Raw genomic sequence first — 55294 nt, 5'->3', positions numbered from 1 at the left:
AGGACACGGGGGTGCTCGACGCCGAGGACACCCTGGAGTACGACGGCGTCGACGATCCCCTGGACCGGGGCTGGTCCCCTCCCGAGCGGCCCTGGGCCGTCGAGCACCTCGGCGTGACGGCGGCCGAGCGGCAGCGGGGCGAGACCCTGGACCAGCGGCTCGCCGAGGAGCTTCCCGACGCCGTCGCCCAGGACGGTGACGGCCTCGGGGACTGCGACGGCACCGACGGGGAACTCCTCGACAACGAGGTCGGCGCGGCCCGCTCCGGCCGGCTCGTCGCACCCGACGAGGGCGCGCACGAGGACGAGGAGAGCGCGCTGGTCGCCACGGACGTGGGCATCGACGGCGCCGCCGCGTCGGCCGAGGAGGCCGCCGTGCACGTCGTCGACGAGGACACCCTGCCCGGCTGATCCCAGTACCGACCCGAGCCGTCCGAGGAGCATCCATGCAGCAGGACAAGCACCCCGACTACCACCCCGTCGTCTTCCGCGACCGCGCCGCCGGCTACGCCTTCCTGACCCGGTCCACCGCGACCAGCGACCAGACCATCGAGTGGGACGACGGCGAGACCTACCCGGTCGTGGACGTGGAGATCTCCTCGGAGAGCCATCCCTTCTACACGGGCAAGGCCCGCACGGTGGACACGGAGGGCCGGGTCGCGGCGTTCGAGCGCCGCTACGGCAGCGGCTGAACCACCCCGTTCAGCCCTTCCCACCCCGTTCAGCCGCCTCCTGCGGGCGGCGGCCGGGCTCCGTTCCGTGCGTCCGCGCTCACGGGACGCCGGGCGCCGCCGCGGCACTCACATGACGTCCAGCGCCGCGGCGGCGCTCACATGACGTCCAGCGCCGCGGTGGCGCTCACATGACGTCCGGCACCGCCGCGGCACTCATATGAAGTTGAGCGCCGCCGCGCAGCCCACCCCGCCGAGCAGCATGAACGCCGGCATCAGCACCCTCAGCTCGACCCAGCTGCCGGCCCGGAACCGCATGGCCTTGGGCGGCCCGACCGGGTACCACCGCTTGCGGCCGACCGGGATGGGCCACAGGATCGGGCAGCCCGAGATGGTGAGGGCGTCCCCGATGTCGTGCACGATCGCGCCCAGCACCACCGGCAGCCCGAGCCACAGATACTCCTGGCCCGGCTCCGTGAACAGCCAGTCCGCGCCGTTGCCCGGCTGGTCGAGGATGCCGACGAGTATCCACGCGGTGGTCGCGGCCAGCAGCCAGACCAGGACGTCGGCGCTGGAGCCGCGGGTCGCCCGCCACAGCAGGCCCTCGATGGCCAGGACCAGGTGCACGAAGAGGATCGCGAGCACGCCCCAGCGGTCACTGCTGATCGCGACGGCCGATGTGCCCGCACCGATCAGCACCGCCCACAGCCAGGTGTGCGTGAGCGTGCGGTGCCCGCCGGAGCGGCGCGGGTCGCCCTGTTTCTTTGTCGCCTTGTAGACGGCGTACGACAGCTTGTCCACGATCTCGCACAGCCAGCGCGACAGCGGCCCGAAGGACCGGGAGATGGTGGCCGCCTTGTGGTCGAGATCGGGGGCGAGGGCGGCTCCGGCGCAGATCAGCGCGCCGACGAGGAGGACGGGCCAGGGCATCGGGTGGCCGGCGGCGGCGGCCGCGGCCCCGACGCCCAGCCAGGCGGCGGCCCCCGACAGTGAGTGTGCTGGTCCCATCATGGCCGTTGCCCGCCCCATTCCTCGTGTGCCGCTGTCCAGTTGACCGTGGTGCGCTGACGCGTCGCCGGCGCCTCAGCGTAGCGTTCGTGATCTTCGGTCCGGCAGCCGATTCCCGCATCGGGCACCCGGCCAGGCAAGATGGGGGCGTGACCCTCATCGATCAGCTGCCGCGGACCGCCGACCCCGACGCCCTCTACGAAGCCTTCGAGGCGTGGGCCGGTGAGCGGGGTCTCACGCTCTACCCCCACCAGGAGGAGGCGCTGATCGAGGTGGTCTCCGGTGCGAACGTGATCGTGTCGACGCCCACCGGGTCCGGCAAGAGCATGATCGCGGCCGGCGCGCACTTCGCCGCCCTCGCCCGGGACGAGGTCACCTTCTACACGGCTCCCATCAAGGCGCTGGTGTCGGAGAAGTTCTTCGAACTGTGCAAGATCTTCGGCACGGAGAACGTCGGCATGCTCACCGGCGACGCCTCGGTCAACGCGGACGCGCCCGTGATCTGCTGCACCGCCGAGGTCCTCGCGTCGATCGCGCTGCGCGACGGCAAGGACGCGGACGTCGGCCAGGTCGTCATGGACGAGTTCCACTTCTACGCCGAGGGCGACCGCGGCTGGGCCTGGCAGATCCCGATCCTGGAGTTGCCGCAGGCCCAGTTCGTGCTGATGTCGGCGACGCTCGGTGACGTCTCGTTCTTCGAGAAGGACCTCACCCGCCGCACCGGCCGCCCGACCGCGGTGGTCCGCTCGGCGACCCGCCCGGTGCCCCTCTCCTACGAGTACCGCTACACGCCGCTCACGGAGACGCTGACCGACCTGCTCCAGGCCCGGCAGGCGCCCGTCTACATCGTGCACTTCACGCAGGCCCAGGCCGTGGAGCGGGCGCAGGCGCTGATGAGCATCAACATGTGCTCCAAGGAGGAGAAGGAGCAGATCGCCGAGCTGATCGGCAACTTCCGCTTCACCACCAAGTTCGGCCGCAACCTCTCCCGTTACGTGCGGCACGGCATCGGCGTCCACCACGCCGGCATGCTGCCCAAGTACCGGCGCCTGGTGGAGAAGCTCGCCCAGGCCGGTCTGCTGAAGGTCATCTGCGGCACCGACACGCTCGGCGTCGGCGTCAACGTCCCCATCCGCACGGTGCTGTTCACGGCGCTCACCAAGTACGACGGCACCCGGGTGCGCACCCTGCGGGCCCGCGAGTTCCACCAGATCGCGGGCCGTGCCGGGCGGGCCGGCTACGACACGGAGGGGTTCGTCGTCGCGCAGGCGCCCGAGCACGTCGTCGAGAACGAGAAGGCACTCGCCAAGGCGGGCGACGACCCGAAGAAGCGCCGCAAGGTCGTCCGCAAGAAGGCCCCCGAGGGCTTCGTCGCCTGGTCGGAGCAGACCTTCGAGAAGCTCATCGGCTCCGAGCCGGAGCCGCTGACCTCCCGGTTCCGGGTGACGCACACGATGCTGCTGTCGGTGATCGCCCGCCCCGGCAACGCCTTCGAGGCGATGCGCCGGCTGCTGGAGGACAACCACGAGCCGCGCAAGCAGCAGCTGCGGCACATCCGCCGGGCCATCGCCATCTACCGCTCGCTGCTGGACGGCGGCATCGTCGAGAAGCTGGACGAGCCGGACGCCACCGGCCGCATCGTCCGCCTCACGGTCGACCTCCAGCAGGACTTCGCGCTCAACCAGCCGCTGTCCACGTTCGCGCTCGCCGCGTTCGAGCTGCTCGACCCCGAATCGCCGTCCTACGCGCTCGACATGGTGTCCGTCGTCGAGTCGACCCTGGACGATCCCCGGCAGATCCTCGCCGCCCAGCAGAACAAGGCGCGCGGCGAGGCCGTGGCCCAGATGAAGGCGGACGGCGTCGAGTACGAGGAGCGCATGGAGCGCCTCCAGGACATCACGTACCCGAAGCCCTTGGAGGAGCTGCTCTTCCACGCGTACAACACGTACCGCAAGAGCCACCCCTGGGTCGGCGACCATCCGCTGTCGCCGAAGTCGGTCATCCGCGACATGTACGAACGGGCGCTGTCCTTCACCGAGTTGGTGTCCCACTACGAGCTGGCCCGCACCGAGGGCATCGTGCTGCGCTATCTGGCCAGCGCCTACAAGGCCCTCGACCACACCGTCCCGGACGACCTGAAGTCCGAGGACCTGCAGGACCTGATCGAGTGGCTCGGTGAGATGGTGCGCCAGGTCGACTCCAGCCTGCTGGACGAGTGGGAGCAACTGGCCAACCCGGAGGAGATGACCGCCGAGGAGGCCCAGGAGAAGGCCGACGAGGTCAAGCCGGTCACCGCCAACGCGCGCGCCTTCCGCGTCCTGGTCCGCAACGCCATGTTCCGCCGCGTCGAACTGGCCGCCCTCGACCAGGTGGAGGAGCTGGGCGAGATGGACGCGGATTCCGGCTGGGACGCCGAGGCGTGGGGCGAGGCGATGGACAAGTACTGGGACGAGTACGACGACCTCGGCACCGGCCCCGACGCCCGCGGCCCCAAGCTGCTGCTCATCGAGGAGGAGCCGCAGAACGGCCTGTGGCGGGTCCGGCAGATCTTCCACGACCCGAACGGCGACCACGACTGGGGCATCAGCGCGGAGGTCGACCTCACCGCCTCGGACGCGGAGGGCCGCGCGATCGTCCGCGTCACCGACGTCGGCCAGCTGTGACCGGCCGGGCAGCAGCGAGCACAGGAGAATCCCACCCATGACGACCAACCCGGCCGAGAGGCTCGTCGACCTGCTCGACCTGGAGCAGATCGAGGTCAACATCTTCCGCGGGCGCAGCCCCCAGGAGTCCCTGCAGCGGGTCTTCGGCGGGCAGGTCGCGGGCCAGGCCCTGGTCGCCGCCGGCCGCACCACGGAGGGCGACCGGCCCGTGCACTCGCTGCACGCGTACTTCCTGCGCCCGGGCATCCCCGGTGTGCCGATCGTGTACCAGGTGGAGCGGGTGCGCGACGGGCGCTCCTTCACCACCCGGCGGGTCACGGCCGTGCAGCAGGGCCGCACGATCTTCAACCTCACCGCCTCCTTCCACAAGCCTGAACAGGGCAGCTTCGAGCACCAGCTGCCGCCCGCCCGCACGGTCCCCGACCCGGAGTCGCTGCCCACGGTCACCGACGAGATCCGGGAGCACCTGGGCACTCTCCCCGAGCAGCTGGAGCGGATGGCCCGCCGCCAGCCCTTCGACATCCGCTATGTGGACCGGCTGCGCTGGACCACCGAGGAGGCCCGGAACGCCGAACCGCGCAGCGCCGTGTGGATGCGTGCGGTCGGGCCGCTCGGCGACGACCCGCTCGTCCACACCTGCGCCCTCACCTACGCCAGCGACATGACGCTGCTGGACGCCGTCCGCATCCCGGTCGAGCCGCTGTGGGGTCCGCGCGGCTTCGACATGGCGTCCCTGGACCACGCCATGTGGTTCCACCGCCCGTTCCGCGCCGACGACTGGCTGCTGTACGACCAGGAGTCGCCCATCGCGGTCGGCGGCCGGGGCCTGGCACGCGGCCGGATCTACGACCGGGAGGGCCGGCTGGTCGTGTCGGTCGTGCAGGAGGGACTCTTCCGGAAGCTGGGCTGACCTGGCCTGCGGCAGGAGCCCTCCGGCGGCCTCGACCCCGGGCCCGACGGCAGACGCCCCACAGCGACCCCGACCCGAGCCCGACCGCAGACGCTCTGCGGCGGCCCTGCCCGTCCGGCTCCCGGATCGCGCGCACTCCCCGATCCGCTGACCATGGCAGAAGGAGGCACAGCCGGTATCGCGCGCCCGCGGATCAGGGAGGTGGCCACGCTGCACACCGTGCTCCCCATCGTCCTCGCCGTCTGCGCGGCCCTCGGCAACGCCGTCGCGACGGTGCTGCAGCGCAAGGCGGCGCTGACCGTGCCGAGCTCCCAGGGGTTCCGGGTAGGGCTCATGCTCGATCTGCTGCGGCAGCCCGTCTGGCTGGCGGGCATCCTCGCGGTGATCGGCGCCGCCGTCTGCCAGGCGGTGGCGCTGGCGACCGGTCCGCTGACGATCGTGCAGCCGCTGTTCGTGCTGGAGCTTCCGCTGGCCCTCATCATCGCCTCCCTCGTGATGCACCGGTACCTGCCGGCCTCGGGCTGGCTGGCCGTGACGGCGGTCGTGGTCGGACTGGTGGTCGCCCTCGCGGCCGCCGCGCCCGCCGGCAACCGCACCCATGTGGACCTGGACCGCTGGATCCCCGCACTCGCCGCGTGCGGGGGCGCCGTCGCCGGTCTCTCCCTGGCCGCCCTCAAACGCCCGGAGGGCCGCGCCCGGGCGGCCTGCCTGGGGACCGCGACGGCCATCCTCTACGCGGTGACCGCCGCTCTGATGAAGGCCGCCACCCACATCCTCGACGACGAGGGAATCGTCGCCTTCCTCACCACCTGGCAGACGTACGCGTTCGCCGCGACCGGCTTGTGCGCACTGTTCCTGCTGGAGAACGCCCTGCAGGGAGGTCCCCTCGTCGCCTCCCAGCCGGCCCTCACCCTCGGCGACGCGCTGGTGAGCTTCGCCCTGGGGATCCTCCTCTACGAGGAGACGATCCGCACCGGCTGGTGGCTGGTGCCGCAACTGCTGGGAGTCGCGCTGATCACCGCCGGGGTCTTCGCCCTGGCGCGTATCCCCCTCGCGCAGTCGCTCGTGGCGCCGGACGGAGAACGTCAGCCGGCCGAGGCGCCCTGAGCGACAGCGGCTGACCGGTCGGCGGGATCAGCCGTCCGGCTGGCACCGCGGGCACCAGACCGTGCCGCGGCCCGCCATCCGGGAGCGGCGCAGGCCCGTGCCGCAGCGCGGGCAGCGCGGCTCCCGGTCGTCGCGGTGACCGGTGAGCCAGGAGTCACGCGGCGGGACGCAGCCGGCGGTGACCGACGACCGCAGGGTGCCCCTCATTTCCCGGTACAGACGGCGGCGCTCGGCTTCGCCCAGGTCCCGCGCCGACCGGTCGGGGCGCAGCCGGGCCCGCCACAGGATCTCGTCCGCGAGCAGATTGCCCAGGCCGGCGACGACCGACTGGTCGGTGAGCGCGCCCTTGAGCCGTCCGCGACGCGACGACAGCACGGCCTCGAACTCCGCCCGGTCCACCGACAGCGCGTCCGGGCCCTGCTTACGGAGCAGCCGGTCCAGCCCCGACTCGTCGTGGACCAGCCAGAGCCCCTGCAGCTTGCGCTGGTCCCGGAAGCGCAGCTGACGACCGGCGCCCAGCGTGAACAGCACGCGGTCATGCGGCTCCACGGCGTCGTCGGCCCGCCCGCACACGAGGCGACCGGTCATCCCGAAGTGCAGCGCGAGCGTCGGGCCGCCGGTCCGGGCGAGGAGCCACTTGCCGCGCCGCTCCGGCGTGCCGAACCGCCGCCCCTCCAGCGCGTCCCGCAGCCCCCGGGCATCGACCCCGTGCAGGACTCCGGGGTCGCGCACGTCGACACGTCGGATGACCCGGCCCCTCGCGCAGGACTCGAGCACCCGCCGGAAGCCCTCGACGTCCGGTAGCTCGGGCATGCCCGGCCCGTCAGGACTCCTGGAGCACGGAGAGCACGTTCCCGGCGGGATCGGTGAACCAGGCGGTCAGCGGGCCGCCACCGCGGAAGATCCCCTTGTCGTCCGTCTCGAAATGCCCGTAGCGCTCGAACCGGACGCCTCTGCGACCCAGCTCGTCGACGGCTGCCTCGATGTCGTCCACGGAGAAGCCGCTGAACGCCTTGGTGGAACCGAACATGATTGCCTCCTGGGGCCAGTCTCCTCGCAAGGCGGACAGGGGCGCATCCGGAGACGCACAGCGTGGGAACGAGAGGTCATCGCCGAGTCGCACCCGCCGCGCGGTCATCCGGCGGGTCGCCTCCCTCTGCGGCGCAACCAGCCCAGGACGCGTGGAGGCTCCGGCGTCGAGGGGGACGGTGGTGCAGGGGCCGGCGCTGCGGTTGAGGTTGGGGGCGGGAGGGTCGCTGGGGTTGGGATTGGGGTCGGGTGGGTCGCTGGGGTCAGGGTTGGGGTTGAGGTAGGCAGGGCCGCTGGGGTCGGCCTCGGTGCCAGGCCCGGTGCCGGGCGTGGTGCCGGGCGGCACCTGCGCGCCGCCTCCGTCGTGTGCGCCAGGTCCGCGCGGAACCAGGCCACCTCGTCCGGCTCGCTCGCGGTCATGAGTTCTCCGGCCAGCTCGGCGGCCGGTGAGCCGGGGGCGCCGTGGGACGGCAGCCGAGGGCGGCAGCGGAGCAGGTGGGCGCGCTCGTAGGGGTCTTCGACGACGTCCGCCACGTCGGCGGGGTCGAGGAGGCAGGCGACGGCCGCGGCATGGGCCCAGGGGTCGTCTGCCGCCAGCCGCCGCAGGAGTCCGATGTGGCGTCCGCGCCAGTTGCGGGGCCGCCGGTCCAGGCCGGCCTCCAAGCCCTCCCTGATCTCGGCGGGCGTGCGGCCGGTCAGCAGCCGGGCGTTGCTCTCCTCCGCGGCGAACTGCCGCAGTTCGTCCGCCAGATACAGCCAGACGACGGTTCGGTAGCGGTTGAGATAGAAGCGGACGGGCACGAGCAGACCGAATCGGGCAAGGTTCGTGAACCTCGCGGGTGACACGTCCATGAGCTCGGCGCCTTCTTTGGTGCCGGCGGTCCTGACGCGTTCGCGCAGGCCGTCGGGGAAGGCGTCCTCGGAGCGCAGCCGGTCGATCTCGGTCCGGGCGACGCGTCGGCCTCCGCCTCCTTCGTCGGGGACGGTCCGGAGGAGCCCCAGGTGCACCGCGAGGTCGAACTCACTTCGCTTGAGGTCGAGTTCGCGGGCTGCCCGGCTGAGGGCGCAGGTGCGGTGGCCTGTTTGCGCGATGGTGTGTGACATGGTCGGTCTCCCCCGTGGAGTCAGCGGCTCACGCCGCTTGCGGTCGCCACATTCGATCGCCGCGTGCGGTCGCGGCACACTCGCCGCACTCGGTCGCCGTGTCCGGTGGCCGCTGCGGTCGTCGTGGAAAAACCGTAGCCGCTGCCGCGCACCTCGTGGCAAGCCTGTGGATAACTCCGCGGGGGAGGCTGAACTCGCAGGTCAGGCGTCTGCGTTCGGCTTGGGCTCGGGCTGGCGGGCGTCCACGTCGAGGTGCTCGCCGACCCGGTTGACCAGCAGCGTCATCTCGTAGGCGATCTGGCCGATGTCGGCCTCCGCGCCGCTGAGAACGCACAGACAACTGCCCGTGCCCGCCGCGGTGACGAAGAGCACCGCGTCGTCGAACTCGATCATGGTCTGGCGTGGGCTGCCCGCACCGAAGTGCCGCCCGGAGCCTTTGGCGAGGCTGTGCAGACCGGAGGAGACGGCCGCGAGGTGCTCCGCGTCCTCGCGGCGTAACCCCGTGCTCGCCCCTGTCACCAGGCCGTCGTTGGACAGGACCAGTGCGTGGCGCACCTGGTGGACGCGCTCGGTCAGGTCGTCCAGCAGCCAGTCGAGTCCCTGGTTGTGGGCCATGTTCCGTTCTCCCCGTTTTCTCCCCGTGTGACTCTCCTCCTCGACGGAGGATCTCCACGCCAGCCTTCCCCAGGACCGCTGCAGGGGCAAGGAGGATGGGAGCCATGGCAGAGAAGATGACCGACGCGCAATGGCGGGAGTTCGTCTCCCACGGGACCCGCACCGCGAAGCTCTCCACCGTCCGGGCCGACGGCAGCCCGCACGTGGCCCCGATCTGGTTCCTGCTGGACGGCGACGAGGTGGTGTTCAACACCGGCAGGGACACCGTGAAGGGGCGCAACATCGTCCGTGACGGCCGTGTCGCCCTGTGCGTGGACGACGACCGGCCGCCGTACTCGTTCGTGGTGCTGCGGGGCCGCGCCCGTGTCTCGGAGGATCTCGACGAGACACGGCACTGGGCCACCCGCATCGGCGCCCGGTACATGGGCGAGGACCGGGCCGAGGAATTCGGCGCCCGCAACGGCGTCCCGGGCGAACTCCTCGTCCGCGTCCGCATCGACCGGGTGCTGGCGGAGCGGGACATCGCCGACTGACCGCGGGGCGCCGTGCCCGCCGGGAACCGCGCGGCACCGGCCGCTCAAGTCACGCGGCTGACCCCGGTCGGGCGTCCGGTGCTCCGCCCCCGGCATGGCGTCGTCGGGCCCACTCGAACGTGTGCAGTGAGGCGCCAACCGCGCCGGTGGGGAATCATGCCGTGCATGAGCGACGACCAGACGCGTGTCCAGGAGTTCTTCACCGCCCGCGCCGCCGACTGGGACAGCCGGTTCCCCGACGACGGGCCGGCCTACGCGGCGGCGGTCGCCGAGCTCGGGCTGCGCGCCGGCGACCGGGTCCTCGACGCGGGCTGCGGCACCGGCCGCGCCCTGCCGCCCCTACGGGCCGCGGTCGGGCCCTCGGGTGTGGTGCTGGGGGCCGATCTCACCCCGGCGATGCTGGAAGCGGCCGTACGGGCCGGACGGGACGGTGACGGGACGTTGCTGCTCACGGACGTCTCCGCGCTGCCCCTTCGCTCGGAGTCCCTGGACGCCGTGTTCGGCGCGGGACTGATCTCGCATCTGCCCAGTCCCGCCGAGAACCTTCGGGAACTGGCCCGTGTGGTGCGGCCCGGGGGTGTGCTGGCGCTGTTCCACCCCGTCGGCAGGGCGGCCCTCGCGGCCCGCCACGGACGCCCGCTCACCCCTGACGACCTGCGGGCCGAAGCCAACCTGCGTCCTCTGCTCGCCGGTTCCGGATGGCGCATGACGTCGTACACCGACGAGGACTCCCGCTTCCTGGCGCTCGCCGTCCGCGAGGGCTGAGACAGCCTCGTCACCTGGTCACCCTCGTCGCCCTTGGAACCTCGCCGACACCCTTGGCACCTCGTCAGCCTGTTCACCGCGTGAGCCGCGTGAGCCGCGTGAGCCGGGTCAGCCGCGTCCGCTTCGTCACCCGGCCTCGGCATCCGGCATGTGCCGCACGGGACAGCCCCGGACGCCCGGGACCGGGCGCGTGCCCAGGTCGGCGAGGCGGTAGCCGTACGGGTAGCCCTTGATCTCCCGGTTCTGGCGGGCGAAGTGCGGGGTGTGCCGGGGCGGCATCAGCCGGACGGCACGCCCCCGCAGCCGTACCGCACGCCGCACCCACGCGCGCGTGGCGGCGCTCGGCGGGGTGTAGCGGAAGGCGCGCAGGAGCGAGTCGTCGAGGAGCGAGAGGGTGGCGGCGCGCAGCAGGGGTGCGAGCGGGCGCGGGTACCAGGAGGCCGTCAGGCCGAGCGTCGCGTCCGACACCCGCCGGGCGTCCTCGTCCCAGGCGAAGTGGTCCGCCTCGTAGGCGTCGAGGTAGGCCTCGAACTCCTCGTAGGTCTCGGGGATGTCCTTGATGCCCATGTGGCGGCCCAGTGTGCGGTAGTGGACGGCACTGGCGACGATCTCGTGGCGGGACATCCTGCGCCAGCCGTAGGCGTCGATCCAGCGCTTGGGGATCACCACGAAGGTGCACAGGACGTAGCGCATGTCGTCGTCGCCGATGTCGTAAGCGCGGTGCATCTGGTTGATCCGGCGGATCGCGGTCTTGCCTTGGTCGCTGCCGAAGCCGTGCTCGACGACGGCGTCCAGCAGGAGCGAGGTGTCGTCGTAGCGCTTCTGCGTGCGGTCGGTGAGTTCGGCCGTCTTCGCGAGCAGCCGCCCGATGCTCGGGACGGCGTAGGTGCGGTAGAGAGCCAGCTCCAGGGAGCGGGTGAAGTCCCAGGGGAACTCGCAGGCCACGCTCAGCCGGTAGATCTCCGTGGCGTCCTGGTGCGGGTCCATCCGCCGGATCCGGCGGAGCCGCTCGAAGCGCTTCACCGCGTCGTCCCCCTTCTGCCGCGAGAACTCCAACTTTACGTTGGAGACCGGGAGACGAACGGAGAACGGAGAACAGCGGACGGACAATAGCGAACGGAGAACAGCGAACGGGGACACGGCACGCAGGCGGAAGGTGGTCAGCGATGTGGGGCAGGGTCCGCAAGGCCGGGGGCAGGGTCGCGCACGCCCTGCGCACGGAGCCGAAGGCCGGCGACGACATACGTGCGCACAATCTCTTCGAGGCCGCGGCCGTCTATGTCACGGCGTCCGCGGCCGACGACCAGGAGCGGGCCGACGAGGCGGCGGGCTGGGTCTCGCCGGAGGCCCTGTCGTTCGGGGTGAACGAACTGGCGGGCCGGGCCGTCGTCGCCCTCGCGCGCGAACGCGGCGAGTCACCGGGGGCAGTGGCCCGCGCGCTGCTGGGGCTGCCGGCGGAGTGACACGAACGGCCCCGCGCAGCACTCGACCGACCCAGCGGAGCAGCACTCGTCGGCCCCGCACTCGCCAGCCCGGCACTTGGCGGCCCCACGGGCCGGGCCCGCGCGATACGAAGGGCCGATTCGCCCCGTCCGCCGGAAAACTGCAGCTCCGGTCCGTCGGAGAGGTCGTGACAAGCGGCTCACGGGCGCACTAGGGTGCGCGCCGTTGGACGAACCGATGGGGAGGCCGGGATGGCCGGGACAGACGAGACCGCCGTCGCTGCCGAGGACGATGCGCTCTATGTGCTGACGGCGGTGCTGCTGACGCCGGCGAAGTTCCCGAGTGTGCTGGGCGACGACTATCCGGAGGCGTGCGCGGCGCTCGGCCTCGCACCGCTGGCGGACGGGTACGGGCTGGTGCTCGGACAGGACGGCGACGGCGCCCGGTGGACCGTCGTCATCGACGACGTCTCCCTGGTGGCCGTCGCGATCGCTTCCTGGGACTGCGGCATGGAGTACGACCTGTCGCCCGACGAGCGCACGGTCGTCACGGCCCTGCCCGGCTGGCCGCTCGCGGTCGCCGTCGCGGCTCCCGACGTGCCCGCGCCGCACGATCCCGGCCCGGAGGTCGACGACCGGCCGCCGCTGACCCCGCCGGACACCACCGTCTGGGGACCGGCCCAGCGGCGTCTGGGCGCCGACGAGATCGCACTCCAGTGGGCGACGTGGCGCGAGCAGGTCGACGAGGCCTTCCCGATGCCCGGGGCGACGCAGACGGCAGAGACAGCAGACACGGCAGAGACGGCAGGTACGACGGAGAGAACGAAGGCACCGAACGACGGCAGCGGCGAGGCGGCCGGCGCTCCCGAGGGCGGCGAGAACGGCGGGCCGAAGCACAGCGGCATCCGGCGTGTCCTCGCCGAGGCCCGCACCTACATCGACTCGCCCCCGCCGCTGGGCCGCGTCCGCTCCTCGTTCGCCTCCGGCGACGCGCGGACCCTGCGGGCGGACGGGCCCGGCTGGTCGCTCGTGGCCAGGACCGACGACATCGCCTTCGTGCTGCTCGACGAGGAGCCCGGCGAAGTCCTGCCCGTGGGCCGCGGCCCGGAGCTGCCGGGTCTCCTCGAAGCGCTCGACAAAATGGCGGTACGGCCGAACTGATCCGTCCGGCCGGTCAGCGGCCGATCTCCTTGCGGGTGGCGCGGCGCAGCCTGCGCCGCTGTGCGGGATCCAGGGCGAGGTACGCGGCGGCCGGGACTCCCAGGATGATCAGAAGCGCGGCCCACCAGGGCAGCCAGATCAGCAGGATGAGCCCGACCGCCACACCGCCTGCGGCGATCTTGGCGTTCTTCGACATGACTGTCGCCTCCTTCGCGGCCACTGCCGCTCTCTGCCCTGAGAACGGGTGCGCGTTTCCGGCAGTTCCGGCCCGGCCCCTGAGACATCCCTGAGCCGCGACCCCTGATCGACCCTGAGAAGCGCACCGCCGCGGCAGAAACCCACCGCATTCATGGTGACCCACACCACAGAGAAGTCACACCCACGTACGTCAGAAGTGATGTACCCTCGGCGACTCCGACTCAGCTAGTCAAATTTGAGGAATTAGCCATAGCCGAGCATCCCACTCCCCCGGCACCCTCCTCCCGTCTCTCCGAACTGGCCCACTGTCCCTCCGTCTTCCTGCCCGGCGATCCGGCCCGCGCCGGCACCGTCGCCTTCTGGCGGCCCGACGGCACCGTCCCCACTGTCCCGGCGTCGGCATCGGCATCCACCTCGGCGTCTGTATCCGCGTCGGCGTCGGTGTCAGCGTCGGCTTCGGCGTCGGCGTCGGCGTCCGTAGTCGACCTGACCGTCGTCCTGCCCGGCGATGAGAGCGCCGAGGCGCACGGCGTGCCGGCCGTGCTGGTCCCGGTCGGCGCGGCCCTGCCCGTCCTCACGCACGCGCGCGTGGCGGCGCAGGGACACCGGGCCACCGTGTTCTGGGGCGCGGCGGCCCTGCACGCACTGCAGCTCGCGGCGCGCGGCCTGCTGCTGCCGGGGCTGTCCCCGGGCGACCACGACGCCTGGCGCACGGGCCCGTTGCGCGCCCAGGACGTCGAGGCCGTACGCCGCCTCGCCGCCGCGATGCCGCCCGAGGCGCACGCGGTGCCGCTGCCGGGCACGGGGCCGCTGCGGCTGCCCGATCCGGAGCAGCTCCTGCGGGCCTTCCTCGACGCCGTCGCCGACACCCTGCCCCGCTCCCCCGCCGCGCCCCTGGTGACGGGCGGTCCGGCCTACACCGCGACCGGGCCGGTGCACCTGCCCGGGCATCGCCCCTGGGCCGCCGACATCGCCGCGGGGCACGACGCGGGCGTACGGCTGTCGCTGCGGATCGAGGCGGACGGCCTGGCGGACGCGGCGGCCGACGAGGCCGACGTGAGGTTCCGGGCGGTGCTGCAGGTGCACAGCGTGAGCGACCCGGCACTCGTCGCGGACGCCGCCGACGTCTGGGCCGGTGTACCGGGCGAGGCGTTCGGCGCCCGCGCGCGGATGGACGTCCTGCTCGCCCTGCGCCGTGCGGCCCGGGCCTGGCCCTCGCTGACGCCCCTGCTGTCGGCCGGCGTGCCGGACGCGGTCGACCTCGCCGACGAGGACGTCACCGAGCTCCTCGGCGCGGGCGCACGCGCGCTGGCGGCTGCCGGCGTGGACGTGCACTGGCCGAAGGGTCTGACCCGTGAGTTCACCACGCGCGCGGAGGTGGGCCCTGCCGACGACGAGCGGGACTCCGGCCGGTCCTTCGCCGCCACGCCGTCGTTCCTGTCCGCCGACGCACTGCTCGCCTTCACCTGGTCGTTCGCGGTGGGCGACCGGCGGCTGAGCCGTGCCGAGCTGGACCGGCTCGCCGAGGCCAAGCGCCCGGTGGTGCGGCTGCGCGACCAGTGGGTGCTGATCGACCCTCACGAGCTGCGTCTGGCCCGCTCCCGGCAGGACCGCAAGGTCACGCCGGTGGACGCCCTGGGCGCGGCCCTGACAGGCTGGACGGAGCTGGACGGCCGGCGGGTCGAGGTACGGCCGACCGGGTGGCTGGCGGCGCTGCGGGAACGCCTCGCGGACCCCGAGGCGCAGCAGCACGTGGAGCAGCCGGAGGCCCTCGCGGCCACCCTGCGCGACTACCAGCGGCGGGGCCTGAACTGGCTCGTGAGCATGACGTCACTGGGGCTGGGCTGCTGCCTCGCCGACGACATGGGACTCGGCAAGACGATCACCCTGATCGCGCTGCACCTGCACCGGCAGACCGATCCGGAATCCGCCGGTCCCACCCTGGTGGTCTGCCCGACCTCCCTGATGGGCAACTGGCAGCGGGAGATCGAACGGTTCGCGCCCGGCACGCCCGTGCGGCGCTTCCACGGCGCCCGGCGCACGCTGGACGACTTGGCCGACGGTGAGTTCGTGCTGACCACGTACGGCACGATGCGTCTGGACGCGGCCCGGCTCGCCGAGGTGCCCTGGGGCATGCTCGTCACGGACGAGGCGCAGCACGTGAAGAACCCGTTCTCCTCGACCGCGCGGCAACTGCGTTCCATCGGGGCACGCGCGCGCGTGGCCCTGACCGGCACCCCGGTGGAGAACAACCTGTCGGAGCTGTGGGCGATCCTCGACTGGGCGACGCCGGGGCTGCTGGGCCGGCTCGGCACGTTCCGCCGGCGCTACGCGGAGGCCGTCGAGGGCGGCCAGGACCCGGCCGCCGCCGACCGGCTGGCCCGGCTGGTACGGCCGTTCCTGCTGCGGCGCCGCAAGTCGGACCCGGGGATCGCGCCCGAGCTGCCCCCGAAGACGGAGACCGACCACGCCGTGTCGCTCACGCAGGAACAGGCGGCGCTGTACGAGGCCGTGGTGCGCGAGGCGCTCGCGGAGATCTCCGGTGCCGGCAGCATGGCGCGGCGGGGTCTGATCGTGAAGCTGCTCACGGGGCTGAAGCAGATCTGCAACCACCCGGCGCAGTACCTCAAGGAGGAACGCCCGGTGATCGGCGGGCGCTCCGGGAAGCTGGAGCTGCTGGACGAGTTGCTCGACACGATCCTCGCCGAGCGGGCGGGCGTGCTGGTCTTCACTCAGTACGTGCAGATGGCCCGCATCCTCGAACGTCACCTGGCCGCCCGCGGCACGCCCTCGCAGTTCCTGCACGGCGGGACGCCCGTCGCGGAACGCGAGGCCATGGTGCGGCGTTTCCAGGACGGCGAGGTGCCCGTCTTCCTGCTGTCGCTGAAGGCCGCGGGCACCGGGCTGAACCTCACCCGGGCCGAGCACGTCGTGCACTACGACCGCTGGTGGAACCCGGCCGTCGAGGCGCAGGCGACCGACCGCGCCTACCGCATCGGGCAGACCCGGCCCGTGCAGGTGCACCGGATCGTCGCCGAGGGAACCATCGAGGACCGCATCGCCGCACTGCTGGTCCGCAAGCGGGAACTGGCGGACGCGGTGCTGGGCTCCGGTGAGGCGGCGCTCACGGAGCTGACGGACGCCGAACTGGCGGACCTGGTCGAACTGCGAGGGGGTCTGGGATGACTCGGCACGACGGTGACATGGAGCGCACCTTCGCCGCACTGCCGCCCGCGCGCGGGCGGGGCTTCGCGCAGACCTGGTGGGGACAGGCCTGGCTGAAGGCACTGGAGGACACGGCGCTGGACTCGGCGCAGCTCAAGTCGGGCCGCCGTCTCGCCCGGGCGGGAGCGGTCGGCGCGGTGTCGGTGCGTCCGGGCCGGCTGACCGCCGTCGTCCAGGACCGCGACCGCACGCCGCACCGGGCCGACGTCCTGCTGGAGCGGCTCACGCCGGAGCAGTGGGACCGCTTCCTGGACATGACGGCCGAGCGGGCCGGCCATGTGGCGGCGCTGCTGGATCGGGAGATGCCGCCGCACCTGGTCGAGGACGCGGCGGCCTCGGGCGTCGACCTGCTCCCCGGCCTGGGCGATCTGGAGCCGCGGTGCGACTGCGGCGCCTGGGACCACTGCGGGCACACGGCGGCACTCTGCTACCAGGTGGCACGGCTGCTGGACCAGGACCCGTTCGTCCTGCTGCTGATGCGGGGACGCGCCGAGGCGTCCCTGCTGGAGGGCCTCCAGGCGCGCGGCGGCGTCTCGGCGGCGGCTTCGCGTGAACCGGAGGGTGTGGACGCGGCCGAGGCGTACGCGGCGGGCGACATCCTGCCCTCGCTGCCGGCCCTGCCCGAACTCCCCGTGGAGCCGGGCCTTCCGCCGTCCCTGGACACGGAGACCCCGCCCGCCGAGGGGGTCGACCCGGCCGCGCTGGAGTTCCTGGCGGCACATACCGCCGTACGGGCCCGTGGACTGCTCGCGGAGGCCCTCCAGGGCTGCTTCGAGCGGGAGCTGACGGCGGCGCAGGACGCGGCACGGCTGGCCGCGGGCGGTCCGGGACGTGAGATCGCGGACCGTCTGGCGGACGGGTCGGGGCGCGGCCGGGAAGGGCTCGCGACGGCCGTCCGTGCCTGGCGCCTCGGCGGGGCGGACGCACTGGCGGTTCTCGACGAGGAGTGGCGGCCGGAGGGCGAGACGCTCGCACGCGCGCGTGCGGCCCTTGAGACGGCCTGGGACGCGGACGAGCGGCCCGAGGTACGGGCGCGGGGCAACCGGTTCACGGTCGTCGGCGCACCGGTCCAGCTGCGTCTCGGCCGGGACGGCCGGTGGTGGCCGTACCGCAAGGAGGGCGGCCGCTGGCAGCCCGCGGGAGGCGCAGCCCCGGATCCGGCCACGGCACTGGCCTCGGCGCAGTCCGCGGCCGGTGACGCCGCGGCCGGTGACGTGCTCGCGCCGCACTCAGGGCAGTAGTTCGCCGGGGTCCAGCGACGGCAGGAGCGATTCGACGAAGCTGGGCAGGTCACTGGGCAGGTCGCCCGGCCGGCTCGGAAAACCCGAGGGCAGCCGGGTCGGCAGCTCGCTGGGCAGCTTCGTGGGCAGCTCGGTGGGGACGCCCAGCGACGGAGGCGGAGTGCGGCTCCCGCTCTCACCGGGCGACCGGCGCTCCGGTGGGTCGTCGCCGTCCGCGGCCATCAGCACCACTGCGGCCACGGCGACGGCGGCGACCAGCACGACGAGCAGGAGGAACACCGGACTGCGGCGCCGGCCGGGGCCGGGCGGCCGTGGCGGTTCGGGACGTTCGGGCGGCATGGCCATGGCGACCACCGTCCCCGCGCACGGCTCCCGGCGGTAGGGGCGCACGGGAGCTGATGCGGAGTCGCGGGGGTGGATCGCAGGGTTCCGGCGCGGATCAGCCCGTCGGCCGGTCACGGCGACCGGCCGGCACGCGCCCGCACCCCGACCACCAGGGGTCCCCGCGGAAGCACTCACCGGCCGACGGCCACCACGCGCGCGTGCGGCGTGCAGCTCCGCGCACACGCCGCACATACCGCACGCACACGCACACGCACACGCACACGGCAACCCGCCACCCCCTGCGCACGTTTCGCGTCAGCCGCGCGCCCCCAGCAGGTGGTCCATCGCCAGCTGGTCCAGCCGCTCGAAGGCCATGCCACGGGCCGCGGCCGCCTCGGCGTCGAACGCCTCGAAGGCCGAACGGTCTGCGAGCAGCGCCTGCAGGCCGTCCGCGGCGGTGGGCTGGGCCAGCTCGTCCAGGCGGGACGCGCGCAGGGCCTCCTGGACCTCCGGATCGGCGCGGAAGGCCGCGGCGCGCTCCTTGAGGATGAGGTAGTTGCGCATGCAGCCGGCGGCCGAGGCCCAGACGCCGTCGAGGTCCTCGGTCCGCGGCGGCTTGAAGTCGAAGTGCCGCGGGCCGGTGTAACCGGCCGACTCCAGCAGGTCGACCAGCCAGAACGCGGCACGCAGGTCACCGGCGCCGAAGCGCAGGTCCTGGTCGTACTTGATGCCGGACTGGCCGTTGAGGTCGATGTGGAACAGCTTGCCCGCCCACAGCGCCTGCGCGATGCCGTGCGGGAAGTTCAGCCCGGCCATCTGCTCGTGGCCGACCTCGGGGTTCACGCCGAACAGCTCCGGGCGCTCCAGGCGCTCGATGAACGCCAGGGCGTGGCCCACGGTGGGCAGCAGGATGTCGCCGCGCGGCTCGTTCGGCTTGGGCTCGATGGCGAAGCGCAGGTCGTAGCCCTGGGAGGTGACGTACTCGCCGAGCAGGTCGAAGGCCTCCTTCATTCGGTCCAGGGCCGCGCGGACGTCCTTGGCGGCGCCGGACTCGGCACCCTCACGGCCGCCCCAGGCCACGTAGACCTGGGCGCCGAGCTCGACGGCGAGGTCGATGTTGCGGATGGTCTTGCGCAGCGCGTAGCGGCGCACGTCGCGGTCGTTGGCGGTGAACGCGCCGTCCTTGAAGACCGGGTGGGTGAAGAGGTTGGTGGTGGCCATCGGGACCTTCATGCCCGTGGCGTCCAGCGCCTGCCGGAAGCGCTTGATGTGGGCCTCGCGCTCGGTGTCGCTCGAGCCGAACGGGATCAGGTCGTCGTCGTGGAAGGTGACGCCGTGGGCGCCGAGCTCGGCCAGGCGCTGCACCGTCTCGACCGGGTCCAGGGCACGCCGCGTGGCGTCGCCGAAGGGGTCCCGTCCCTGCCAGCCGACAGTCCACAGACCGAAGGTGAACCTGTCGTCGGGGGTGGGCTGGTAGCTCATGCCGCGGCTCCTTGCTCGCTGAGGGTATTTCGTCATGCCGATTTACAAATTAGTATGCGAGCACCTCTCTGGGAAGAGAGCAGGTGTCTTCGGAGACACGTGCCGCGCGCAGTAGGGAGAAGCCCGATGTCAGCAGCCGAGGGTCCGCTCGTCGTCGGCGTGGACTCGTCCACCCAGTCCACCAAGGCGCTGGTCGTCGACGCGTCCACCGGCCGGGTCGTCGCCAGTGGCCAGGCGCCGCACACGGTCTCCCCGGGGGCCGGGCGCGAGAGCGATCCGCGTCAGTGGTGGGACGCGCTGTGCGAAGCCCTGCGCCAGTGCGGGGACGCGGCGCACGAGGCCGCCGCGGTGTCGGTCGGCGGTCAGCAGCACGGCCTGGTGACCCTGGACGGGCGGGGCGAGCCGGTGCGTCCGGCGCTGCTGTGGAACGACGTCCGCTCGGCACCGCAGGCGCGCCGCCTGACGGAGGAGCTGGGCGGCGCGAAGTTCTGGGCCGAGCGCACCGGAAGCGTCCCCGCCGCGTCCTTCACGGTCACCAAGTGGGCCTGGCTGGCCGAGCACGAGCCGGAGGCCGTCCGCGCCACGAAGGCGGTGCGCCTCCCCCACGACTACCTGACCGAGCGGCTCACCGGGCAGGGCACCACCGACCGCGGCGACGTCTCCGGCACGGGCTGGTGGGCGTCCGGGACCGAGGCCTACGACGAGGAGATCCTGGCGCACGTCGGGCTCGACCCCGCTCTGCTGCCGCGGGTGGTGCGGCCCGGCGAGGTGGCGGGCACGGTGCGCGACAGCCACGACCTGCCGTTCTCCAAGGGCACCCTGGTGGCGCCGGGCACCGGTGACAATGCCGCCGCTGCGCTGGGGCTCGGGGTGCGCCCGGGCGTGCCGGTGATGAGCCTCGGCACCTCGGGCACGGTGTACGCAGTGTCGCGGCGGCGGCCCGCCGACCCGAGCGGCACGGTGGCGGGATTCGCCGACGCCCGCGGCGACTGGCTGCCGCTCGCCTGCACCCTGAACTGCACGCTCGCCGTCGACCGGGTCGCGACGCTGCTCGGCCTGGACCGCGAGGCGGTCGAGCCGGGCACGGCCCTCACGCTGCTGCCCTTCCTCGACGGCGAGCGCACCCCGAACCTGCCCCACGCCTCCGGCCTGCTGCACGGTCTGCGCCACGACACCACCGCGGGACAGCTCCTCCAGGCCGCCTACGACGGTGCCGTGCACTCCCTGCTCGGCGCGCTCGACCTGGTGCTGGACGAGGACGCGGACCGCTCGGCTCCCCTGCTGCTGATCGGCGGCGGGGCCCGGGGCACGGCCTGGCAGGAGACGGTCAGGCGGCTGTCGGGACGGCCGGTGCAGGTGCCCGAGGCCAAGGAACTGGTCGCGCTCGGCGCCGCCGCGCAGGCGGCCGGGCTGCTGACCGGCGAGGACCCGGCGGCGGTCGCGCGGCGCTGGGACACGGCGGCCGGGCCGGTGCTCGACGCCGTGGAGCGGGACGAGGAGACGCTCGCCAGGATCGCCGGGGTACTCTCCGACGCGGCTCCGCTGCTGGAGCGGCCCACGAACACCCACTGAGGACTGGCGTCAGGCATGACCGCACCGCTGCACGAGGCGCGTCCCGCCGGGCCGGGACGCGCACTGCCCGACACCCAGCAGGGCATGCGCCGCCGCAATCTCGCCCGTGTCCTGCACGCGGTTCGTGCCGAGGGGCCGCTGTCCCGGGCCGCCGTCGCCTCACGGATCGGCCTGACCCGGGCGGCGGTGTCGACACTCGTGGACGAGCTCATCCGTGCGGGACTGCTGGAGGAACTGGGGCCCGAGCGGCCCGGCCGGGTGGGCCGCCCGGGTTCCGCTCTCGCCGTCAGCGGGCACGGCCCGGCCGGCATCGGCGCGGAGGTGGGGGTCGACCATCTCGCCGTGTGCGCCGTCGACCTGCGCGGCACGATCCGCGCGCGGGCGATACGGCAGGGTGCGAACCGGGGCCGTTCCCCCGAGCCGGTCATAGCGGAGCTCACCGGGCTGATCCGTCAGGTCGTCGCCGAGGCGGAGGGCGAGGGCCTGTGGCCGGCGGGCCTGGCCGTGGCGGTGCCGGGTCTGGTGGCGCGCGACGCCCGCACCGTCGTCCGCGCGCCGAACCTGGACTGGCACGACACGGACCTCGGTGAGCTGCTGCCGTCCGGACTCCCGCTGACCGTGGACAACGAGGCCAACTTCGGTGCGCTCGCCGAACTCTGGCTCGGTGACGGCACCCCGCGCGACTTCCTGCACGTGTCGGCGGAGATCGGCATCGGCGCGGCGGTCGTGGTGGACGGCGGGCTGCTGCGCGGAACCCGCGGTTTCGCGGGCGAGTTGGGACACGTGCCGGTCCGCCCGGACGGGCCGGCGTGCGCCTGCGGCGGGCGGGGCTGCCTGGAGCAGTACGCCGGTGAGGAGGCCGTGCTGCGCGCGGCAGGTCTGGAGCCGGGCGAGGACCGCGTCGGGCTCCTCACGGGGCGTGCCGCCGAGGGCGACGAGGCCGTACGCCGTGCCCTGCGCGAGGCGGGCGTCGCACTCGGCGTCGCCCTGACGGGCGCGGTCAACCTCCTCGACCCGGAGAGCGTGGTGCTCGGCGGGGAACTGTCGGCCCTCGCCCCCTGGCTGCTGCCCTCCCTCCAGGAAGAGCTGGCACGGCGTACGGCGGGCCCGGCCTGCCCCGTGTCCGTGTCCCGGCTGGGCCCGCAGGGGCCGCTGCTGGGGGCCGCGCACTCGGTGGTGCGGGCGGTCCTGGACGACCCGGCGGCCTTCGCCGAACGCGCCTGACCGGGGGCGGCCGGGCCGACGGAACGGCCACCTGAGGGCCCCCACGACGCCCCGTCAATCACCCGGCAGGGTGGACGAGTTGTCCACAATTCCGGGCCCGTCCACCGAAACGCGGCTCGTCCCGCCCCGCGTCCGGCAGGCGTCGTACTTTGATCACGCGGGCGGACACACGCCACCAGGCTCCGACGCCCTGCAGCCGAGCATCCGACACCCGCTGGCACCCGCTGACACCCGCTGACACCCGCTGACACACGTTCACACACGCTCGACGACACACATGGACACCCACCCATCGATCCCGAAAGGCACACCCCCGTGAACCGCACCCCCACCCCGATCCAGGCCGGCACCGGAACTGGAAGCTCTGCCGCAGACTGGTCCGCAACCGCAACTACGCCCAGGACACGCGCCGATGCCCTCTCCCCACCTCACGTACCGGTTACAAAACGCTCAACCTCTGGTTGCGGACCGGTAAGCAAGCGACGATGGGATTATGAGTCTGGCCCAGCGCGCCATGGAGCGCCTGCAGGCCTGGCCCGATCTGATGGCGGGCCCGGCCAGTTGCGGTACCGGACGGGCGCTTCGTTCCGCCCGTGCCGAAATCGTCCACTTCCACTCCACTCGCGACGTCGACCTCCACCTCACCAGCCGGGCCATCCAGCGCTTCCACTACGACCTCGCCGGTTCGAGCGCCCTGCACCTGGTGCCCGGATCGGGCTGGGTCACGGTCCACCTGGACTGCGAGGCCGACATAGACCTGCTGCTGAGCCTGGTGAGCATCGCCCTGAAGTCCCACCAGACCCGGCCCGCGAGCGAGGCGGCACGGCAGGGCGCGGAGGGGCGCGGGTGCAACTTCCACCGCGTCACGGTGCTTCCGCGCGACGCGGCGGCGGGTGGCTGAGCCTTGACGATGCGGCGAGCCGAGGCCGTCAACGCCGAGGCCTGGCGTGTGTACGGCGCGCACCATCTGCGGCGCGGCACCCCCCTGCCGGAGGCGGCACGGATCGACTGGGGGTTCGAGGGCGCCGGGCCGGGCGTCGAGGCGCTCGGGGAGCTGACCGGCCGGCGGGTGCTGGACCTCGGCTGCGGCCCGGCGCGGCACGCGGCGCACCTGGTGCGGGCGCACGGCGCGCTGGTGGACGCCGTCGACGCCTCGGCGGAGCAGTTGGAGCGGGCGCGTGCCCGGCACGGCTCGCTGCCCGGGCTGCGGCTGGTCGCGGCCGACGCGGTGGAGCACCTGCAGCGATCGGAGCCGTACGACGTCATCTACTCCGTCAACGCCGTGCCGTACATCGACCCGCACCGGCTGCTGCCCGCCCTGGCCGCGGCGCTCACCCCCGGAGGCAGGCTGCTCTTCACGGTGCTGCACACCAACGCGCTGGGCGACGGGCCGTCGGACCGGGTCACCGCCCGGCCCGAGGTCCTGCGGCTGGCCGACGGCGGTGACCTCACCGTCCAGATGTGGGTGCTCACCACGGAGTTGTGGACGGCGCTGCTCGCCGAGCACGGGCTGCGCGTGGAGCACGTGGACGTGCTCGACGTGCCGCAGGAGGGCAACCGCGCGTCCTACCGGCTCTTCCGGGTGACCCGGCCCGTCCGGGTCTCCTCCCGGCCGCGGGCCGGGAAGCCGCCGGTGCCCCACGCGGCGCTCGGTGCGGGCGCCATCGTGTACGGGCCGCGGGGACTGCTGCTCGGCCGGCACCGGCGCGGGACGTGGGAGCTGCCCGGCGGCACGGTGGAGCCCGGGGAGTCGCTGCAGGAGACGGTCGTGCGCGAACTGGCCGAGGAGACGGGGCTCCGGGCCCGGCCCGAGGACGTCCGGCTGCTGGGGACGCTCCTGGACGACGCGGGCGGTGTCGTCCGGATGACGGTGGCGGCTCGGGTCACCGCCTGGCGGGGTGAGCCGTCGGACCAGCCCGGGGAGAGTGTGGGCCGCTGGCGCTGGTTCGCCCTGGACCGGCTGCCGGAGGAGCTGTTCGTGTGCAGCGCCCAGGCCCTGACGGCGTGGCGGCCCGGCCTGCCGATCGACCACGCGCCGGCGCATTTCACGCCGTACGCCACCGGGACGGGTGACGGCTGACGGGTGACGGCTGAAGCACCCGGAGGGGTGCGTTTTTTCAGCCGTTCCCGCGTGGCCGGCTCCCAGCCGTCCCGTCGGCCCGCGTCGTCTGCTGCACTGCCTGGGGCAGGGCAGTTGACGAGGCATCAGGGGGCACGGTGGCAGGTCGGCACAGGCGGTACGCGGCGGGCAGAGCGGTACTGGCGGTCCTCACGGCCCTCGGCGCGCTGGCGGGGGCGGCCCAGGCGGAGGCGGCTCCGGCCGCCGCCTCCCACAAGCGCGTGCGGGTCGCGCCGGGGGTCACGTACGAGGAGTTCGACATCAAGGCGGCCAAGGGCGTGGCGCACGCGCATGTGCTGAAGGTCGATCTGGGCAACCCCCAGGTGCGGGTCGATCTGCTGTATCCGGGTGCGGTGGCCTCGCGCGCGCAGGTCTCGCGGATGGCCGACGCCCAGGGTGCGGTCGCCGGGGTGAACGGCGACTTCTTCAACATCAGCGAGGCGCAGCACCCGGGCGTGGAGGCGACCGGTGCGAGCGTGGGTCCGGCGGTCGCGGCCGGGCAGGCGCTGAAGGCGGCCGTGCCGAACGGCCAGCGTTTCGGTCCGGCGCTGCCGCCGGACGCGACCACCGAGGACGTGTTCGGCGTCGGCTCCGACGGGCGGGCCCGGCTGGACCGGCTGGCGCTCGACGGCTCGATCCGCACCGCCGATGTCGAGCTGCCGCTGGGCGGGCTCAACCAGTACGCGCTGCCGGTGGGTTCGGTCGGCGCGTTCACCTCCGCGTGGGGCAGCGCCTCCCGGGTGCGCGCCACCTGCGGCACAGACACGGACCGGGCCGCGCCGTGCAGCACGGACACCCACGAGGTGACGGTGCGTGACGGCAAGGTCGTCTCGGCCGCCGGTACACCGGGCAGCGGCGCCATCGACGCGTGGACGACCGTGCTGGTCGGCCGGGAGGCGGGCGCGCAGCAGTTGCGGAAGCTGGCCACCGGCGATGCGGTCGAGGTCGAGCACCGGCTGGTGGCGGCGACGAGCGGTACCGCCTACCGCCTCGCTCTCGGGGGGTATCCGGTGCTCACCGGCGGGAAGCCGCTGCCGGGTCTGGACGACACGGCCTCGGCGGTCCGCACGGCCGTCGGGATCGCCGAGGACGGGCGGCGCGTGCTGCTGCTCGCGCTGGACGGCGCCGCCGCCTACCGCAGCGGTCTGACGATCGCCGAAGTGGCGTCGGCCATGCGGAGACTGGGTTCGGACGACGCCTTCAGCCTGGACGGCGGCGGCTCGTCGACGCTGGTCGCCCGGAAGGCCGGCGCGAGTGCCGTCTCCGTGCTCAACCACCCCAGCGGCGGCGCCGAGCGCGCCGTGCCCAACGGCATCGGCGTGTTCTCGGGGTCGTGACCTCAGGGCCGCAGGCTGCTGACGATGTCCGCCGTCGCCGTGAGGCCGCTGTGGATGGTCGGGGCGATGCTCGTGCTGGCCAGGTAGAACCCGAGCAGGAGGCAGACCAGCGCGTGGGAGACCTTCAAGCCGCCGTTGCGCAGGAAGATCACCGCCAGGATCGAGAGCAGCAGCACCACAGAGATGGAAATGGCCATCGTCGACTCCTCCGCCACGCCGCCTTGTCCGGTTCACGGCGTTCGGCCGCAAGTGTGGCGTAGCAGAGGGTTCGTCCGGGCGGCTGACCTGTCCGCCGAACGTGTGGTGTCCCGCAGGACGTGCGGCTGCTACCCGGCCCGCCGGGCGGTGTCCAGGAACGCCTCCAGTCCGGCGAGGTCGTCGGTGTTGAGGTGGTCGACGTCCGCGGCGAGGAGTTCGCCCCACAGTGCGTCGCGGGCGGGTCCGGGCAGGTCGGGGGTGGCCCAGAACCGGATCCGCTGTCCCCGGCGGTGTGCGGCGCGGACGATGCCCCGCAGCTTCTCCCGTTCGGCGTCCGGGAAAGCGCCGACGCCCCGCCAGGTGAAGTGCAGGGTCCAGTTGTCGCTGATCAGGGGGATGAAGGAGGCCGGTGCCTGGCTGCCGAGGTCGGCGAGCCGGCCGTCGTAGAAGGCGCGCCGGACGGTCTGGGTCTCCAGGGGCACGCGGGCCGCGCGGTCGCCGGAGACGACGACCGTGACGGGGCCGCGGCGGACGCGGCCGTGCGCGTAGGTGGTGAGCAGGTGCCGGTAGCGGCGCAGATGGCGGTCGAGTTCGAGGTAGGTCGACGCGCCCTCGGTCTTGAGGTCGACGAGGAGTTGCAGGGATCCGCGGTGTCCCCGGTACACACGGCCCCGGTTGGCCCGGACGCGGGCGGCGAGCGGGTCGAGGTAGAGGGATTCGAGGGTGCGGGACGGATCGAGGTCCTCGGGGTCGTGGGCGACGAGAAGACGGTCGCCCACGAGGTGGACGTCGGCCTCGACGCTGCCGAAGCGGTGGTCGAGGGCGTCGGACAGGGGGCGCGGGTGCTCGTAGTCGTTGTGGGCGTGGGCGCGCCACAACGGGCGTGGACGGGGGTGCCGTTGGCCGGCCAGCGCGTCGGCCGCGGGCAGGGCGGCGGTGCCGGCGAGGGCCGCGCCGAGGGTGGTGAGGGCTCTGCGACGGGTGGTGAGGGCCATGCTCCGCCTCCCTGGAGATGCCGTACGGGACCCTGCGAGTATGGGGTTCCGAGGGCTTCAAGAGGCAGACACGCGGCGGGAGTTGGCCGGACTGCCGCCGTGCGTTCACTTCACTCCGGCGGCATGGGAAAGCCCGCCCCGGGTGGGGCGGGCTGTCCGCGTGCCGTGTGCGGGCCCCCGCGGGCCTCGGCGGGGTGGGCGTCAGGGGGCCTGGAGGTCCACCAGCCCGGCCAGGGCCGCCCGGTGGGCGCCGGCCGTGCCGTAGGCGAGCGAGTCGGCCTTCGCCCGCTTCAGGTAGAGGTGCGCCGGGTGTTCCCAGGTCATGCCGATGCCGCCGTGCAGTTGCAGGGCCTCCTCGGCGGCGTGCACCGCGACGGGCGCGGCGTAGGCCTGGGCGACGGTGACGGCCACCTCGGCGTCCTCGCCGGTCGTCAGGGCGTCGGCGGCGTTGCGGGCGGCGGCGCGGAGGTTGACGACTTCCAGCCACAGCTGGGCGAGGCGGTGCTTGAGGGCCTGGAAGCCGCCGACGGGCCGGTTGAACTGCTTGCGTTCCTTCAGGTAGCGGACGGTTTCCGTCAGCGTCCATTCGGCGAGACCCAGTTGCTCCGAGGCGAGCAGCCCGGCTCCGGCGCGCAGGGCCCGGCGGACGGCGGGGTCCGCGTCGCCCAGCCGCCGGCCCTCGGCGCCGTCGAGCGTGACGGTCGCGAGCGGCCGGGTCAGGTCCAGGGAGGTCTGCCCCGTGACGGTCGCGGCGGCGGCGTCGACCGCGTACAGGCCGCCGTCGTCGGCCGGGACCAGCAGCACGTCCGCGACGGCGGCGTCGGCGATGCCGGTCAGTTCGCCGTGCAGCAGGCCGTTCTCGTGCCGGACGGTCGGGTACGCGGCGCCCGGTGCCACGTGCAGGGCGACGGTGAGGGCGCCGATCGTCGCGCCGGACGCCAGCTCGCGCAGGAGGTCGTCGGCGCCGCAGGCCAGCAGCGCCTCCGTGGCGACGACCGCGCTCGTCAGGTACGGCACGGGCGCGACGGCGCGGCCGAGTTCCTCCAGGACGACGGCGGCCTCGCGGTGCGTGGCGCCCTGGCCGTCCAGTTCCTCGGGCACCAGCAGCCCGGCGAGGCCCATGCCGTCGGTCAGGGGCTTCCACAGGGCCAGGTGGTGCGGGGTGTCCGACTCGGTGCGGGCGATGACGCCGGGTGCGTCGCAGTGGTCGGCGAGCAGGTCGCGGACGGCGGCGCGGAGCGCCTCTTCCTCCTCCGAGTACAGCAGATCGCTCATCGGGCCAGGTCCTTCCAGGCGACGTCCTTGTCGGTGCGCGGCTCGGGGGGCAGGCCCAGGACGCGCTCGGCGACGATGTTCAGCAGGACCTCGCTGGTCCCGCCCTCGATGCTGTTGCCCTTGGAGCGCAGGTAGCGGTAGCCGGCCTCACGGCCGGTGAAGTCGACCAGTTCCGGGCGCCGCATGGTCCAGTCGTCGTACAACAGGCCCTCCTCGCCGAGGAGTTCCACCTCCAGGCCGCTGATCTCCTGGTTGAGGCGGGCGAAGGCCAGCTTCATGCCGGCGCCCTCGGGTCCGGGCTGGCCGGCGACGAGCTGCTGGCGCAGCCGCTCGGCGGTGAGGCGGGAAACCTCGGCCTCCACCCACAGTTTCAGCAGCCGCTGGTGCAGGTCGTGGGTGCGCAGCCCGGGCCGCTCGCGCCAGGTCCTCGCCACCGGGCCGATCATGCCGCCCTCGCGGGGCAGGCGCATGCCGCCGATGGCCACGCGCTCGTTGTTCAGCGTGGTCTGGGCGACCTTCCAGCCGTCGCCGACCTCGCCGAGGCGGCGCGAGTCGGGGATGCGGACGCCGGTGAGGAACACCTCGTTGAACTCGGCCTCGCCGGTGATCTGCCGCAGCGGCCGCACCTCGACGCCCGGGTCGGTCATGTCGCACACGAAGTACGTGATGCCGCGGTGCTTGGGCACGTCCGGGTCGGTGCGGGCGATGAGGATCGCCCAGCGGGCCACATGGGCGCTGGACGTCCAGACCTTCTGGCCGTTGACGACCCAGTCGTCGCCCTCCCGTACCGCCCGGGTGCCGAGCGCGGCGAGGTCGGACCCGGCCCCCGGCTCGCTGAACAGCTGGCACCAGACCTCCTCGCCCGTCCACAGCGGCCGGAGGTAGCGCCGCTTCTGCTCCTCGGTGCCGTACTGGAGGATCGTCGGCGCGGCCATGCCGAGGCCGATGCCGATGCGCCGCGGGTCGTTGTCGGGCGCCCCGGCCGCCTCCAGTTCGGCGTCCACGACGACCTGCAGGGAGCGGGGCGCGCCCAGTCCGCCGAGGCCCTGCGGGTAGTGCACCCAGGCCAGTCCGGCGTCGAAGCGGGCCCGGAGGAAGTCCAGGCGGTCGGTGGAGGCCGGTGGGTGGGTGGCCAGCAGCTCCCGGGTGCGGCGGCGCAGTTCGTCGGCGTCGGTCATGCTGCCTCCTCCAGGACGACCGCGATGCGGCCGGTGGTCAGGCCGTCCGCCACCTTCTGCACGGCGGCGGCCGCGCCGGCGAGCGGGACGCGCTCGCTCACCAGCGGCTTGATCGCGCCCTGCGCGGCCAGCTCGGTGAGCTGCTCGTGGCAGTGCTGGACCAGCTTCGGGTTCTTGGTGTTGTACAGGCCCCAGTGCAGGCCGAGGATCGAGTAGTTCTTCACCAGGGCGTGGTTCAGTGCCGGGCTGGGGATGGTGCCGCCGGCGAAGCCGACGACCACGATGCGTCCCTCGAAGGCCACGACCTTGGTGGACTGGGTGTAGGCCTCGCCGCCGACCGGGTCGTAGACCACGTCGGCGCCCCGGCCGCCGGTGGCCTCCTTGACGGCGGCGACGACGTCCTCGGACCGCCGGTCGATCACCACGTCACAGCCGAGTTCCCGGGCAACGGCCGCCTTCGCGGAGCCGCCGACGACACCGATCACGGTGGCGCCGGCGGCCTTCCCGAGCTGCACGGCCGCGCTGCCGACCCCTCCTGCGGCAGCGTGGACGAGCAGGGTCTCGCCGGCCCGCAGACCGGCGCGGCGGTGCAGACCGAACCAGCCGGTCTGGTAGCCGATGTGCAGGGCCGCGGCCTCCGCGTCGTCGAGGGCGTCCGGCGCGGGGAGCAGGGCGGCGGCGTCCGCGACGGCGTACTCGGCGAAGCCGCCGTGGGGCAGCGCCGGGTTGGCGATCACCCGGCGGCCGTCCTCGGTCTCGCCGCAGATCTCCACGCCCGGGGTGAACGGCAGCGGCGGCCTGACCTGGTAGTGGCCGCGGCAGAGCAGGGCGTCGGGGAAGTTGATGTTCGCGGCGCGCACCCTCAGCAGGACCTGGCCCTCACCGGGTGTGGGCGGCTCCGCCTCCTCGAGCCGCATCACCTCACTCGGCTCGCCGTTCTCGTGCACGTGCCATGCCTGCATGCGGTGCCTCCACGGGGGGACTGCTTCGTCTGTCCGGGGTCGGTTCGCATACTAAGCGGTCGCTTGCCGATCAGGGAACAGCCTCCGGGCAGAAGAGTCCGAAGAGTGCCCCCGTCTCCCGGCGCGGTGGCGCCGCGCGTCACGAGCGCTTCGGCTTGGCCCGCACGTGCATGCGCTCGCCCTGTGGGCCGAACAGGCTGAGGAACTCCACAGGTCCCTCCCCCGTCGACCCGAACCAGTGCGGTACGCGGGTGTCGAACTCGGCCGCCTCCCCCGCCGTGAGCACCACGTCGTGCTCGCCGAGCACCAGGCGCAGCTTCCCGGAGAGCACGTACATCCACTCGTAGCCCTCGTGGGTGCGCGGGTCCGGTTCCAGCCTGCGCTGGGGTTCGAGCACCTTGTACGCCTGCAGGCCGCCGGGCTGGCGGGTGAGCGGCCAGTGGGTGCGGCCGCCCATCACGATGGGCTTCGCGCGCACGCGCGGATCGGCGGCGGGCGGCGCTCCGACCAGTTCGTCGAGGGCCACCTGGTGGGCGCGCGCGATCGGCAGGAGCAGTTCCAGACTGGGTTTGCGCAGGCCGGACTCCAGCCGGGAGAGGGTGCTGACGGAGATGCCGGTGGCCTCGGAGAGCTCCGCCAGGGTCACCTCCCGCTCCTTGCGCATCTGCCGCAGCCGGGGGCCCACGCCCGCGAGTACTTCGTCCGTCGTCATGCCGGTATTGCAGTTTCGGCAAAGACGTTTGTCAATCCCGCAGAGCCGGGGCGACGCTCGGCGGCGGAGGTGGTCACCATGACCGAGAAGTACGCAGTGGTCGTCGTCGGCGGGGGCGCGGCGGGGCTGTCCGCCGCGCTGGTGCTGGGGCGGGCCCGGCACCGCACGCTGGTCGTCGACGCGGGCGAGCCGCGCAACGCGCCCGCCGCACACATGCAGGGCTATCTGTCGCGGGACGGGATGCCGCCCGCCGAGTTCCTCGCGGCCGGCCGCGAGGAGATCGCGCGCTACGGCGTGGAGCTGGTGCGCGAGCGGGTGGTGGAGGTGGCGAAGGACGGGGACTTCACCGTGGTCCTGGCCGGCGGACAGAGCGTGCGGGCACGGCGGCTGGTGGTCGCGACGGGCCTGAGGGACGAGCTGCCGGCGGTTCCCGGCGTCGCCGAGCGGTTCGGCCGTGACGTGCTGCACTGCCCGTTCTGCCACGGCTGGGAGGTGCGCGACCAGCCGTTCGGGGTGCTGGCGACGAGCCCGGCCGGTGTGCACCAGGCGCTGATGGTGTCGCAGTGGTCGAAGGACGTGCGCTTCTTCCTGCACACGGTCGCCGAGGAGGAGCTGTCCGACGACGATCTGCGCCGGCTCGCCGCGGCCGGGGTGGACGTGGTGCCCGGGGAGGTCGCCGGACTGGTGGTCGAGGACGACCGGCTCACCGGTGTCCGGCTCGCCGACGGCTCGGTGCACGGCCGCTCGGTGCTGTTCACCGCCCCGCGGCCCGTCCCGCAGACCGGCCTGCTGGAGCGGCTCGGCGCCGAGCTGCACGAGACGCCCTTCGGCGCCTACCCGGTGGTCGACGCGACCGGTCTGACGACCGTGCCGGGCGTGTGGGCCGCGGGCAACGCGATCGGCTTCTCCGAGCAGGTCGTGCACGCGGCGAGCGGCGGCTACCGGGCGGCGTCCGCGATCGTCGGGGACCTGCTCATGACGGACCTGGACGCGGCCGTCCGGGCGTAGCCGCGCCGCTCTCCGCCCTCGGCGGCGTCCGGCGCATGCCGGGCACGGGCTGCTCCCGGACGGCCCCGGCCCGCTCCCGGACACGGCCGTCCGGGTGTAGAGGCAGCCCTTGCGGTGCACCATGACTGCATGCTTCTGCACCGGCTGGCCCGCGTGTCCCAGGAGGTCGCCGCCACCTCGGCGCGGTCGAGGAAGACGGCCCTGCTCGCGGAGCTGTTCCGCGACGCCGAGGCCGAGGACGTCCCGATCGTCATCCCGTACCTGGCGGGCCGGCTGCCCCAGGGCCGGATCGGTGTCGGCTGGAAGGTGCTCGGCCGCCCGGTCGCCCCGGCCGCCGAACCGGGCCTGACCGTGCGCGAGGTGGACGCCCGGCTGTCGGAGCTGGCCAAGGTGTCCGGGGCCGGCTCCCAGGCGGAGCGCACCCGGCTGGCGGGCGAGCTGATGGGCGCGGCCACCGAGGACGAGCAGCGCTTCCTGCTCGGGCTGCTCACCGGCGAGGTCCGCCAGGGCGCGCTGGACGCGGTCGCGGTCGAGGGCCTGGCCCAGGCGACCGGGGCGCCCGGCGCGGACGTACGGCGGGCCGTGATGCTGGCGGGCTCCCTCCAGGCGGTCGCCGAGGCCCTGCTCGCCGACGGCCCGGCCGCGCTGGAGAGGTTCCGCCTCACGGTCGGCCGCCCGGTCTGGCCGATGCTGGCGCACAGCGCCTCCTCGGTCGCCGAGGCGGTGCACAAGCTCGGCGCCTGCGCGGTGGAGGAGAAGCTGGACGGCATCCGCGTCCAGGTGCACCGCGACGGCGGCACCGTGCGCCTGTACACCCGCACGCTCGACGACATCACCGACCGCCTGCCCGAAGTGACCGCCGCGGCGCTGCAGTTGCGGGGCGAGCGGTTCATCCTGGACGGCGAGGTGATCTCCTTCGACGAGGCCGGACGCCCCCGCTCGTTCCAGGAGACCGCCGGACGCGTCGGCTCGCGCACGGACGTGGCGACGGCCGCCCGCGCGGTCCCGGTGTCCCCCGTCTTCTTCGACGCGCTGTCCGTCGACGGCCGTGACCTGCTCGACCTGCCCTTCACCGAACGGCACGCCGAGCTGGCCCGCCTGGTCCCCGAGCCGATGCGGGTGCGGCGCGCGCTGGTGCCGGGGCCGGACGACGAGGCCACGGCGGAGGAGTTCCTGGCCGAGACCCTGGAGCGCGGCCACGAAGGGGTCGTCGCCAAGGCGCTGGACGCCCCCTACAGCGCGGGACGGCGCGGCGCGTCCTGGCTGAAGGTCAAGCCCGTGCACACCCTCGACCTGGTGGTCCTGGCCGCCGAGTGGGGCCACGGCCGACGCACCGGCAAGCTCTCCAACCTCCACCTCGGCGCCCGCACCGCCGACGGCGGCCTCGCCATGCTCGGCAAGACCTTCAAGGGCATGACCGACGCGATGCTGACCTGGCAGACCGAACGGCTCCAGCGGCTCGCCGTCGACGACGACGGCCACGTCGTGACCGTACGCCCGGAGCTGGTCGTGGAGATCGCCTACGACGGTCTGCAGCGCTCCACCCGCTACCCGGCCGGCGTCACCCTCCGCTTCGCCCGCGTGCTCCGCTACCGGGAGGACAAGCACCCCGGGGACGCCGACACGGTCGAGACGCTGCTGGCGGCGCACCCGGGGGTGAGGCCGTGAGGCGCAGCGCCGGGCTGCTGCTCTTCCGCCCCGGGGCCGAGGGCCGCGAGGTGCTGCTCGGCCACATGGGCGGCCCGTTCTTCGCCCGGCGCGACGCCGGCGCGTGGACCGTCCCCAAGGGCGAGTACGAGCCCGGCGAGTCGCCCTGGGCGGCCGCCCGCCGCGAGTTCGAGGAGGAGCTGGGGCTGCCCCCGCCGGACGGCGAGGCCATCGACCTGGGCGAGGTCAGGCAGAGCGGCGGCAAGGTCGTCACGGCCTGGGCTCTCGAGGCGGACCTCGACCCGGCGACGATCGCGCCCGGCACGTTCCGGATGGAGTGGCCGCCGCGCTCCGGGCGGTTCCAGGAGTTCCCGGAGCTGGACCGGGTGGCGTGGTTCGGGGTCGGCCGGGCCCGCGAGGTGATCGTCAAGGCGCAGACGGCGTTTCTCGACCGGCTCACGGAGCACTCGCCCTGAGGAGACGCTCCCGCGTTGCGGTCCCCTCCGCCGCGCGGGAAGGTCGAGACACAGCCTGCACCGAGGGAGGTCGGCCATGCCCATCGCGACGGTGAACCCGGCGAACGGCGAGACGCTGAAGACGTACCAGGCCATGGGCGAGGAGGAGATCGAGCGCCGCCTGCAGCTCGCCGAGGCCACGTTCCGCACCTACCGGACGTCGGGCTTCGACGAGCGCGCCCGGCTGATGCACCGGGCCGCCGACCTCCTGGACGAGGACCAGCAGGACATCGCCCGGGTGATGACCACCGAGATGGGCAAGCCGATCCAGCAGGCCAGGGCCGAGGCCGCGAAGTGTGCGAAGGCGATGCGCTGGTACGCGGACCACGCCGAGGAACTGCTCGCCGACGAGGAGCCCGCCGACTCCGACGTCAAGGACTCCGGCGCCTCGCGCGCGCTGGTGCGCTACCGCCCGCTCGGCCCGGTGCTCGCCGTCATGCCGTGGAACTTCCCGCTGTGGCAGGTGGTCCGCTTCGCGGCGCCCGCCCTGATGGCGGGGAACGTCGGCCTGCTCAAGCACGCCTCGAACGTCCCGCAGACCGCCCTGTACCTGGAGGACCTCTTCCACCGGGCGGGCTTCACCGAGGGCTGCTTCCAGACCCTGCTGGTGGGCTCCGCCGCGATCGACGACATCCTGCGCGACGACCGGGTCAAGGCCGCCACCCTCACCGGCAGCGAGCCGGCGGGCCGCGCGGTGGCCTCCACCGCCGGGGAGATGATCAAGAAGACGGTGCTGGAGCTGGGCGGCAGCGACCCGTTCGTCGTCATGCCCTCCGCGGACCTCGACCGGGCCGCGAAGGTCGCGGTGACCGCGCGGGTGCAGAACACCGGGCAGTCCTGCATCGCCGCGAAGCGGTTCATCGTGCACGCGGACGTCTACGACGCCTTCGCGGAGCGCTTCACCGCGGGCATGCGGGCGCTGAAGGTCGGCGACCCCCTGTCCGACGACACGGAGGTCGGGCCGCTCTCCAGCGAGCAGGGGCTGCGCGATCTGGAGGAACTGGTCGACGACGCGGTGCGCAGCGGGGCCGAGGTGCTGTGCGGCGGCGGGCGGCCGGACGGACCCGGCTGGTACTACACGCCGACGATCCTCGCGGGCATCACCCGGGAGATGCGGATCCACCGGGAGGAAGCCTTCGGTCCGGTGGCCACCCTGTACCGGGCGGCCGACCTGGACGAGGCCGTGCTCATCGCGAACGACTCCCCGTTCGGGCTGAGTTCGAACGTGTGGACGCGCGACGAGGCGGAGGTGGACCGGTTCGTCCGGGACCTGGAGGCCGGCGGTGTCTTCTTCAACGGCATGACGGCCTCGCATCCGGCGTTCCCCTTCGGCGGGGTGAAGCGGTCCGGGTACGGGCGTGAGCTGTCCGGGCACGGAATCCGGGAGTTCTGCAACATCACCACTGTTTGGCACGGTGCGTGAGGGTTGCGGGGCTACGATCCCGTCTGTGAACCGCGAAGTGACTCTGCCTCTGATCGTCGACGACCGCGGGACCCTGCAGGTGTCTGCGGCGGATGTCAGCAAGCTGCTGCGGACCGTGGGGGGCCGGTGGGTGCGGCTGGTGGAGGGCGGGGAGTCGGGGCTCGACGAGGACACGGTGGCCGCCTTGACCATCGAGCTGGCGAAGCTGGCCGACCGTATCGACGTGGCCTGTATCGCGCACAGCAGTGGGACCGCGACGTAGCTCCCCCGCGCCCCTAGGACGCCGTCCCGCCCAGCGCCGACCAGAAACCCGCCTCGTAGTGCTGCAGGAGACGGCCGTAGGTGCGTGCCCGCCGTTCGTCGAGCCGCCCGGCGTGCAGGGCCGCCCGCACCGCCGCCTCCGCCAGCCGGTCCAGGTCGGGTGACGGCTCGGCGAAGAAGTCGAAGAAGGCGCAGGCCTCGTCGGTGAAGCCGTAGTGCTCGCGCAGCGCGGTGGCGATGGTCGCGCAATAGCCGCCCCAGGCCGAGAAGTTGGCCGTCAGAGCCAGGACCACGTCCGCCGGTGCGGCGTTGAGGGCCAGCCAGGCGACGTACGCGGGGTACGCCTGGCAGCCGGGCAGCGGCTCGTACGACGCCTCCCGCGCCCCGCACGCCCGTGCGAAAGCGGCCAGCCGGTCCCACGCCAGCACCTCGCCCTCCGCGAGCATCCGGAAGAAGGCCGCGGCCTCGGGGTCGGTCGTCCCGGAGCGCGCTGCCAGGTGCTCGAAGGCGCGGCGGTCCGCGGGGATCACCCAGCTCTGCTCCAGGGCGAGCGCGGCGAGCGCGGCGCGGGGTGCCGTGCCTGCGGCGATCCGGGGGACCAGGGGGTTGGCGTCCGGGTCCGGGGCGAGGGCCGCCGTGGTCGTGCGCATCAGGTCCCGGGCCGGGTGCGTCATCGCGTCCTCCGTCGTGAGGGTGTCGGGTCGAGCCTGGCACGGCGTCCCCGAGACGGAGTAGTCCCGCGCGAACTCCGCCTGCCTGCGGGTGATCGTGGGGGGACCACCCCTTGAGGTGAACCACCTTCTGACCGGGGGGCGAAGGGCCTTCCGGGAGGCGAAAGCAGGCACGGTTCATGGCGACTTTGTGCAGACCCTCGGTGTCCGTTCCAGAGCACGTGATCACAATGGAGGAGACGCTTGAGCTGGCGCGTCAGCGCCACGCCGACCACCCCCAACTGCCGCTGGCCCTCCGGCTGATCGAAAACACCGGTGTGCGCACGCGGCGCATCGTGCAGCCCATCGAGGAAACCCTCAAGCACCCCGGCTTCGAGGACCGCAACAAGCTCTACGAGGCCGAGGCCAAGGCCCGGGTGCCCGCGGTCATCCAGCGCGCGCTGGACGACGCGGAACTGCTCACCACGGACGTGGACCTGATCATCTACGTGTCGTGCACGGGCTTCATGATGCCCTCGCTCACGGCCTGGCTGATCAACGAGATGGGCTTCGACCCGACCACCCGGCAGCTGCCGATAGCCCAGCTGGGCTGCGCGGCCGGCGGCGCGGCGATCAACCGGGCCCACGACTTCTGCACGGCCCATCCCGAGGCCAACGCGCTGATCGTGGCCTGCGAGTTCTGCTCGCTGTGCTACCAGCCCACCGACATCGGTATCGGCTCGCTGCTGTCGAACGGCCTGTTCGGTGACGGCATCGCCGCCGCCGCGGTCCGCGGCCGGGGCGGCCAGGGCGTCAGCCTGGAGCGCAACGGCTCGTACCTGATCCCCAAGACCGAAGAGTGGATCATGTACGACGTGAAGGCCACCGGCTTCCACTTCCTGCTGGACAAGCGGGTGCCCGCCACCATGGAGCCGCTCGCGCCGGCGCTGAAGGGCCTCGCCGGTGACCACGGCTGGGACGCCTCCGACCTGGACTTCTACATAGTCCACGCGGGTGGGCCCCGCATCCTCGACGACCTCAGCACCTTCCTGCACGTCGACCCGCACGCCTTCCGCTTCAGCCGGGCCACGCTCACCGAGTACGGCAACATCGCCAGCGCCGTCGTCCTGGACGCGCTGCGCCGGCTGTTCGACGAGGGCGGGCCCGAGCACCGGGCGCGCGGGCTGCTCGCCGGGTTCGGTCCCGGCATCACCGCCGAGATGGCCCTGGGCCGCTGGCACCGCGCGGACGAGACGAAGTGACATGAGCGAAGAGACGATCACCGAGACACCGCCCCCGGTCCGGGAGTGGCCCGCGCTCGACCTGTCGGGCGCGGAGTTCGACCCGGTCCTGCGGGAGCTGATGGACGAAGGACCGGTCACCCGCATCAAGCTGCCCAACGGCGAGGGCTGGGCCTGGCTGGTCACCCGCTACGACGACGTGCGGATGGTCACCAACGACCCGCGCTTCAGCCGGGAGGCGGTGATGGACCGGCAGGTCACCCGGCTGGCGCCGCACTTCATCCCGGCCCGCGGCGCGGTCGGCTTCCTGGACCCGCCGGACCACACGCGGCTGCGGCGCAGTGTCGCCGCCGCGTTCACGGCACGCGGCGTGGAGCGGGTGCGCGAGCGCTCGCGGCAGCTGCTGACGGAGCTCGTGGACGAGATGCTCGGGGACGGTCCGCCCGCCGACCTCACGGAGGCCGTGCTGAGTCCGTTCCCCATCGCGGTGATCTGCGAGCTGATGGGCGTCCCGGCCGCCGACCGGCAGGCCATGCACACCTGGACGCAGTTCATCCTGTCCTCCTCGCACGGCGCCGAGGTCAGCGAGCGGGCCAAGCAGGAGATGGGCGCCTACTTCTCCGACCTGATCGGGCTGCGCGAGGGCAGCACCGGCGAGGACGTCACGTCCCTGCTCGGCGCCGCCGTGGGCCGCGGCGAGGTCACCCTGGAGGAGGCGGTGGGACTCGCGGTCCTGCTGCAGATCGGCGGCGAGGCGGTCACCAACAACAGCGGCCAGATGTTCTACGTGCTGCTGACCCGCCCGGAACTCGCCGAGCGGCTGCGCGCCGAGCCGGCCATCCGGCCCGTGGCGATCGACGAACTGCTGCGCTGGATCCCGCACCGCAACGCGGTCGGCCTGTCGCGGATCGCCATGGAGGACGTGGAGATCCGGGGCGTGCGGATCCGCGAGGGCGACGCGATCTACGTGTCGTACCTGGCGGCGAACCGCGACCCGGACGTGTTCCCCGACCCGGACACGATCGACTTCTCCCGCAGCCCGAACCCGCACGTGTCCTTCGGTTTCGGCCCGCACTACTGCCCGGGCGGCATGCTGGCCCGGCTGGAGTCGCAGCTGCTGGTCGACGCGCTGCTCGACGGCGTGCCCGGCCTGCGGCTCGCCGTGCCGCCGGAGGAGGTGCCGTTCCGGAAGGGCGCGCTGATCCGCGGGCCAGAGGCCCTGCCCGTGACGTGGTGAACCGGCGATGACGACGACGGAAGGACTGCTCGTACCGCCGGGTCAGGGCCGGGTCGTCCAGGCCCCCGCCCAGCACGTGACCTTCAAGGTGACCGGCACGCACTCCCGCATGGCCTCCACCTTTGAGGTGGTCGTGCCCCCGGGCTTCGACGTCGGCGCCCATGTGCACGCGCGCAGCGAGGAGTTGTTCTACGTGCTCGAAGGCGAGCTGGACGTGCTCGCCTTCGAGCCGCGGGTGCGGACCCCCGACGACTGGCGGAACTGGGAGTCCGGCTCGGGCAACCGGGTGGTGCGGGCCACCCCGGGCACGGTGATCGTCGTACCGCCGGGGTGCCCGCACGCGTTCGCCAATCCGACGGACGAGCCCGCGAAGATGTTCTTCCAGGCGAGCCCGCCGCCGGACCACGAGCGCTACTTCGAGGAACTGCTGGAGATCCTCGGCAGCGGCGGCCCGCCGGACCACGCGGCGATCCGGGAGCTGCGGGCGCGCTACGACATCGAGCAGCTGACGCCGCTGCGGCACCGCTAGCGGATGGGTACCCCGGCGAGGGTGCGGGCGATGACCAGGCGCTGGATCTCGCTCGTGCCCTCGAAGATCGTGTAGATGGCCGCGTCGCGGTGCATCCGCTCGACCGGGTACTCCCGGGTGTAGCCGTTGCCGCCGAGGATCTGGACGGCCTGGGCCGTGACCTTCTTGGCGGTCTCGCTCGCGAACAGCTTGGACATCGAGCCCTCGGCCGCGGTGAACGGCCTGCCGTTGACCGCCATCCAGGAGGCGCGCCAGACCAGGAGGCGGGCCGCGTCGATGGAGGTGCGCATGTCGGCGAGCTGGAAGGCCACACCCTGGTTGTCGATGATCGGCCGCCCGAACTGCTCGCGGGTGACGGCGTAGTCGAGGGCGACCTCGTACGCGGCGCGGGCGGTGCCGACCGCCATGGCGCCGACGGCGGGGCGGGAGGCCTCGAAGGTGGCCATCGCCGCGTTCTTCACGCGCTCCCCGCCCTGCCGGGCCTTCTCCCGCGCACGGGCGAGCCGCTCGTCGAGCTTCTCCTTGCCGCCGAGCAGGCAGGAGCCCGGGACGCGCACGTTGTCGAGGATGACCTCGGCGGTGTGCGAGGCGCGGATGCCGTGCTTCTTGAACTTCTGCCCCTGGGACAGGCCCTCGGTGCCGGGCGGGACGATGAAGGAGGCGTGCCCCTTGGAGCCGAGCTCGGGGTCGACGACCGCGACGACGACGTGGACGTTGGCGATACCGCCGTTGGTCGCCCAGGTCTTGGTGCCGTTGAGGACCCACTCGTCCTTGGCCTCGTCGTAGACGGCCCGGGTGCGCATGGAGGCGACGTCGGAGCCGGCGTCGGGCTCGGAGGAGCAGAAGGCGGCGACCTTGACATCGTTGGCGTCGCCGTACATCTGCGGGATCCAGGTGCCGATCTGCTCCTCGGTGCCGTTGGCGAGGACGCCCACGGCGGCGAGGCCGGTGCCGACGATGGACAGGGCGATGCCCGCGTCGCCCCAGAACAGCTCCTCCATCGCCATGGGGATGCCGAGGCCGGTGGGGTCGAAGTACTGCTGGGCGTAGAAGTCCAGGGAGTAGATGCCGACCTTGGCGGCCTCCTGGATGACCGGCCAGGGAGTCTCCTCGCGCTCGTCCCATTCGGCGGCGGCGGGCCGGATCACGTCGGCGGCGAAGCCGTGGAGCCAGTCGCGGACCTCCTTCTGTTCGTCGTTGAGCTCCATGGTGAACTCGGCCATGTCGTCCCCTCCAGTGGCGCACGTGCATGTTACTTGCGGTAACACCAGTCTGTTACCGGTGGGTAGTCCACGTCAACTCCCATCGGCCGGCCGGCACCCGTTCCATGTGGGGGCCACGCTTCAGTGCTAGTTTGCGCAGGCGTCACCGAAACAGCACGGGTGGGGAGAGCACATGGACACCACGCAGCGGACCGATCAGCAACGGTCCGCCGACCGCCGCCGGCGCGAGCTGCTGGAGGCCGCCGACCGGGTGGTGCTGCGCGAGGGCCCGCAGGCCTCGATGAACGCCATCGCGGCGGAGGCCGGGATCACCAAGCCGATCCTCTACCGGCACTTCGGCGACAAGGGCGGACTCTACGCGGCCCTCGCCAAGCGGCACACCGACGCACTGCTGGACTCCCTGCGGGCGGCGCTGGACGCCCCGGCGGAGCGCCGGGAGCGCGTCGAGGCCACGCTGGACACCTACCTCGCGGCGATCGAGGCACGGCCCCAGGTGTACCGGTTCCTGATGCATCCGGCGGAGGGCGGCCAGCCCGGCGACCCGGGCTTCGACGTCGGCAAGCACAGCGCCCCGCTGCTGCGGCGGATGGGCGAGGAGCTGGGCAAGGTCATCGAGGAGCGGGTCGACCTCGGACCGGGCGGGCAGCAGCTGGCGCGGGTGTGGGGACACGGGATCGTCGGCATGATGCATGCCGCCGGGGACTGGTGGCTGGGGGAACGACCCTGCTCCCGTTCGGAGTTGGTGCGGAGTCTGGCAGATCTGCTGTGGGGGCGCCTCGCGGCCGCGGGGGATCGGGTCGGCGGTCCCGGGTTCTGACCGCCGCGCATCGGCTGACGGACGGTGCGGGCTGCGCGCGCCCACGCGGCGGAGCCGCACCCCGGCACAGCCCCGCGCCCCCGAGGAGTCACCCCGCCCGGCGCCATGAGGCCTTGGCCACCTGGCGCATCAGCCTGCGCTGGCGCCATCCCCTGAGGTGGTCCGCGTAGACACGGCCCTCCAGGTGGTCGCACTCGTGCTGGAGGCAGCGGGCGAAGAAGCCCGTGCCGTGGACCGTGACCGGCTCGCCGGTCACGGTGAACCCCTCGACCACCGCGTGGTCGTGGCGCTCCGTGCCCGCTTCCAGGCCCGGGAGGGACAGGCAGCCCTCCGGGCCGCGGATCACCACCCCGTCCTTCTCGACGAGACGGGGATTGACCACATGGCCGACATGGCGGACGTCCTCGTCGTCGGGGCAGTCGTAGACGAAGACCCGCAGCGGCTCGCCGATCTGGTTGGCGGCCAGCCCGACGCCCCGGGCGGCGTACATCGTCGCGAACAAGTCCTCGACGAGACGGGCCAGTCCGGGGCCGAAGTCGGTGACCTCCGCGCAGGGCGTGTGCAGGAGCGGGTCGCCGTGCAGCGTGAGGGGTCTCACGCGGCCGCGGGCGCCGGGGATGGGGCTGTGTCGCATGGCGGCAAGAGTAAGGTCCCTGTCGATCCGCGCCTTCCGCACGAGTTCACCACAGTGCCGCGGTTCGGGACCGCCAATGGATCTCGATAGGCTGAGGCCCACACCCCACGTGGCCGTCAGGCTTCAGGCGCGGCGCGTACGCAAGGAGGATCGAGAACTGATGGCAGGCAACTCGGACCCGCTCTCGCCGCGGGCCAAGCTCGCCGTGACCGCGGGCAAGGCGGTCGCAGCGGCATCCCGCGCCGCAGGGCGCGGCAGCGGTTCGGTGATCGGCGGCCGGGTGGCGCTCAAGCTCGACCCCGAGCTCCTGGCCCGGCTCGCGCAGAACCTGGACGTGGTCCTGGTCTCGGCGACGAACGGCAAGACCACCACCACCCGGCTCATCGCCGAGGCCCTGCGCGCGGCGGGACCGGTCGTCTCCAACGCGCTCGGCGCCAACATGCCGGCCGGCATCACCTCGGCCCTGGCGGGCGGCTCGGACGCCCGGTACGGCGTCATCGAGGTCGACGAGAAGTACCTCGCCGGCGTCGCCCGGGACACCGCCCCGAAGTGCATCGCGCTGCTCAACCTCTCCCGCGACCAGCTCGACCGGGCCGCCGAGACGCGGATGCTCGCCGAGAACTGGCGGGAGGGACTCGCGGGTTCCAAGGCCGTGGTCGTCGCCAACTGCGACGACCCGCTGGTGGTGTGGGCCGCGTCCTCCTCCCCCAATGTGATCTGGGTCGCCGCCGGGCAGATGTGGAAGGACGACGCCTGGTCCTGCCCCTCCTGCGGCGGTGTGATGCAGCGCCCCGGCGACGACTGGTTCTGCGGCGAGTGCGGCTTCCGCCGGCCGACGCCGAGCTGGGCGCTCTCCGGCGACCACGTCCTCGACCCACACGGCTCGGCCTGGCCGATCCACCTCCAGCTGCCCGGCCGCGCCAACAAGGCCAACGCCGCCTCCTCGGCCGCCGTCGCCGCCGTGTTCGGGGTGCCCCCGCAGGTCGCGCTGGAGCGCATGTACCAGGTGCAGGCCGTGGCCGGACGGTACGACGTCGTCCAGTTCCAGGGCCGCGACCTCAGGCTGCTGCTCGCGAAGAACCCGGCCGGCTGGCTGGAGACGTTCTCGCTGATCGACCCGCCGCCCGCCCCGGTCATCCTGTCCGTGAACGCCCGCTCCGCCGACGGCACCGACACCTCCTGGCTGTGGGACGTCGACTACACCCGCCTGACCGGCCACCCGATCTGCGTCGTCGGCGACCGGCGGCTGGACCTCGCGGTACGCCTGGAGGTCGCGGACCAGCACTTCCAGGTCTACGACACCCTCGACCAGGCCGTGGCGGCGTGCCCGCCGGGCCGTATCGAGGTCATCGCCAACTACACGGCGTTCCAGGACCTCCGCCGCCGCGTCGGCAACTGAGCACGAGACGTCAGGGGACTTTTGTGAGCGACAACCAACTGCGCATCGTCTGGATCTATCCCGACCTGCTCAGCACCTACGGCGACCAGGGCAACGTCCTCGTCGTGGAGCGCCGCGCCCGGCAGCGCGGCCTGGACGTGGCCCGGCTGGACGTGCGCAGCGACCAGCCGATCCCGACCTCCGGCGACATCTACCTGATCGGCGGCGGCGAGGACCGTCCGCAGCGGCTCGCCGCCGAGCGGCTGCGCCGGGACGGCGGACTGACCCGGGCCGTGGAGAACGGCGCCATCGTGTTCTCGGTGTGCGCCGGCTACCAGATCCTCGGCCACGAGTTCATCAACGACCTCGGCCAGCGCGAGCCCGGCCTCGGGCTGCTGGACGTGGTGTCGGTGCGCGGCGAGGGCGCGCGGTGCGTGGGCGACGTGCTGGGCGACGTCGACCAGCGGCTCGGCCTGCCCCCGCTGACCGGCTTCGAGAACCACCAGGGCGTCACCCACCTCGGGCCCACCGCCCGCCCGCTCGCCCGGGTGCGCTTCGGCAACGGCAACGGCACGGGCGACGGCACCGAGGGCGCGTACAACGACACCGTCTTCGGCACCTACATGCACGGCCCCGTGCTCGCCCGCAACCCGCTGATCGCGGACCTGCTGCTGAAGCTGGCCCTCGACGTCAACGCGCTGCCGCCGACCGACGACCGCTGGTACGAGGCGCTGCGCAACGAGCGCATCTCCGCTGCTCAGCAGCCTGCCTGAGGCACGCGCCGCAGCCCGCCCCAGGGCACGCGTCAACCCGCTGGTCAACAGCCCGTCTGTCGACCCATCCGCACAGGTGAGCGGGGTCGTCCAGCAGGCGGACGCGTGCTTCGGCCAGGGCCCTCGATGCCGCTAGGGTGGCGGGGATTCCAGCCGGACAACGCGGTCCGGTCCCGGCCCACATCGAGAAGGTTTTTCGGGCTATGCGCATTGGTGTCCTCACGTCCGGCGGCGACTGCCCCGGCCTGAACGCCGTCATCCGGTCCGTCGTGCACCGTGCCGTCGTCGACCACGGCGACGAGGTCATCGGCTTCCGGGACGGCTGGAAGGGCCTCCTGGAGTGCGACTACCTCAAGCTCGACCTCGACGCGGTGGGCGGCATCCTCGCCCGCGGCGGCACGATCCTCGGTTCCTCCCGGGTCCAGCCCTCCCATCTGCGGGACGGCGTGGAGCGGGCCAAGGGCCACCTGCAGGAGCTCGGCCTCGACGCGATCATCCCGATCGGCGGCGAGGGCACGCTCAAGGCCGCCCGGCTGATGTCGGACAGCGGGCTGCCCGTGGTGGGCGTGCCGAAGACCATCGACAACGACATCGCCGTCACGGACGTCACGTTCGGCTTCGACACGGCGGTGGGCGTGGCGACCGAGGCCCTCGACCGGCTGAAGACCACCGCCGAGTCCCACCAGCGGGTGCTGGTCGTCGAGGTCATGGGCCGGCACACCGGCTGGATCGCGCTGCACTCCGGCATGGCGGCCGGGGCGCACGCCATCGTGGTGCCCGAGCGGCCCTTCGACATAGAGGAGCTGGCCCAGCGGGTCGGCGCGCGGTTCGCGGCGGGCAAGCGCTTCGCGATCGTCGTCGCGGCCGAGGGCGCCAAGCCCCGGCCCGGTTCCATGGAGTTCGACGAGGGCGGCAAGGACATCTACGGGCACGAGCGGTTCGCGGGCATCGCGCGCCAGCTGTCCGTGGAGCTGGAGCGGCGCCTGGGCAAGGAGGCGCGGCCGGTCATCCTCGGGCACGTGCAGCGCGGCGGCACGCCCACCGCCTACGACCGGGTGCTGGCCACGCGGTTCGGGTGGCACGCGGTGGAGGCCGTGCACCGCGGCCGGTTCGGGCAGATGACCGCGCTGCGGGGCACCGACATCGTGATGGTGCCGCTCTCGGAGGCCGTGGAGACGCTGAAGACGGTGCCGGAGGACCGGTACGAGGAAGCGGAGTGCGTCCTCTGAGGTTGCGCTCGTTCGATGGGTGCGGGTCCTGTGTGGCTGGTCGCGCAGTTCCCCGCGCCCCTGCGGTGTCGTACCGCCCCCGGTCGTAACAGCCACCGGGGGCGGTTCTACTCTTGTGGGCGGACAACTTGCTGCACACCCCCACGAAACAGGAGCCGGCGGAATGGATCACAGCGGGCACGGCACGACCATGGATCTGCCGCCGTTCACGCTGGGGCGAGGGCTGGAGTGGTCGGCGAACCCCTTCTTCCTGATCGCCTGTCTGGCCGGGCTCGCCCTGTACGGGTGGGGTGTCGCGCGGCTGGTGCGGCGCGGGGACAAGTGGCCCGTCGGACGCACCGTCGCCTTCGTCCTCGGTGTGCTGAGCATCGCGCTCATGATGTGCACGCGGCTGAACGACTACGGCATGGTCATGTTCAGCGTGCACATGGTGCAGCACATGGTGATCAGCATGGTGTCGCCCATCCTGATCCTGCTCGGGGCACCGGTCACGCTGGCGCTGCGGGCGCTGCCGACGGCGGGCCGGGGCCGCAAGGGCCCCCGTGAGCTGCTGCTGATGTTCCTGCACAGCCGGTACATGCGGATCGTCACCCACCCGGCGTTCACCATCCCGCTGTTCATCGCGAGCCTGTACGCGCTGTACTTCACGCCGCTGTTCGACACGCTGATGGGTTCCCAGGCCGGGCACATCGCGATGATGGTGCACTTCCTCGCCGTCGGGCTGGTGTTCTTCTGGCCGATCATGGGCGTGGACCCGGGGCCGCACCGGCCGGGCTATCTGATGCGGATGCTGGAGCTGTTCGCGGGCATGCCGTTCCACGCGTTCTTCGGCATCGCGCTGATGATGGCGAGCGAGCCGATGGTGGAGACGTTCAAGAACCCGCCCGCCTCGCTGGGCATCGAGGCACTGTCGGACCAGAACGCGGCGGGCGGCATCGCCTGGGCGTTCAGCGAGATCCCGTCCGTGCTGGTCCTGATCGCGCTGCTGTTCCAGTGGTACGCCTCCGAGCAGCGCCAGGCGCGGCGCACGGACCGGGCCGCCGAGCGCGACGGGGACAAGGAACTCGAGGCGTACAACGCCTATCTGGCCTCACTGAACGCGCAGGGGCGCTGAAGCCGGCTCGGGTACGGACGGTGCGCGCCGGGTGCCGGCCGGGCACCATGGAGGGACCGGACCACGAGGAGGGTGTCGCGATGCCCCGTTCCACGCACGGTTCCAATGCGACGAAGACCATGGGAGGGCTCACCGTCGGAGGGCTCGTCCTGGTGACGGCCTACACGGTGGCGCTGGGGAGCAACGGCTGGCTGTGGTTCGGCTGGGTGGTCCTGGGGCTGATCACGCTCGGGCTGGTGGTCACCACGCGCAGCACCTGACGGCTCACTCCCGGGTCAGCCGGCCCGCCGAGTGCACGCCCGGCTGGTACTTCGGCAGCCGGACGGTGATCTTCATGCCGGCGCCCGGGGCGGTCTCGATGACGAGGCCGTGGTCGTCGCCGTAGACCTGGCGGAGCCGGTCGTCGACGTTGGACAGGCCGATGCCGCCGGACGGGCTGGCCTCGCGGGCGAGGATGCGGCGCAGCAGACCGGGGTCCATGCCGGCGCCGTCGTCCTCGATGACCACGAGCGCCTCGGCGCCCGCGTCCTGGGCGGTGATCTGGATGTGGCACTTGCCCGCCGGGACGGCCTTGCCCTCCAGGCCGTGCTTGACGGCGTTCTCGACGAGCGGCTGCAGGCACAGGAAGGGCAGGGCGACGGGCAGCACCTCCGGCGCTATCTGCAGGGTGACGGACAGGCGGTCGCCGAAGCGTGCCCGGACCAGGGCCAGGTAGTGGTCGATGGCGTGCAGCTCGTCGGCGAGGGTGGTGAAGTCGCCGTGCCGGCGGAACGAGTAGCGGGTGAAGTCGGCGAACTCCAGGAGCAGCTCGCGGGCGCGCTCGGGGTCGGTGCGCACGAAGCTCGCGATCACCGCGAGCGAGTTGAAGATGAAGTGCGGGGAGATCTGCGCCCGCAGCGCCTTGATCTCGGCCTCGATGAGGCGGGTGCGGGACCGGTCGAGATCGGCCAGCTCCAGCTGCACCGACACCCAGCGGGCCACCTCCCCCGCGGCCCGGACCAGCACGGCCGACTCGCGGGGCGCGCAGGCGACCAGGGCGCCGTGCACCCGGTCGTCGACCGTGAGCGGGGCGACGACCGCCCAGCGCACCGAGCAGTCCAGGGTGTCGCAGGTGAGGTGGAACGCCTCGCCGCGGCCGGTCTCCAGGGGTCCGGCGAGGCGTTCCATGATCTCGGTGCGGTGGTGGGCGCCGTCGCCGTCCCAGACGAGGACCTGTGCGCGGTCGGTGAGGCAGAGGGCGTCCGTGCCGAGCAGGGAGCGCAGTTTGCGCGCGGACTTGCGGGCGGTCTCCTCGGTGAGGCCGGCCCGCAGCGGGGGCGCGGCGAGGGACGCGGTGTGCAGGGTCTCGAAGGTGGCGTGCTCGACGGGGGTGCCGAGGCCGGCGAGGCTCTTGGCCCGGGCGGTGCGCCGCCCGAGCCACACCCCGAGGGCCAGGACGGGGAGCACGGCGACGCACAGGCCCGCCAGGAAGCCGCTCATGCCGGCACCTCCGTGCGCAGTTCCTCGGGCAGGTGGAAACGGGCCAGCACCGCCGCCGTGCCCGGGGGGACCCGTCCGGGGGTGGCCAGGGAGACCAGGATCATGGTGAGGAAGCCCAGCGGGACGGACCACAGGGCGGGCCAGGCGAGCAGGGCGTGCAGGGCGCCCTGGCCGGGGTAGCCCGCCATGGTGGCGGCGACGGCGAGCAGGGCCGAGCCGCCGCCGACCAGCATGCCTGCGGCGGCGCCGGGCGGGGTCAGCCGGCGCCACCAGATGCCGAGGACGAGCAGCGGGCAGAACGAGGACGCCGACACCGCGAAGGCGAGCCCGACCGCGTCCGCGACGGGGAGCCCGCCGACCAGGACGCTCGCCGCCAGGGGCACGGCCATCGCGAGGACCGTGCCGAGCCGGAAGTGCCGCACGCCACGCGAGGGCAGGACGTCCTGGGTGAGGACGCCCGCGACGGCCATGGTCAGCCCGGAGGCCGTGGACAGGAACGCGGCGAAGGCGCCGCCCGCGACCAGCGCGCCCAGCAGGTCGCCGCCCACTCCCCCGATCATGCGGTCGGGCAGCAGCAGGACGGCGGCGTCCGGGTCGCCGGTGAGGGTCAGCTCCGGGGCGTAGAGGCGGCCGAGGGCGCCGTAGACCGGGGGCAGCAGGTAGAAGGCGCCGATCAGGCCGAGGACCGCGACGGTGGTGCGGCGGGCGGCGACGCCGTGCGGGCTGGTGTAGAAGCGGACCACGACGTGCGGCAGGCCCATGGTGCCGAGAAACGTGGCGAGGATCAGCCCGTAGGTGGCGTACAGGGGGCGTTCCCCGCTGCTGCCGGTCTGTTCGGACGGGGACGGCGTGAGGTCTCCTGCGCCGCCGCGTCCGGCTTCGGGGACGGGGGCGCCCGCGGGGAAGGTGAGCCGGGTGCCGCTGTCGATGCGGTGGGTGCCGGCGGGCAGCTCGAGGCGGGCGCCGGTGTGGGAGCGGCCGTCGACGGTTCCGGTGACGGTGACGGTCAGCGGGCGGTCCAGCTTCAGGTCGATGCCGTCGTCGACGCGTACCTCGCGCTGCTCGCGGAACGCGGCCGGTTCGTCGAAGGCGTGGCGCGGCGCGCCGTCGCCCTGCCAGGTGAGGATCAGGAACAGGGCGGGGACGAGCAGGGCGGTGAGCTTGAGCCAGTACTGGAAAGCCTGGACGAAGGTGATGCTGCGCATGCCGCCGGCGGCGACGATGGCGGTGACGACGATCGCCACGATGACGCCGCCCAGCCAGTCCGGCGCCCCGGTGAGCACGGTCAGGGTCAGTCCGGCGCCCTGGAGCTGGGGCAGCAGGTACAGCCAGCCGACGCCGACGACGAAGGCGCCGGCGAGCCGCCGTACGGCCTGGGAGGCGAGGCGGGCCTCGGCGAAGTCGGGCAGCGTGTAGGCGCCGGAGCGGCGCAGCGGGGCGGCGACGAACAGCAGCAGCACGAGGTAGCCGGCGGTGTAGCCGACCGGGTACCAGAGCATGTCGGGGCCGTGCACCAGGACGAGGCCCGCTATGCCGAGGAAGGAGGCGGCGGAGAGGTACTCGCCGCTGATCGCGGCGGCGTTGAGGCGGGGGCCGACGGTGCGCGAGGCGACGTAGAAGTCGGAGGTGGTGCGGGAGATGCGCAGGCCGAAGGCGCCGACCAGGACGGTCGCGACGACGACCAGGGCGACGGCGGGGACGGCGTAGGCGGAGTTCATCGGTGGGCGGTGCGCCGGTGGCGGGTCATCGGTCCTCGACGAGGCGGACGAAGTCGCGCTCGTTGCGCTCGGCGCGCCGGACGTACCAGCGGGCGAGCAGGACCAGGGGGACGTACAGGCCGAAGCCCAGGACGGCCCATTCGAGGCGGCGGGCGTCCGGCAGCGCGGCGAAGAGCAGCGGGAGCGGGCCGACGAGCAGGCCGAGGACCGCGAAGACGGTGAGGGCGGCGCGCAGCTGGGTGCGCATCAGGGAGCGGACGTAGGTGTGGCCGAGGGTGGTCTGTTCGTCGATCTCGGTGCGCGGCCGGTAGTAGCCGGAGGCCCGTCTCTGCCGGGGCGGGCCGGTGACGACGACGCGGCGCTCGGTGTGGTCCTGGGGCACGGTCACGGCCTCCTCATCAGCAGGTCGCGCAGTTCGCGCGTGTGGCGGCGGCTGACCTGGAGCTCCTCGGAGCCGACGAGGACGCTGACGGTGCCGGCGTCGAGGCGGAGTTCGCCGATGTGGCGCAGCGCGACGAGGTGGCGGCGGTGGATGCGCACGAAGCCCCGGGAGCGCCAGCGCTCCTCCAGGGTCGACAGGGGGATGCGGACCAGGTGGCTGCCCCGCTCGGTGTGCAGGCGGGCGTAGTCGCCCTGGGCCTCGACGTGCGTGATGTCGTCGACGGCGACGAAGCGCGTCACGCCGCCCAGCTCGACGGGTATGTGGTCCGGGTCGGGTTCGCTCACGGGGATGCGCGGGGCGGCGCCGCGCAGCTCCGCGGCCCGGCGCACGGCTTCGGCGAGGCGCTCCTTGCGGACGGGCTTGAGGACGTAGTCGACGGCCTTCAGGTCGAAGGCCTGCACGGCGAAGTCCTCGTGGGCGGTGACGAACACGATCAGCGGCGGCCGGGCGAAGCCGGTGAGCAGCCGGGCGAGGTCGAGGCCGTCGAGGCCGGGCATCTGGATGTCGAGGAAGACGACGTCGATCGCCTCGGGGCCGCCCGGGCCGGACTCCAGGGCGCGGTTGATGCGGCGCAGCGCCTCGGTCGCGTCGCCGGCGCCCTCCGCGCTGCCGATGCGGGGGTCGGCGCGCAGCAGGTAGAGCAGTTCCTCGAGCGAGGGGCGTTCGTCGTCGACAGCCAGGGCGCGCAGCATGAACCCGGAGTGTAGGGGCGATCCCCGCGTCCGGGCACGTGCCGGGGGGGACGTGCGCGCTGGATGCCGTGCGCGTCCCGCAGCGGGCGCGGGCCCGCGGGCCGGTGGATACAGTGCCCGCATGAACAGCAGGTCCACCGCGTTCGACGCGCTCGACCAGAAGATCATCGCCGCGTTGATGGCGAACGCCAGGTCGTCGTTCGCGGAGATCGGCACGGCGATCGGGCTGTCGTCGACCGCGGTCAAGCGCCGGGTCGACCGGCTGCGGGAGACCGGTGTGATCACCGGGTTCACGGCGACCGTGAAGCCGTCGGCGCTGGGCTGGCGCACGGAGGCCTACGTCGAGGTGTACTGCGAGGGCGCCGCCCCGCCGCGGCGGCTGGCGGAGGTGGTGCGCGACTATCCGGAGATCGCCGCGGCGATGACCGTGACCGGCGGCGCGGACGCGCTGCTGCACGTGCGGGCGCGGGACGTGGAGCACTTCGAGGAGGTGCTGGAGCGGATCCGCCAGGAGCCGTTCATCCGGAAGACCATCAGCGTGATGGTGCTGTCGCACCTGCTGCCGGAGAGCCCGGAGGCCGGGGCCAGCCATCCGGCGCCCGAGGAGGGCGCGACCGGCGCAGCAGACGTGCGCGGACCGCGCTGAGGACGCAGCGTTCCTGCGTGAACGCGCAAGCTTTGTTTCTTGTCGGCCGGCCCCGTCACTTCCTACCGTTGGGTCAACCCCCAGTCACACACCGTGAGGAAGCGGAGGGACCCCTTCGTGCCCGACTCCCGTGTGCCGCGCCGGCGGCGCTACCTCGTCTGCGAGCCCCGGCACTTCGCCGTGCAGTACGCGATCAACCCGTGGATGCATCCCGACGAGCCCGTCGACGTACTCCGCGCGCTGGACCAGTGGCAGGCGCTGGTCGACACCTACCGCGCCCACGGCCATACCGTGGACAGTGTGAAACCCGTGCCCGGTCTGCCCGACATGGTCTTCGCCGCGAACGCGGCGGTCGTCGTCGACGGCCGCGTCTTCGGCTCCCTCTTCCGCGCGCCCGAACGCCGTCCGGAGTCCGTGCCCTACGAGGCGTGGTTCAAGACGGAGGGCTACGAGGTGTACCACCCCGAGTCGGTGTGCGAGGGCGAGGGCGACCTGGTGCCGGCCGGCCGCTGGATCCTGGCGGGGACGGGCTTTCGCACCACGCGGGAGGCCCACAGCGAGGTGCAGGAGTACTTCGGCGTACCGGTGATCGGCCTGACGCTGGTCGACCCGTGGTTCTACCACCTCGACACGGCGCTGTTCGTCCTCGACGAGGAGAACATCGCCTACTACCCCGAGGCGTTCTCGCCGGGCAGCCGCGAGGTGCTGGCCCGGATGTACCCGGACGCGGTGCTCGCCACCCGTGAGGACGCGATGGCGTTCGGGCTCAACTCCGTCTCCGACGGACGCCATGTGTTCATCTCGCCGGGGGCGACGGGTCTGGCCGGGCAGCTGGCCGACCGGGGTTACGTGCCCGTCCCCGTCGACCTGTCCGAGTTCCAGAAGGCCGGTGGCGGCATCAAGTGCTGCACCCAGGAGATCCGGGAGATCCGCTCATGACCGCACCTGTCCGCACCCAGGGCTCGCCGGAGGCGTCCGGTTCGCCGGAGACCCGCGGCTCCGAGGAGCTCATCCGCGCGGAGGAGCCGGTCCTCGCGCACAACTACCACCCGCTGCCCGTGGTCGTCTCCCGGGCCGAGGGCACCTGGGTGGAGGACGTGGAGGGCCGGCGCTACCTCGACATGCTGGCCGGCTACTCGGCCCTGAACTTCGGCCACCGCCACCCGGCGCTGATCGAGGCCGCGCACCGTCAGCTGGACCGTCTGACCCTCACCTCGCGGGCGTTCCACAACGACCGGCTCGCCGGGTTCGCCGAGCGGCTGGCGGCGCTGACCGGGCAGGAGATGGTGCTGCCCATGAACACCGGCGCGGAGGCGGTGGAGAGCGGCGTGAAGGTGGCCCGCAAGTGGGCCTACGACGTCAAGGGCGTCCCGGCGGACCGGGCGACCATCGTGGTGGCGGCGGACAACTTCCACGGCCGTACGACGACGATCGTCAGCTTCTCCACCGACGAGACGGCCCGGGCGGGCTTCGGGCCCTTCACCCCGGGCTTCCGGATCGTGCCGTACAACGACCTGGCGGCGCTGGAGGCGGCGGTCGACGAGACGACGGCGGCGGTGCTGATCGAGCCGATCCAGGGCGAGGCGGGTGTGATCATCCCGGACGAGGGCTATCTGGCCGGCGTGCGCGAGCTGACCCGGCGCGCGGGCTGCCTGTTCATCGCGGACGAGATCCAGTCCGGGCTCGGCCGCACGGGCAGCACCCTGGCGGTGGAGCACGAGTCGGTGGTGCCGGACGTGGTGCTGCTGGGCAAGGCGCTGGGCGGCGGCATCGTGCCGGTGTCGGCGGTGGTCGGGCGCCGGGACGTGCTCGGGGTGCTGCATCCGGGCGAGCACGGTTCGACGTTCGGCGGCAACCCGCTGGCGGCGGCGGTCGGCACGGCCGTGGTGGAGCTGCTGGAGACGGGTGAGTTCCAGCGCCGGGCGGCCGAGCTGGGCGTGATCCTGCGCGACGGTCTGACGGGGCTGGTCGGCAAGGGCGTCGTCGGGTTCCGCTCGCGGGGTCTGTGGGCGGGCGTCGACATCGACCCCGCGCTCGGCACCGGCCGCGAGATCAGCGAGCGGCTGATGCGCGAGGGGGTCCTGGTGAAGGACACCCACGGCTCGACGATCCGGCTGGCTCCGCCGCTCACCATCACGGCCGAGGAGCTGGAAGGGGCGCTCAGGACGCTGGAGAAGGTCCTGGTCTAGGAGAAGGCCCTGGTCCAGGAGGCGGGCCGGCGGAGGTCTCCCGTCCCCGGGCGGGCCTGCGCCGGGCCCGGCGTGCCGCTCGACCGGCCCCGCCCAAGCCGCCCACTCTCGCCGTAAGGGTGAAGATTGGGGCAAGAGGTGGTAGACCACTCTCAGCGACAGAGAGGTCGGCCGTGGGCGCAGACGAGGAAGACGGCGTTGCCCGGCAGCGGTTCGACGTGGCCGACGCGGCGCCCCTGTTGCTCGATCCGCAGGGCGTGGTGACGGGCTGGACCGGCGCTGCCCGGCGGCTGCTGGGCCACGCGGCCTCCGAGACGGTGGGCAGGAAGTTCGCCGACCTGCTGGCCGCCGAGGACGCGGAGCGGGTTCCCGACCTGGTCGAGCGGTGCCGCAGGGACGGCGGCTGGACGGGGCTGCTGGCGGTGCTCCGCGGGGACGGGCGGCCGGTGCGGGTGATGGCCCGGATCGTCACGGCCGAGGAGGTGCGGGGCGGCTCGCGCTGGCTGGTGCTGCTGTCGGAGCTGACCGGCGCTCGCGGCTGGAACATGAGCCGCGCCGTGCTGGAGCAGATGGTGTCCGACGCCCCGGTCGGCATCGCGATCGTGGACACGGACCTGCGGTTCGTGTGGTCGAACGCCGCCCTGGAGCAGTTCGGCGGCGGGCCGGCGAGGCGCCGGCTCGGGCTGCGGTTCGCGGACGTGCAGCCGGGCCTGGACGCCGAGGCGGTCGAGGCGCAGATGCGGCACGTACTGGAGACCGGCGAGGCCGTCCTCGGGTACGAGCACGTCGGCCACGTCCGGTCGGCGCCGCTGCGGGAGACGGCGCACATGCTGTCCTTCACCCGGCTGGAGGACGAGCAGGGCAACCCGGCCGGCGTCTACTACACCGTCGTGGACATGACCGAGCGGCACCGTGCCCGGCAGCGGCTGGCGCTGCTCGACCGGGCCGGCGAATGCATCGGCCGCAGCCTGGACCTGATGCACACCGCGCAGGAACTGGCCGACGTGGCCGCGCCGGGACTGGCCGACTTCGTCAGCGTGGACCTGCTGGAGACGGTGCTGGGCGGCGGCGAGCTGCCGCCCGGGCCGCTGGACACCGACAGTGCGGTGGCGCTGCGCCGCGCCGGTCACCGGTCCGCCTACGAGGAGCTGCTGAAGGTCGCCGTCCCGGTCGGCGAGGTCGCGACCTACCGGGCGGGGTCGCCCCCGGTGCGGTGCCTGGCCACCGGGCGCTCCTGGCGCTCGGACCGGCTCGACCCGCTGGACCGGGACTGGACCACGGACGTGCCGAACGGCCGGCGGGCCACGTTCCGGGAACTGGGCCTGCACAGCGTGCTGACCGTGCCGATCCGCTCGCGCGGCACCACCCTCGGCGTCACCACCTTCTACCGGCGCCACCGC

55 protein-coding genes and 1 pseudogene (2 of these 56 cut by a window edge) are annotated in these 55294 nt (G+C 73.1%); 34 read left to right on the top strand and 22 right to left on the bottom strand.

The window, feature by feature from the left end; genetic code table 11:
- Positions 1-410, top strand: partial view of a DUF5709 domain-containing protein gene (locus ABZY20_RS24725; protein WP_356443736.1) — the 3' portion only. The gene continues 61 nt to the left of window position 1, outside the view; only the last 410 of its 471 coding nucleotides appear in the window; its start codon lies beyond the left edge, outside the window; it ends in the stop codon at positions 408-410.
- A 35-nt stretch (positions 411-445) separates the two neighbouring features.
- Positions 446-691: a type B 50S ribosomal protein L31 gene (locus ABZY20_RS24720; protein WP_311682041.1), complete on the top strand. Its 246-nt coding sequence runs from the start codon at positions 446-448 to the stop codon at positions 689-691.
- 195 nt (positions 692-886) lie between these two features.
- Here the strand turns inward: ABZY20_RS24720 and ABZY20_RS24715 are convergent, their stop codons facing one another.
- Positions 887-1681: a metal-dependent hydrolase gene (locus ABZY20_RS24715; RefSeq protein ID WP_356443734.1), complete on the bottom strand. Its 795-nt coding sequence runs from the start codon at positions 1679-1681 to the stop codon at positions 887-889.
- 146 nt (positions 1682-1827) lie between these two features.
- Between ABZY20_RS24715 and ABZY20_RS24710 the strand changes: the two genes are divergently transcribed.
- The 3 genes from ABZY20_RS24710 (at position 1828) to ABZY20_RS24700 (ending at position 6358) form a co-directional block, all read left to right on the top strand.
- A complete protein-coding gene (locus ABZY20_RS24710; protein WP_356443732.1) occupies positions 1828-4341 on the top strand; it encodes a DUF3516 domain-containing protein in 2514 nt (837 codons plus the stop codon).
- Between the two features lie 37 nt (positions 4342-4378).
- Positions 4379-5251, top strand: coding sequence for an acyl-CoA thioesterase II (locus ABZY20_RS24705; protein ID WP_356443730.1), 873 nt, complete (start codon positions 4379-4381; stop codon positions 5249-5251).
- A 210-nt stretch (positions 5252-5461) separates the two neighbouring features.
- Positions 5462-6358 (top strand): DMT family transporter, encoded by an 897-nt coding sequence (locus ABZY20_RS24700; protein WP_356443871.1) that lies wholly within the window; start codon positions 5462-5464, stop codon positions 6356-6358.
- A gap of 27 nt (positions 6359-6385) precedes the next feature.
- On the opposite strand, the gene ABZY20_RS24695 is transcribed toward ABZY20_RS24700, so the two are convergent.
- From ABZY20_RS24695 to ABZY20_RS24680, 4 genes are all read right to left on the bottom strand, one after another.
- The gene (locus tag ABZY20_RS24695; protein ID WP_356443728.1) at positions 6386-7171 is read right to left on the bottom strand and encodes a DNA-formamidopyrimidine glycosylase family protein; all 786 of its coding nucleotides are present in this window, start codon (positions 7169-7171) and stop codon (positions 6386-6388) included.
- Between the two features lie 10 nt (positions 7172-7181).
- Positions 7182-7496, bottom strand: a complete 315-nt coding sequence (locus ABZY20_RS24690; RefSeq protein ID WP_356443726.1) for a VOC family protein — start codon at positions 7494-7496, stop codon at positions 7182-7184.
- A complete protein-coding gene (locus ABZY20_RS24685; RefSeq protein ID WP_356443724.1) occupies positions 7493-8491 on the bottom strand; it encodes a DUF6397 family protein in 999 nt (332 codons plus the stop codon). The genes ABZY20_RS24690 and ABZY20_RS24685 overlap by 4 nt, the downstream gene beginning before the upstream one ends.
- A gap of 201 nt (positions 8492-8692) precedes the next feature.
- Entirely contained in the window at positions 8693-9106 is a 414-nt protein-coding gene (locus ABZY20_RS24680) for a roadblock/LC7 domain-containing protein (RefSeq protein ID WP_356443722.1), read from the bottom strand.
- A 104-nt stretch (positions 9107-9210) separates the two neighbouring features.
- Here ABZY20_RS24680 and ABZY20_RS24675 point away from each other — a divergent pair, with 104 nt between their 5' ends.
- Together ABZY20_RS24675 and ABZY20_RS24670 are read left to right on the top strand one after the other, a co-directional pair.
- Complete coding sequence (locus ABZY20_RS24675; RefSeq protein WP_356443720.1) at positions 9211-9639, top strand: PPOX class F420-dependent oxidoreductase; 429 nt, start codon at positions 9211-9213, stop codon at positions 9637-9639.
- A gap of 165 nt (positions 9640-9804) precedes the next feature.
- Positions 9805-10404: a class I SAM-dependent methyltransferase gene (locus ABZY20_RS24670; RefSeq protein ID WP_356443719.1), complete on the top strand. Its 600-nt coding sequence runs from the start codon at positions 9805-9807 to the stop codon at positions 10402-10404.
- Between the two features lie 126 nt (positions 10405-10530).
- Here ABZY20_RS24670 and ABZY20_RS24665 read toward each other — a convergent pair whose 3' ends face one another.
- Positions 10531-11427 (bottom strand): oxygenase MpaB family protein, encoded by an 897-nt coding sequence (locus ABZY20_RS24665; protein WP_356443717.1) that lies wholly within the window; start codon positions 11425-11427, stop codon positions 10531-10533.
- Positions 11428-11570: 143 nt separating this feature from the next.
- Between ABZY20_RS24665 and ABZY20_RS24660 the strand changes: the two genes are divergently transcribed.
- Both ABZY20_RS24660 and ABZY20_RS24655 read left to right on the top strand, forming a co-directional pair.
- Positions 11571-11867, top strand: coding sequence for a hypothetical protein (locus ABZY20_RS24660; protein WP_356443716.1), 297 nt, complete (start codon positions 11571-11573; stop codon positions 11865-11867).
- Between the two features lie 231 nt (positions 11868-12098).
- Positions 12099-13007 carry a hypothetical protein gene (locus ABZY20_RS24655; protein WP_356443714.1) on the top strand — a complete coding sequence of 303 codons (909 nt, stop codon included), beginning with the start codon at positions 12099-12101 and terminating at the stop codon, positions 13005-13007.
- Between the two features lie 13 nt (positions 13008-13020).
- Here ABZY20_RS24655 and ABZY20_RS24650 read toward each other — a convergent pair whose 3' ends face one another.
- Entirely contained in the window at positions 13021-13203 is a 183-nt protein-coding gene (locus ABZY20_RS24650; RefSeq protein ID WP_356443712.1) for a hypothetical protein, read from the bottom strand.
- 251 nt (positions 13204-13454) lie between these two features.
- Between ABZY20_RS24650 and ABZY20_RS24645 the strand changes: the two genes are divergently transcribed.
- Together ABZY20_RS24645 and ABZY20_RS24640 are read left to right on the top strand one after the other, a co-directional pair.
- Positions 13455-16391 carry a DEAD/DEAH box helicase gene (locus tag ABZY20_RS24645; RefSeq protein WP_356443869.1) on the top strand — a complete coding sequence of 979 codons (2937 nt, stop codon included), beginning with the start codon at positions 13455-13457 and terminating at the stop codon, positions 16389-16391.
- Positions 16388-17671 (top strand): SWF or SNF family helicase, encoded by a 1284-nt coding sequence (locus ABZY20_RS24640; protein WP_356443710.1) that lies wholly within the window; start codon positions 16388-16390, stop codon positions 17669-17671. Before ABZY20_RS24645 ends, ABZY20_RS24640 begins: the two co-directional genes overlap by 4 nt.
- Here the strand turns inward: ABZY20_RS24640 and ABZY20_RS24635 are convergent.
- Positions 17660-18016, bottom strand: a complete 357-nt coding sequence (locus ABZY20_RS24635; RefSeq protein ID WP_356443708.1) for a hypothetical protein — start codon at positions 18014-18016, stop codon at positions 17660-17662. The genes ABZY20_RS24640 and ABZY20_RS24635 overlap by 12 nt on opposite strands.
- Before the next feature lie 294 nt (positions 18017-18310).
- Complete coding sequence (gene xylA / locus ABZY20_RS24630) at positions 18311-19477, bottom strand: xylose isomerase (protein WP_356443707.1); 1167 nt, start codon at positions 19475-19477, stop codon at positions 18311-18313.
- Positions 19478-19603: 126 nt separating this feature from the next.
- Here xylA and xylB point away from each other — a divergent pair, with 126 nt between their 5' ends.
- The 5 genes from xylB to ABZY20_RS24605 all read left to right on the top strand — a co-directional run bounded on the left by xylB (position 19604) and on the right by ABZY20_RS24605 (position 25729).
- Entirely contained in the window at positions 19604-21049 is a 1446-nt protein-coding gene (gene xylB, locus ABZY20_RS24625; protein ID WP_356443705.1) for a xylulokinase, read from the top strand.
- A gap of 15 nt (positions 21050-21064) precedes the next feature.
- Complete coding sequence (locus ABZY20_RS24620; protein WP_356443703.1) at positions 21065-22273, top strand: ROK family transcriptional regulator; 1209 nt, start codon at positions 21065-21067, stop codon at positions 22271-22273.
- A gap of 493 nt (positions 22274-22766) precedes the next feature.
- Positions 22767-23174, top strand: a complete 408-nt coding sequence (locus ABZY20_RS24615) for a luciferase family protein (RefSeq protein WP_356443701.1) — start codon at positions 22767-22769, stop codon at positions 23172-23174.
- A 9-nt stretch (positions 23175-23183) separates the two neighbouring features.
- Complete coding sequence (locus ABZY20_RS24610) at positions 23184-24353, top strand: NUDIX domain-containing protein (RefSeq protein ID WP_356443867.1); 1170 nt, start codon at positions 23184-23186, stop codon at positions 24351-24353.
- Positions 24354-24490: 137 nt separating this feature from the next.
- Positions 24491-25729, top strand: a complete 1239-nt coding sequence (locus ABZY20_RS24605) for a phosphodiester glycosidase family protein (protein WP_356443700.1) — start codon at positions 24491-24493, stop codon at positions 25727-25729.
- A gap of 2 nt (positions 25730-25731) precedes the next feature.
- Here ABZY20_RS24605 and ABZY20_RS24600 read toward each other — a convergent pair whose 3' ends face one another.
- From ABZY20_RS24600 to ABZY20_RS24575, 6 genes are all read right to left on the bottom strand, one after another.
- Positions 25732-25926 (bottom strand): hypothetical protein, encoded by a 195-nt coding sequence (locus tag ABZY20_RS24600; RefSeq protein WP_356443699.1) that lies wholly within the window; start codon positions 25924-25926, stop codon positions 25732-25734.
- 129 nt (positions 25927-26055) lie between these two features.
- Complete coding sequence (locus ABZY20_RS24595; protein ID WP_356443697.1) at positions 26056-26922, bottom strand: phosphatidylinositol-specific phospholipase C/glycerophosphodiester phosphodiesterase family protein; 867 nt, start codon at positions 26920-26922, stop codon at positions 26056-26058.
- A 201-nt stretch (positions 26923-27123) separates the two neighbouring features.
- Positions 27124-28197, bottom strand: a complete 1074-nt coding sequence (locus tag ABZY20_RS24590) for an acyl-CoA dehydrogenase family protein (RefSeq protein WP_356443695.1) — start codon at positions 28195-28197, stop codon at positions 27124-27126.
- Positions 28194-29375: an acyl-CoA dehydrogenase family protein gene (locus ABZY20_RS24585; protein WP_356443693.1), complete on the bottom strand. Its 1182-nt coding sequence runs from the start codon at positions 29373-29375 to the stop codon at positions 28194-28196. Before ABZY20_RS24585 ends, ABZY20_RS24590 begins: the two co-directional genes overlap by 4 nt.
- Entirely contained in the window at positions 29372-30337 is a 966-nt protein-coding gene (locus ABZY20_RS24580; RefSeq protein WP_356443691.1) for an NADPH:quinone oxidoreductase family protein, read from the bottom strand. Before ABZY20_RS24580 ends, ABZY20_RS24585 begins: the two co-directional genes overlap by 4 nt.
- Positions 30338-30476: 139 nt before the next feature.
- Positions 30477-31049 carry an XRE family transcriptional regulator gene (locus ABZY20_RS24575; protein WP_356443690.1) on the bottom strand — a complete coding sequence of 191 codons (573 nt, stop codon included), beginning with the start codon at positions 31047-31049 and terminating at the stop codon, positions 30477-30479.
- A gap of 78 nt (positions 31050-31127) precedes the next feature.
- Here ABZY20_RS24575 and ABZY20_RS24570 point away from each other — a divergent pair, with 78 nt between their 5' ends.
- From ABZY20_RS24570 to ABZY20_RS24550, 5 genes are all read left to right on the top strand, one after another.
- Positions 31128-32057, top strand: a complete 930-nt coding sequence (locus ABZY20_RS24570; RefSeq protein WP_356443689.1) for an NAD(P)/FAD-dependent oxidoreductase — start codon at positions 31128-31130, stop codon at positions 32055-32057.
- 129 nt (positions 32058-32186) lie between these two features.
- On the top strand, positions 32187-33725 hold the full coding sequence (locus ABZY20_RS24565) for an ATP-dependent DNA ligase (RefSeq protein ID WP_356443688.1): 1539 nt from the start codon (positions 32187-32189) through the stop codon (positions 33723-33725).
- Positions 33722-34180: an NUDIX domain-containing protein gene (locus ABZY20_RS24560; protein ID WP_356443687.1), complete on the top strand. Its 459-nt coding sequence runs from the start codon at positions 33722-33724 to the stop codon at positions 34178-34180. The genes ABZY20_RS24565 and ABZY20_RS24560 overlap by 4 nt, the downstream gene beginning before the upstream one ends.
- Positions 34181-34256: 76 nt before the next feature.
- Positions 34257-35642 carry an NADP-dependent succinic semialdehyde dehydrogenase gene (locus ABZY20_RS24555; RefSeq protein WP_356443686.1) on the top strand — a complete coding sequence of 462 codons (1386 nt, stop codon included), beginning with the start codon at positions 34257-34259 and terminating at the stop codon, positions 35640-35642.
- Positions 35643-35667: 25 nt separating this feature from the next.
- The gene (locus ABZY20_RS24550; RefSeq protein WP_356443685.1) at positions 35668-35904 is read left to right on the top strand and encodes a DUF6213 family protein; all 237 of its coding nucleotides are present in this window, start codon (positions 35668-35670) and stop codon (positions 35902-35904) included.
- 13 nt (positions 35905-35917) lie between these two features.
- Here ABZY20_RS24550 and ABZY20_RS24545 read toward each other — a convergent pair whose 3' ends face one another.
- Complete coding sequence (locus ABZY20_RS24545; RefSeq protein ID WP_356443684.1) at positions 35918-36577, bottom strand: transcriptional regulator; 660 nt, start codon at positions 36575-36577, stop codon at positions 35918-35920.
- 167 nt (positions 36578-36744) lie between these two features.
- Here ABZY20_RS24545 and ABZY20_RS24540 point away from each other — a divergent pair.
- The 3 genes and pseudogenes from ABZY20_RS24540 to ABZY20_RS24530 form a co-directional block, all read left to right on the top strand.
- Positions 36745-37815: pseudogene (locus ABZY20_RS24540) on the top strand (type III polyketide synthase); the annotation flags it as partial.
- 1 nt (position 37816) lies between these two features.
- On the top strand, positions 37817-39031 hold the full coding sequence (locus tag ABZY20_RS24535; RefSeq protein ID WP_356443683.1) for a cytochrome P450: 1215 nt from the start codon (positions 37817-37819) through the stop codon (positions 39029-39031).
- Positions 39032-39038: 7 nt separating this feature from the next.
- Positions 39039-39560 (top strand): cupin domain-containing protein, encoded by a 522-nt coding sequence (locus ABZY20_RS24530; protein WP_356443682.1) that lies wholly within the window; start codon positions 39039-39041, stop codon positions 39558-39560.
- Here ABZY20_RS24530 and ABZY20_RS24525 read toward each other — a convergent pair.
- Entirely contained in the window at positions 39557-40783 is a 1227-nt protein-coding gene (locus tag ABZY20_RS24525) for an acyl-CoA dehydrogenase family protein (RefSeq protein WP_356443681.1), read from the bottom strand. The genes ABZY20_RS24530 and ABZY20_RS24525 overlap by 4 nt on opposite strands.
- A 172-nt stretch (positions 40784-40955) precedes the next feature.
- Between ABZY20_RS24525 and ABZY20_RS24520 the strand changes: the two genes are divergently transcribed.
- Complete coding sequence (locus ABZY20_RS24520; RefSeq protein ID WP_356443680.1) at positions 40956-41600, top strand: TetR family transcriptional regulator; 645 nt, start codon at positions 40956-40958, stop codon at positions 41598-41600.
- Positions 41601-41688: 88 nt separating this feature from the next.
- Here ABZY20_RS24520 and def read toward each other — a convergent pair whose 3' ends face one another.
- A complete protein-coding gene (gene def / locus ABZY20_RS24515) occupies positions 41689-42234 on the bottom strand; it encodes a peptide deformylase (RefSeq protein ID WP_356443679.1) in 546 nt (181 codons plus the stop codon).
- A 160-nt stretch (positions 42235-42394) separates the two neighbouring features.
- Between def and ABZY20_RS24510 the strand changes: the two genes are divergently transcribed.
- The 5 genes from ABZY20_RS24510 to ABZY20_RS24490 all read left to right on the top strand — a co-directional run bounded on the left by ABZY20_RS24510 (position 42395) and on the right by ABZY20_RS24490 (position 46988).
- Positions 42395-43633, top strand: coding sequence for a MurT ligase domain-containing protein (locus ABZY20_RS24510; RefSeq protein WP_356443678.1), 1239 nt, complete (start codon positions 42395-42397; stop codon positions 43631-43633).
- Between the two features lie 23 nt (positions 43634-43656).
- Entirely contained in the window at positions 43657-44385 is a 729-nt protein-coding gene (locus ABZY20_RS24505; protein ID WP_356443677.1) for a glutamine amidotransferase, read from the top strand.
- A 203-nt stretch (positions 44386-44588) separates the two neighbouring features.
- On the top strand, positions 44589-45614 hold the full coding sequence (locus tag ABZY20_RS24500; protein ID WP_356443676.1) for a 6-phosphofructokinase: 1026 nt from the start codon (positions 44589-44591) through the stop codon (positions 45612-45614).
- 163 nt (positions 45615-45777) lie between these two features.
- On the top strand, positions 45778-46728 hold the full coding sequence (locus tag ABZY20_RS24495; protein WP_356443675.1) for a cytochrome c oxidase assembly protein: 951 nt from the start codon (positions 45778-45780) through the stop codon (positions 46726-46728).
- Positions 46729-46808: 80 nt separating this feature from the next.
- The gene (locus ABZY20_RS24490; RefSeq protein WP_356443674.1) at positions 46809-46988 is read left to right on the top strand and encodes a hypothetical protein; all 180 of its coding nucleotides are present in this window, start codon (positions 46809-46811) and stop codon (positions 46986-46988) included.
- Positions 46989-46992: 4 nt separating this feature from the next.
- On the opposite strand, the gene ABZY20_RS24485 is transcribed toward ABZY20_RS24490, so the two are convergent.
- From ABZY20_RS24485 to ABZY20_RS24470, 4 genes are read right to left on the bottom strand one after another with little or no spacing between them, the layout of a single operon-like run.
- Complete coding sequence (locus ABZY20_RS24485; protein ID WP_356443673.1) at positions 46993-48207, bottom strand: histidine kinase; 1215 nt, start codon at positions 48205-48207, stop codon at positions 46993-46995.
- A complete protein-coding gene (locus ABZY20_RS24480) occupies positions 48204-49925 on the bottom strand; it encodes a cation acetate symporter (protein ID WP_356443672.1) in 1722 nt (573 codons plus the stop codon). Before ABZY20_RS24480 ends, ABZY20_RS24485 begins: the two co-directional genes overlap by 4 nt.
- Positions 49926-49950: 25 nt before the next feature.
- Positions 49951-50307: a hypothetical protein gene (locus ABZY20_RS24475; protein WP_356443865.1), complete on the bottom strand. Its 357-nt coding sequence runs from the start codon at positions 50305-50307 to the stop codon at positions 49951-49953.
- A gap of 2 nt (positions 50308-50309) precedes the next feature.
- Positions 50310-51059 (bottom strand): LytTR family DNA-binding domain-containing protein, encoded by a 750-nt coding sequence (locus tag ABZY20_RS24470; protein WP_356443671.1) that lies wholly within the window; start codon positions 51057-51059, stop codon positions 50310-50312.
- A 121-nt stretch (positions 51060-51180) separates the two neighbouring features.
- Here ABZY20_RS24470 and ABZY20_RS24465 point away from each other — a divergent pair, with 121 nt between their 5' ends.
- The 4 genes from ABZY20_RS24465 to ABZY20_RS24450 all read left to right on the top strand — a co-directional run.
- Positions 51181-51705: an Lrp/AsnC family transcriptional regulator gene (locus tag ABZY20_RS24465; protein ID WP_356443670.1), complete on the top strand. Its 525-nt coding sequence runs from the start codon at positions 51181-51183 to the stop codon at positions 51703-51705.
- Between the two features lie 117 nt (positions 51706-51822).
- The gene (ddaH, locus tag ABZY20_RS24460) at positions 51823-52644 is read left to right on the top strand and encodes a dimethylargininase (RefSeq protein ID WP_356443669.1); all 822 of its coding nucleotides are present in this window, start codon (positions 51823-51825) and stop codon (positions 52642-52644) included.
- Positions 52641-53894, top strand: coding sequence for an ornithine--oxo-acid transaminase (rocD, locus tag ABZY20_RS24455; protein WP_356443668.1), 1254 nt, complete (start codon positions 52641-52643; stop codon positions 53892-53894). Before ddaH ends, rocD begins: the two co-directional genes overlap by 4 nt.
- A gap of 173 nt (positions 53895-54067) precedes the next feature.
- On the top strand, positions 54068-55294 hold the beginning of the coding sequence (locus ABZY20_RS24450) for a SpoIIE family protein phosphatase (RefSeq protein WP_356443667.1). It continues 1239 nt past the right edge of the window; only the first 1227 of its 2466 coding nucleotides appear in the window; it begins with the start codon at positions 54068-54070; its stop codon lies beyond the right edge, outside the window.

It is taken from the genome of Streptomyces sp. NPDC006624 (assembly GCF_040611555.1).
Classification (GTDB): domain Bacteria; phylum Actinomycetota; class Actinomycetes; order Streptomycetales; family Streptomycetaceae; genus Streptomyces.
This window is presented reverse-complemented; position numbering and strand designations above follow the sequence as displayed.

Coding starts and splice junctions, on each gene's coding strand:
- ABZY20_RS24720 (WP_311682041.1), top strand. CDS start 446: ATGCAGCAGGACAAGCACCCCGACTACCACCCCGTCGTCTTCCGCGAC.
- ABZY20_RS24715 (WP_356443734.1), bottom strand. CDS start 1,681: ATGATGGGACCAGCACACTCACTGTCGGGGGCCGCCGCCTGGCTGGGC.
- ABZY20_RS24705 (WP_356443730.1), top strand. CDS start 4,379: ATGACGACCAACCCGGCCGAGAGGCTCGTCGACCTGCTCGACCTGGAG.
- ABZY20_RS24695 (WP_356443728.1), bottom strand. CDS start 7,171: ATGCCCGAGCTACCGGACGTCGAGGGCTTCCGGCGGGTGCTCGAGTCC.
- ABZY20_RS24690 (WP_356443726.1), bottom strand. CDS start 7,496: ATGACCGCGCGGCGGGTGCGACTCGGCGATGACCTCTCGTTCCCACGC.
- ABZY20_RS24685 (WP_356443724.1), bottom strand. CDS start 8,491: ATGTCACACACCATCGCGCAAACAGGCCACCGCACCTGCGCCCTCAGC.
- ABZY20_RS24680 (WP_356443722.1), bottom strand. CDS start 9,106: ATGGCCCACAACCAGGGACTCGACTGGCTGCTGGACGACCTGACCGAG.
- ABZY20_RS24675 (WP_356443720.1), top strand. CDS start 9,211: ATGGCAGAGAAGATGACCGACGCGCAATGGCGGGAGTTCGTCTCCCAC.
- ABZY20_RS24670 (WP_356443719.1), top strand. CDS start 9,805: ATGAGCGACGACCAGACGCGTGTCCAGGAGTTCTTCACCGCCCGCGCC.
- ABZY20_RS24660 (WP_356443716.1), top strand. CDS start 11,571: ATGTGGGGCAGGGTCCGCAAGGCCGGGGGCAGGGTCGCGCACGCCCTG.
- ABZY20_RS24655 (WP_356443714.1), top strand. CDS start 12,099: ATGGCCGGGACAGACGAGACCGCCGTCGCTGCCGAGGACGATGCGCTC.
- ABZY20_RS24650 (WP_356443712.1), bottom strand. CDS start 13,203: ATGTCGAAGAACGCCAAGATCGCCGCAGGCGGTGTGGCGGTCGGGCTC.
- ABZY20_RS24640 (WP_356443710.1), top strand. CDS start 16,388: ATGACTCGGCACGACGGTGACATGGAGCGCACCTTCGCCGCACTGCCG.
- ABZY20_RS24635 (WP_356443708.1), bottom strand. CDS start 18,016: ATGGCCATGCCGCCCGAACGTCCCGAACCGCCACGGCCGCCCGGCCCC.
- xylA (WP_356443707.1), bottom strand. CDS start 19,477: ATGAGCTACCAGCCCACCCCCGACGACAGGTTCACCTTCGGTCTGTGG.
- xylB (WP_356443705.1), top strand. CDS start 19,604: ATGTCAGCAGCCGAGGGTCCGCTCGTCGTCGGCGTGGACTCGTCCACC.
- ABZY20_RS24620 (WP_356443703.1), top strand. CDS start 21,065: ATGACCGCACCGCTGCACGAGGCGCGTCCCGCCGGGCCGGGACGCGCA.
- ABZY20_RS24615 (WP_356443701.1), top strand. CDS start 22,767: ATGAGTCTGGCCCAGCGCGCCATGGAGCGCCTGCAGGCCTGGCCCGAT.
- ABZY20_RS24610 (WP_356443867.1), top strand. CDS start 23,184: ATGCGGCGAGCCGAGGCCGTCAACGCCGAGGCCTGGCGTGTGTACGGC.
- ABZY20_RS24600 (WP_356443699.1), bottom strand. CDS start 25,926: ATGGCCATTTCCATCTCTGTGGTGCTGCTGCTCTCGATCCTGGCGGTG.
- ABZY20_RS24595 (WP_356443697.1), bottom strand. CDS start 26,922: ATGGCCCTCACCACCCGTCGCAGAGCCCTCACCACCCTCGGCGCGGCC.
- ABZY20_RS24590 (WP_356443695.1), bottom strand. CDS start 28,197: ATGAGCGATCTGCTGTACTCGGAGGAGGAAGAGGCGCTCCGCGCCGCC.
- ABZY20_RS24585 (WP_356443693.1), bottom strand. CDS start 29,375: ATGACCGACGCCGACGAACTGCGCCGCCGCACCCGGGAGCTGCTGGCC.
- ABZY20_RS24580 (WP_356443691.1), bottom strand. CDS start 30,337: ATGCAGGCATGGCACGTGCACGAGAACGGCGAGCCGAGTGAGGTGATG.
- ABZY20_RS24575 (WP_356443690.1), bottom strand. CDS start 31,049: ATGACGACGGACGAAGTACTCGCGGGCGTGGGCCCCCGGCTGCGGCAG.
- ABZY20_RS24570 (WP_356443689.1), top strand. CDS start 31,128: ATGACCGAGAAGTACGCAGTGGTCGTCGTCGGCGGGGGCGCGGCGGGG.
- ABZY20_RS24565 (WP_356443688.1), top strand. CDS start 32,187: ATGCTTCTGCACCGGCTGGCCCGCGTGTCCCAGGAGGTCGCCGCCACC.
- ABZY20_RS24555 (WP_356443686.1), top strand. CDS start 34,257: ATGCCCATCGCGACGGTGAACCCGGCGAACGGCGAGACGCTGAAGACG.
- ABZY20_RS24545 (WP_356443684.1), bottom strand. CDS start 36,577: ATGACGCACCCGGCCCGGGACCTGATGCGCACGACCACGGCGGCCCTC.
- ABZY20_RS24535 (WP_356443683.1), top strand. CDS start 37,817: ATGAGCGAAGAGACGATCACCGAGACACCGCCCCCGGTCCGGGAGTGG.
- ABZY20_RS24530 (WP_356443682.1), top strand. CDS start 39,039: ATGACGACGACGGAAGGACTGCTCGTACCGCCGGGTCAGGGCCGGGTC.
- ABZY20_RS24525 (WP_356443681.1), bottom strand. CDS start 40,783: ATGGCCGAGTTCACCATGGAGCTCAACGACGAACAGAAGGAGGTCCGC.
- ABZY20_RS24520 (WP_356443680.1), top strand. CDS start 40,956: ATGGACACCACGCAGCGGACCGATCAGCAACGGTCCGCCGACCGCCGC.
- def (WP_356443679.1), bottom strand. CDS start 42,234: ATGCGACACAGCCCCATCCCCGGCGCCCGCGGCCGCGTGAGACCCCTC.
- ABZY20_RS24510 (WP_356443678.1), top strand. CDS start 42,395: ATGGCAGGCAACTCGGACCCGCTCTCGCCGCGGGCCAAGCTCGCCGTG.
- ABZY20_RS24500 (WP_356443676.1), top strand. CDS start 44,589: ATGCGCATTGGTGTCCTCACGTCCGGCGGCGACTGCCCCGGCCTGAAC.
- ABZY20_RS24495 (WP_356443675.1), top strand. CDS start 45,778: ATGGATCACAGCGGGCACGGCACGACCATGGATCTGCCGCCGTTCACG.
- ABZY20_RS24490 (WP_356443674.1), top strand. CDS start 46,809: ATGCCCCGTTCCACGCACGGTTCCAATGCGACGAAGACCATGGGAGGG.
- ABZY20_RS24485 (WP_356443673.1), bottom strand. CDS start 48,207: ATGAGCGGCTTCCTGGCGGGCCTGTGCGTCGCCGTGCTCCCCGTCCTG.
- ABZY20_RS24480 (WP_356443672.1), bottom strand. CDS start 49,925: ATGAACTCCGCCTACGCCGTCCCCGCCGTCGCCCTGGTCGTCGTCGCG.
- ABZY20_RS24470 (WP_356443671.1), bottom strand. CDS start 51,059: ATGCTGCGCGCCCTGGCTGTCGACGACGAACGCCCCTCGCTCGAGGAA.
- ABZY20_RS24465 (WP_356443670.1), top strand. CDS start 51,181: ATGAACAGCAGGTCCACCGCGTTCGACGCGCTCGACCAGAAGATCATC.
- rocD (WP_356443668.1), top strand. CDS start 52,641: ATGACCGCACCTGTCCGCACCCAGGGCTCGCCGGAGGCGTCCGGTTCG.